General features: G+C 66.0%; 56 protein-coding genes (1 of these 56 running past the window's edge). 8 read left to right on the forward strand and 48 right to left on the reverse strand.

The features are described 5' to 3' along the window. Positions 1 to 23: 23 nt before the first annotated feature. From rplE to OPU70_RS15590, 20 genes are all read right to left on the reverse strand, one after another. The gene (rplE, locus tag OPU70_RS15495) at positions 24 to 614 is read right to left on the reverse strand and encodes a 50S ribosomal protein L5 (protein WP_042538772.1); all 591 of its coding nucleotides are present in this window, start codon (positions 612 to 614) and stop codon (positions 24 to 26) included. Continuing rightward, positions 614 to 973, reverse strand: coding sequence for a 50S ribosomal protein L24 (gene rplX, locus OPU70_RS15500; RefSeq protein ID WP_042538767.1), 360 nt, complete (start codon positions 971 to 973; stop codon positions 614 to 616). Before rplX ends, rplE begins: the two co-directional genes overlap by 1 nt. A gap of 3 nt (positions 974 to 976) precedes the next feature. Beyond that, entirely contained in the window at positions 977 to 1,345 is a 369-nt protein-coding gene (rplN, locus tag OPU70_RS15505) for a 50S ribosomal protein L14 (protein ID WP_042538766.1), read from the reverse strand. Next, positions 1,342 to 1,659: a 30S ribosomal protein S17 gene (gene rpsQ / locus OPU70_RS15510; protein WP_042538763.1), complete on the reverse strand. Its 318-nt coding sequence runs from the start codon at positions 1,657 to 1,659 to the stop codon at positions 1,342 to 1,344. Before rpsQ ends, rplN begins: the two co-directional genes overlap by 4 nt. Continuing rightward, positions 1,659 to 1,976: a 50S ribosomal protein L29 gene (gene rpmC / locus OPU70_RS15515; protein WP_017829202.1), complete on the reverse strand. Its 318-nt coding sequence runs from the start codon at positions 1,974 to 1,976 to the stop codon at positions 1,659 to 1,661. Before rpmC ends, rpsQ begins: the two co-directional genes overlap by 1 nt. After that, positions 1,976 to 2,395 carry a 50S ribosomal protein L16 gene (gene rplP, locus OPU70_RS15520; protein ID WP_042538761.1) on the reverse strand — a complete coding sequence of 140 codons (420 nt, stop codon included), beginning with the start codon at positions 2,393 to 2,395 and terminating at the stop codon, positions 1,976 to 1,978. The genes rpmC and rplP overlap by 1 nt, the downstream gene beginning before the upstream one ends. Next, entirely contained in the window at positions 2,395 to 3,150 is a 756-nt protein-coding gene (rpsC, locus tag OPU70_RS15525) for a 30S ribosomal protein S3 (RefSeq protein ID WP_042538759.1), read from the reverse strand. The genes rplP and rpsC overlap by 1 nt, the downstream gene beginning before the upstream one ends. After that, positions 3,150 to 3,548 (reverse strand): 50S ribosomal protein L22, encoded by a 399-nt coding sequence (gene rplV / locus OPU70_RS15530; RefSeq protein ID WP_042538756.1) that lies wholly within the window; start codon positions 3,546 to 3,548, stop codon positions 3,150 to 3,152. The genes rpsC and rplV overlap by 1 nt, the downstream gene beginning before the upstream one ends. A gap of 25 nt (positions 3,549 to 3,573) precedes the next feature. Continuing rightward, positions 3,574 to 3,855 (reverse strand): 30S ribosomal protein S19, encoded by a 282-nt coding sequence (rpsS, locus tag OPU70_RS15535; RefSeq protein ID WP_017829205.1) that lies wholly within the window; start codon positions 3,853 to 3,855, stop codon positions 3,574 to 3,576. A gap of 12 nt (positions 3,856 to 3,867) precedes the next feature. Beyond that, positions 3,868 to 4,707, reverse strand: a complete 840-nt coding sequence (rplB, locus tag OPU70_RS15540; RefSeq protein ID WP_042538755.1) for a 50S ribosomal protein L2 — start codon at positions 4,705 to 4,707, stop codon at positions 3,868 to 3,870. 20 nt (positions 4,708 to 4,727) lie between these two features. Continuing rightward, on the reverse strand, positions 4,728 to 5,051 hold the full coding sequence (gene rplW / locus OPU70_RS15545) for a 50S ribosomal protein L23 (RefSeq protein WP_042538754.1): 324 nt from the start codon (positions 5,049 to 5,051) through the stop codon (positions 4,728 to 4,730). Continuing rightward, the gene (gene rplD, locus OPU70_RS15550; RefSeq protein WP_042538752.1) at positions 5,048 to 5,710 is read right to left on the reverse strand and encodes a 50S ribosomal protein L4; all 663 of its coding nucleotides are present in this window, start codon (positions 5,708 to 5,710) and stop codon (positions 5,048 to 5,050) included. The genes rplW and rplD overlap by 4 nt, the downstream gene beginning before the upstream one ends. Positions 5,711 to 5,712: 2 nt before the next feature. Further along, entirely contained in the window at positions 5,713 to 6,372 is a 660-nt protein-coding gene (gene rplC / locus OPU70_RS15555; RefSeq protein WP_042538750.1) for a 50S ribosomal protein L3, read from the reverse strand. Positions 6,373 to 6,380: 8 nt separating this feature from the next. After that, a complete protein-coding gene (gene rpsJ, locus OPU70_RS15560) occupies positions 6,381 to 6,689 on the reverse strand; it encodes a 30S ribosomal protein S10 (protein WP_005050520.1) in 309 nt (102 codons plus the stop codon). A gap of 861 nt (positions 6,690 to 7,550) precedes the next feature. After that, on the reverse strand, positions 7,551 to 7,763 hold the full coding sequence (locus OPU70_RS15565) for a hypothetical protein (RefSeq protein WP_056373849.1): 213 nt from the start codon (positions 7,761 to 7,763) through the stop codon (positions 7,551 to 7,553). Positions 7,764 to 7,922: 159 nt separating this feature from the next. Continuing rightward, entirely contained in the window at positions 7,923 to 8,942 is a 1,020-nt protein-coding gene (locus tag OPU70_RS15570) for a M23 family metallopeptidase (RefSeq protein ID WP_498558191.1), read from the reverse strand. Continuing rightward, entirely contained in the window at positions 8,942 to 9,448 is a 507-nt protein-coding gene (locus OPU70_RS15575) for a hypothetical protein (protein WP_498558192.1), read from the reverse strand. Before OPU70_RS15575 ends, OPU70_RS15570 begins: the two co-directional genes overlap by 1 nt. Positions 9,449 to 9,526: 78 nt before the next feature. Beyond that, positions 9,527 to 10,960 carry a sugar transferase gene (locus tag OPU70_RS15580; RefSeq protein WP_498558193.1) on the reverse strand — a complete coding sequence of 478 codons (1,434 nt, stop codon included), beginning with the start codon at positions 10,958 to 10,960 and terminating at the stop codon, positions 9,527 to 9,529. 145 nt (positions 10,961 to 11,105) lie between these two features. After that, a complete protein-coding gene (locus OPU70_RS15585; protein WP_498558194.1) occupies positions 11,106 to 12,842 on the reverse strand; it encodes a DUF4012 domain-containing protein in 1,737 nt (578 codons plus the stop codon). Positions 12,843 to 12,915: 73 nt separating this feature from the next. Then, positions 12,916 to 15,006 (reverse strand): glycoside hydrolase 5 family protein, encoded by a 2,091-nt coding sequence (locus OPU70_RS15590; RefSeq protein ID WP_498558195.1) that lies wholly within the window; start codon positions 15,004 to 15,006, stop codon positions 12,916 to 12,918. 166 nt (positions 15,007 to 15,172) lie between these two features. On the opposite strand from OPU70_RS15590, the gene OPU70_RS15595 reads away from it, so the two are divergent. Next, complete coding sequence (locus OPU70_RS15595) at positions 15,173 to 16,300, forward strand: glycosyltransferase (RefSeq protein ID WP_498558196.1); 1,128 nt, start codon at positions 15,173 to 15,175, stop codon at positions 16,298 to 16,300. Further along, positions 16,297 to 17,262, forward strand: a complete 966-nt coding sequence (locus OPU70_RS15600; protein WP_042538738.1) for a glycosyltransferase family 4 protein — start codon at positions 16,297 to 16,299, stop codon at positions 17,260 to 17,262. Before OPU70_RS15595 ends, OPU70_RS15600 begins: the two co-directional genes overlap by 4 nt. Here OPU70_RS15600 and OPU70_RS15605 read toward each other — a convergent pair whose 3' ends face one another. From OPU70_RS15605 to OPU70_RS15625, 5 genes are all read right to left on the reverse strand, one after another. Next, positions 17,263 to 18,363, reverse strand: coding sequence for a glycosyltransferase (locus OPU70_RS15605; protein WP_498558197.1), 1,101 nt, complete (start codon positions 18,361 to 18,363; stop codon positions 17,263 to 17,265). Next, positions 18,360 to 19,409 (reverse strand): hypothetical protein, encoded by a 1,050-nt coding sequence (locus tag OPU70_RS15610; RefSeq protein WP_498558198.1) that lies wholly within the window; start codon positions 19,407 to 19,409, stop codon positions 18,360 to 18,362. Before OPU70_RS15610 ends, OPU70_RS15605 begins: the two co-directional genes overlap by 4 nt. A 129-nt stretch (positions 19,410 to 19,538) precedes the next feature. Next, positions 19,539 to 21,209 (reverse strand): ABC transporter ATP-binding protein, encoded by a 1,671-nt coding sequence (locus OPU70_RS15615; protein ID WP_498558199.1) that lies wholly within the window; start codon positions 21,207 to 21,209, stop codon positions 19,539 to 19,541. Beyond that, entirely contained in the window at positions 21,202 to 22,053 is an 852-nt protein-coding gene (locus tag OPU70_RS15620; protein ID WP_498558200.1) for an ABC transporter permease, read from the reverse strand. Before OPU70_RS15620 ends, OPU70_RS15615 begins: the two co-directional genes overlap by 8 nt. Positions 22,054 to 22,157: 104 nt before the next feature. Continuing rightward, the gene (locus OPU70_RS15625) at positions 22,158 to 23,324 is read right to left on the reverse strand and encodes a nucleotide sugar dehydrogenase (RefSeq protein ID WP_309690876.1); all 1,167 of its coding nucleotides are present in this window, start codon (positions 23,322 to 23,324) and stop codon (positions 22,158 to 22,160) included. Between the two features lie 40 nt (positions 23,325 to 23,364). Here OPU70_RS15625 and OPU70_RS15630 point away from each other — a divergent pair, with 40 nt between their 5' ends. Then, positions 23,365 to 25,698, forward strand: a complete 2,334-nt coding sequence (locus tag OPU70_RS15630) for a glycosyltransferase (protein WP_498558201.1) — start codon at positions 23,365 to 23,367, stop codon at positions 25,696 to 25,698. Positions 25,699 to 25,715: 17 nt separating this feature from the next. On the opposite strand, the gene OPU70_RS15635 is transcribed toward OPU70_RS15630, so the two are convergent. Next, positions 25,716 to 26,765, reverse strand: a complete 1,050-nt coding sequence (locus OPU70_RS15635) for a hypothetical protein (protein ID WP_498558202.1) — start codon at positions 26,763 to 26,765, stop codon at positions 25,716 to 25,718. 408 nt (positions 26,766 to 27,173) lie between these two features. Here OPU70_RS15635 and OPU70_RS15640 point away from each other — a divergent pair, with 408 nt between their 5' ends. From OPU70_RS15640 to OPU70_RS15650, 3 genes are read left to right on the forward strand one after another with little or no spacing between them, the layout of a single operon-like run. Next, positions 27,174 to 27,836, forward strand: a complete 663-nt coding sequence (locus OPU70_RS15640; protein ID WP_498558203.1) for a hypothetical protein — start codon at positions 27,174 to 27,176, stop codon at positions 27,834 to 27,836. A 15-nt stretch (positions 27,837 to 27,851) separates the two neighbouring features. Continuing rightward, complete coding sequence (locus OPU70_RS15645) at positions 27,852 to 30,197, forward strand: glycosyltransferase family 4 protein (RefSeq protein ID WP_498558204.1); 2,346 nt, start codon at positions 27,852 to 27,854, stop codon at positions 30,195 to 30,197. Positions 30,198 to 30,208: 11 nt separating this feature from the next. Next, positions 30,209 to 32,593, forward strand: coding sequence for a glycosyltransferase (locus OPU70_RS15650; protein ID WP_498558205.1), 2,385 nt, complete (start codon positions 30,209 to 30,211; stop codon positions 32,591 to 32,593). A gap of 2 nt (positions 32,594 to 32,595) precedes the next feature. On the opposite strand, the gene OPU70_RS15655 is transcribed toward OPU70_RS15650, so the two are convergent. The 16 genes from OPU70_RS15655 to OPU70_RS15730 form a co-directional block, all read right to left on the reverse strand. Further along, on the reverse strand, positions 32,596 to 33,912 hold the full coding sequence (locus OPU70_RS15655) for a class I SAM-dependent methyltransferase (protein ID WP_498558206.1): 1,317 nt from the start codon (positions 33,910 to 33,912) through the stop codon (positions 32,596 to 32,598). Beyond that, a complete protein-coding gene (gene galE / locus OPU70_RS15660; protein ID WP_498558207.1) occupies positions 33,816 to 34,847 on the reverse strand; it encodes a UDP-glucose 4-epimerase GalE in 1,032 nt (343 codons plus the stop codon). The genes OPU70_RS15655 and galE overlap by 97 nt, the downstream gene beginning before the upstream one ends. A gap of 1 nt (position 34,848) precedes the next feature. After that, positions 34,849 to 36,924 (reverse strand): glycosyltransferase, encoded by a 2,076-nt coding sequence (locus tag OPU70_RS15665; protein WP_498558208.1) that lies wholly within the window; start codon positions 36,922 to 36,924, stop codon positions 34,849 to 34,851. Positions 36,925 to 37,081: 157 nt separating this feature from the next. After that, positions 37,082 to 38,242 (reverse strand): polysaccharide pyruvyl transferase family protein, encoded by a 1,161-nt coding sequence (locus OPU70_RS15670; protein ID WP_498558209.1) that lies wholly within the window; start codon positions 38,240 to 38,242, stop codon positions 37,082 to 37,084. 146 nt (positions 38,243 to 38,388) lie between these two features. Then, positions 38,389 to 39,051 (reverse strand): VanZ family protein, encoded by a 663-nt coding sequence (locus OPU70_RS15675; protein ID WP_498558210.1) that lies wholly within the window; start codon positions 39,049 to 39,051, stop codon positions 38,389 to 38,391. Positions 39,052 to 39,244: 193 nt separating this feature from the next. Next, on the reverse strand, positions 39,245 to 40,435 hold the full coding sequence (tuf, locus tag OPU70_RS15680; RefSeq protein ID WP_042538710.1) for an elongation factor Tu: 1,191 nt from the start codon (positions 40,433 to 40,435) through the stop codon (positions 39,245 to 39,247). A 148-nt stretch (positions 40,436 to 40,583) separates the two neighbouring features. Next, positions 40,584 to 42,701 carry an elongation factor G gene (fusA, locus tag OPU70_RS15685; protein WP_042538708.1) on the reverse strand — a complete coding sequence of 706 codons (2,118 nt, stop codon included), beginning with the start codon at positions 42,699 to 42,701 and terminating at the stop codon, positions 40,584 to 40,586. 84 nt (positions 42,702 to 42,785) lie between these two features. Further along, entirely contained in the window at positions 42,786 to 43,256 is a 471-nt protein-coding gene (rpsG, locus tag OPU70_RS15690) for a 30S ribosomal protein S7 (protein ID WP_042538706.1), read from the reverse strand. A 5-nt stretch (positions 43,257 to 43,261) separates the two neighbouring features. Beyond that, on the reverse strand, positions 43,262 to 43,630 hold the full coding sequence (rpsL, locus tag OPU70_RS15695) for a 30S ribosomal protein S12 (RefSeq protein ID WP_042538704.1): 369 nt from the start codon (positions 43,628 to 43,630) through the stop codon (positions 43,262 to 43,264). Positions 43,631 to 43,843: 213 nt separating this feature from the next. Continuing rightward, the gene (locus OPU70_RS15700; RefSeq protein WP_042538702.1) at positions 43,844 to 44,491 is read right to left on the reverse strand and encodes a hypothetical protein; all 648 of its coding nucleotides are present in this window, start codon (positions 44,489 to 44,491) and stop codon (positions 43,844 to 43,846) included. Between the two features lie 59 nt (positions 44,492 to 44,550). Then, positions 44,551 to 44,982, reverse strand: a complete 432-nt coding sequence (locus OPU70_RS15705; RefSeq protein ID WP_079114038.1) for a DUF6121 family protein — start codon at positions 44,980 to 44,982, stop codon at positions 44,551 to 44,553. A gap of 68 nt (positions 44,983 to 45,050) precedes the next feature. Then, positions 45,051 to 46,091, reverse strand: coding sequence for an acyltransferase family protein (locus OPU70_RS15710; protein ID WP_042538699.1), 1,041 nt, complete (start codon positions 46,089 to 46,091; stop codon positions 45,051 to 45,053). 132 nt (positions 46,092 to 46,223) lie between these two features. Continuing rightward, positions 46,224 to 46,376, reverse strand: coding sequence for a hypothetical protein (locus OPU70_RS15715; protein ID WP_153302240.1), 153 nt, complete (start codon positions 46,374 to 46,376; stop codon positions 46,224 to 46,226). 72 nt (positions 46,377 to 46,448) lie between these two features. Continuing rightward, positions 46,449 to 47,372, reverse strand: a complete 924-nt coding sequence (locus tag OPU70_RS15720) for a sugar ABC transporter permease (RefSeq protein ID WP_498558211.1) — start codon at positions 47,370 to 47,372, stop codon at positions 46,449 to 46,451. A 1-nt stretch (position 47,373) separates the two neighbouring features. Beyond that, a complete protein-coding gene (locus OPU70_RS15725; protein ID WP_056373897.1) occupies positions 47,374 to 48,978 on the reverse strand; it encodes an ABC transporter permease subunit in 1,605 nt (534 codons plus the stop codon). 67 nt (positions 48,979 to 49,045) lie between these two features. After that, a complete protein-coding gene (locus OPU70_RS15730) occupies positions 49,046 to 50,254 on the reverse strand; it encodes a sugar ABC transporter substrate-binding protein (RefSeq protein WP_042538694.1) in 1,209 nt (402 codons plus the stop codon). A 187-nt stretch (positions 50,255 to 50,441) separates the two neighbouring features. Here OPU70_RS15730 and OPU70_RS15735 point away from each other — a divergent pair, with 187 nt between their 5' ends. Both OPU70_RS15735 and OPU70_RS15740 read left to right on the forward strand, forming a co-directional pair. Then, positions 50,442 to 50,930 (forward strand): YajQ family cyclic di-GMP-binding protein, encoded by a 489-nt coding sequence (locus OPU70_RS15735; protein ID WP_042538692.1) that lies wholly within the window; start codon positions 50,442 to 50,444, stop codon positions 50,928 to 50,930. Between the two features lie 439 nt (positions 50,931 to 51,369). Then, positions 51,370 to 52,005 (forward strand): GntR family transcriptional regulator, encoded by a 636-nt coding sequence (locus OPU70_RS15740; protein ID WP_228385561.1) that lies wholly within the window; start codon positions 51,370 to 51,372, stop codon positions 52,003 to 52,005. 19 nt (positions 52,006 to 52,024) lie between these two features. Here the strand turns inward: OPU70_RS15740 and OPU70_RS15745 are convergent, their stop codons facing one another. The 6 genes from OPU70_RS15745 to OPU70_RS15770 form a co-directional block, all read right to left on the reverse strand. Next, positions 52,025 to 53,032: an alpha/beta hydrolase gene (locus tag OPU70_RS15745; RefSeq protein WP_498558212.1), complete on the reverse strand. Its 1,008-nt coding sequence runs from the start codon at positions 53,030 to 53,032 to the stop codon at positions 52,025 to 52,027. Between the two features lie 28 nt (positions 53,033 to 53,060). Beyond that, complete coding sequence (locus OPU70_RS15750; protein WP_498558213.1) at positions 53,061 to 54,104, reverse strand: hypothetical protein; 1,044 nt, start codon at positions 54,102 to 54,104, stop codon at positions 53,061 to 53,063. A 62-nt stretch (positions 54,105 to 54,166) separates the two neighbouring features. Beyond that, positions 54,167 to 55,561, reverse strand: a complete 1,395-nt coding sequence (locus OPU70_RS15755) for an FAD-dependent oxidoreductase (protein WP_079113415.1) — start codon at positions 55,559 to 55,561, stop codon at positions 54,167 to 54,169. Positions 55,562 to 55,619: 58 nt separating this feature from the next. Further along, entirely contained in the window at positions 55,620 to 56,681 is a 1,062-nt protein-coding gene (locus tag OPU70_RS15760) for a polyprenyl synthetase family protein (protein ID WP_042538684.1), read from the reverse strand. A gap of 45 nt (positions 56,682 to 56,726) precedes the next feature. Then, positions 56,727 to 57,446, reverse strand: coding sequence for a class I SAM-dependent methyltransferase (locus tag OPU70_RS15765; RefSeq protein ID WP_042538682.1), 720 nt, complete (start codon positions 57,444 to 57,446; stop codon positions 56,727 to 56,729). Further along, positions 57,443 to 57,671: the end of a DUF402 domain-containing protein gene (locus OPU70_RS15770; RefSeq protein WP_042538680.1), read on the reverse strand. Its footprint extends 335 nt past the window's final position; 229 of the gene's 564 nt are visible here — the last part of the coding sequence; its start codon lies beyond the right edge, outside the window — the gene reads right to left on this strand; it ends in the stop codon at positions 57,443 to 57,445. Before OPU70_RS15770 ends, OPU70_RS15765 begins: the two co-directional genes overlap by 4 nt.

A 57,671-nucleotide genomic window follows, 5' to 3' on the forward strand; every position in this document is an offset into this window, starting at 1 on the left:
CCCCCCCCCCCCCCCGAAACCGCTTACGCCTTGGCGTCTTCCGTACGGAAGGGGAAGCCGAGGTGACGCAGAAGCGCGCGACCTTCGTCGTCCGTCTTCGCGGTGGTGACGACAGTGATGTCGAAACCGCGAACCCGGTCGATCTTGTCCTGATCGATCTCGTGGAACACGCTCTGCTCCTGGAGACCGAAGGTGTAGTTGCCGTTCCCGTCGAACTGCTTGCCCGACAGACCGCGGAAGTCGCGGATGCGGGGCAGAGCGAGCGAGACGAGACGGTCCAGGAACTCCCACGCACGGTCACCGCGGAGGGTGACGTGTGCGCCGATGGCCTGGCCCTCGCGCAGCTTGAACTGCGCGATCGACTTGCGAGCCTTCGTGACGAGCGGCTTCTGACCGGTGATCTTGGTGAGATCGTCGATCGCGCCGTCGATCACCTTGCTGTCGCGGGCCGCTTCACCGACACCGGTGTTCACGACGACCTTGACCAGACCGGGGATCTGCATCACGTTGGTGTAGCCGAACTCATCCTGCAGCTTCTGCTGGATCTCGGCCTTGTACTTCGCCTTCAGGCGGGGCTGGATCTTGCCAGCCACCGCAGCGTCGGTGGTTGCCATCAGAGGTCCTTACCTGACTTCTTCGCGTACCGCACACGAACGGTGCGCTTGACGCCGTCCTTGGTCTGCTCCTCGACCCGGTGGCCGACCTTGGTCGGCTTCTTGGTCGAGGGGTCGACGAGTGCGACGTTCGAGATGTGGATGGAGGCCTCGACAGTCTCGAGGCCGCCCGTCTTGGTGCCACGCTGCGTCTGACCGACGCGCGTGTGCTTGGTGACGTAGTTCACGCCTTCGACGATGATGCGGTTCTTGTCGGCCAGGATCTCGAGGACCTTGCCCTGCTTGCCGCGATCTCCGCCACGCTCCTGCGTCGCTCCGGTGATGACCTGAACCAGGTCACCCTTCTTGATCTTCGCCATGACTTAAATAACCTCCGGCGCCAGCGAGACGATCTTCATGAACTTCTTGTCACGAAGCTCGCGACCGACCGGTCCGAAGATACGGGTGCCGCGGGGCTCCCCGTCGTTCTTCAGGATCACGGCGGCGTTCTCGTCGAACTTGATGTACGAGCCGTCGGGACGACGCGTGGACTTGACCGTACGGACGATGACGGCCTTGACCACATCGCCCTTCTTGACGTTGCCGCCCGGGATCGCGTCCTTGACGGTCGCGATGATCGTGTCACCGAGACCGGCGTAACGACGGCGCGAGCCGCCGAGCACACGGATGGTGAGCAGTTCCTTCGCGCCGGTGTTGTCGGCGACCTTGAGGCGGGATTCCTGCTGGATCACTTGGCCTTCTCCAGAATCTCAACCAGACGCCAGCGCTTCGTGGCGCTGAGCGGGCGGGTCTCGTTGATCAGGACGAGGTCGCCGATGCCGGCGGAGTTCGCCTCATCGTGCGCCTTGACCTTCGAGGTGCGGCGGATGACCTTGCCGTAAAGCGGGTGCTTCACGCGGTCCTCGACCTCGACCACGATGGTCTTGTCCATCTTGTCGCTGATGACGTAGCCACGACGCGACTTGCGGTACCCACGGGCATCCGCATCGCGAACATCGTGTGCTGCGTGCTCAGCCTCGACGGCAGCTTCCTTCTTGGTGGCCATCACTCAGCCTCTTCCTTCACGGCGTCGTCGGCGGAGTCCGCCTTCTTCGCCTTCGACTTGGTCGCCTTCTTGGCCGGAGCCTCGACGGGAGCGGGCGTCGCACGGATGCCCAGCTCACGTTCGCGGATCACGGTGTAGAGACGCGCGATGTCGCGCTTGACGGCGCGGATGCGGCCGTGGCTCTCCAGCTGGCCGGTGGCCGACTGGAAACGGAGGTTGAACAGCTCCTCCTTGGCCTTACGCAGCTCCTCAACGAGGCGCTGGTCTTCGAACGTGTCGAGCTCTGCCGGAGCGAGCTCCTTGGTGCCGATCGCCATTACGCGTCGCCCTCCTCGCGCTTGATGATGCGTGCCTTGAGAGGCAGCTTGTGAATGGCACGGGTCAGTGCCTCGCGAGCGAGTTCTTCGCTCACGCCTGAGACCTCGAAGAGGACGCGACCCGGCTTGACGTTGGCGACCCACCACTCGGGGGAACCCTTACCGGAACCCATGCGGGTCTCGGCAGGCTTCTTCGTGAGGGGACGGTCGGGGTAGATGTTGATCCACACCTTGCCGCCACGCTTGATGTGACGCGTGACCGCGATACGAGCGGACTCGATCTGACGGTTCGTCACGTAGGCAGGCGTGAGCGCCTGGATCCCGTAGTCGCCGAAGGAGACCTTCGTGCCACCAGTCGCCTGGCCGCTGCGACCGGGGTGGTGCTGCTTACGGAACTTGACCTTGCGGGGAATAAGCATCAGGCAGACGCTCCTTCTGCGACAGGGGCCTCGTTGCGCGGCGCGCGGCGGCGGTCGCCACCACGGTCGTCACGACGGGACTTCGGTGCGTTGGCCTGCTCGCGAGCAAGCTCCTTGTTGGTCAGGTCACCCTTGTAGATCCAGACCTTCACGCCGATGCGGCCGAAGGTGGTCTTCGCCTCGTAGAAGCCGTAGTCGATGTTCGCGCGCAGCGTGTGCAGCGGCACACGACCCTCGCGGTAGAACTCCGAGCGGCTCATCTCGGCGCCGCCGAGGCGGCCGGAGACCTGGATGCGGATGCCCTTGGCGCCAGCGCGCTGAGCGCCCTGGAGGCCCTTGCGCATCGCACGACGGAACGCCACGCGAGCAGAGAGCTGCTCGGCGATGCCCTGTGCGACGAGCTGAGCGTCAGCCTCGGGGTTCTTGACCTCGAGGATGTTCAGCTGGATCTGCTTGCCCGAGAGCTTCTCGAGGTCGCCGCGGATGCGCTCGGCCTCGGCGCCACGACGACCGATCACGATGCCCGGACGGGCGGTGTGGATGTCGACGCGGACGCGGTCACGGGTGCGCTCGATCTCGATGTTCGAGACACCGGCGCGGTCGAGCTGCGTCTTCAGCAGGTTGCGGATCTTGATGTCCTCGGCGACGTAGTCGGCGTAACGCTGACCCGGCTTCGTCGAGTCCGAGAACCAACGCGACACGTGGTCCGTGGTGATGCCGAGGCGGAAGCCGTACGGGTTTACTTTCTGTCCCATTACTTGCTCGCCTTCTTGTTGCTGTCGCTTGCAGCGGCCGGGGCCGCCTCAGGCGTCGAGAGCACGACCGTGATGTGGCTCGTGCGCTTCTTGATCTGGAAAGCGCGACCCTGTGCACGGGGGCGGAAACGCTTGAGCGTCGTGCCCTCGTCTACGTAGGCGTTAGCCACGTACAGGTCCTGCTCGTCGAGGTACTCGCCGTCACGATCCGCCTTGACCTGCGCGTTGGCCATGGCCGACGCGACAAGCTTGTAGATCGGCTCACTGGCGCTCTGCTGTGCGAACTTCAGGATCGCCAGAGCCTCCTGGGCCTGCTTGCCCTTGATGAGCGCGACGACACGACGAGCCTTCTGAGGGGTCACGCGGATGTGTCGCACGCGTGCGATGGACTCCACCATTTCTCTCTCCTCTATCGCCACCGCGTCAGCGGCGGCGGCCCTTCTTGTCGTCCTTCTCGTGGCCGCGGAAGGTGCGGGTGGGCGCAAACTCGCCCAGTTTGTGGCCGACCATGGTCTCGGAGACAAACACAGGAATGTGCTTGCGACCGTCGTGGACCGCGATCGTGTGACCCAGCATGGCCGGGATGATCATGGACCGGCGAGACCAGGTCTTGATGACGTTCTTGGTGCCGGCTTCGTTCTGCACGACCACCTTGCGAAGCAGGTGATCGTCGACGAAGGGGCCCTTCTTAAGACTGCGAGGCATCTTCTCTTACTCCTACTTACGCTTCTTGCCGGCGTTACGACGACGCACGATGTACTTGTCGCTTTCCTTGTTGGCGTGACGGGTGCGACCCTCAGCCTGGCCCCACGGGGAGACGGGGTGACGTCCACCGGACGTCTTGCCCTCACCACCACCGTGCGGGTGGTCGACCGGGTTCATCGCGACACCACGGACGGTCGGGCGGACGCCCTTCCAGCGCATGCGGCCGGCCTTGCCCCAGTTGATGTTCGACTGCTCGGCGTTGCCGACCTCGCCGATGGTCGCGCGGCAGCGCGAGTCGACGTTGCGGATCTCGCCCGAGGGCAGACGCAGCTGGGCGAAGTTGCCATCCTTGGCGACGAGACGGACGGATGCACCGGCCGAACGTGCCATCTTCGCGCCGCCACCAGGACGGAGCTCGATCGCGTGGATGACGGTACCCGTCGGGATGTTCTTCAGCGGGAGGTTGTTGCCCGGCTTGATGTCGGCACCAGCGCCCGACTCGATGACGTCGCCCTGCTTCAGCTTCGCCGGCGCGAGGATGTAGCGCTTCTCGCCGTCGAAGTAGTGCAGCAGCGCGATGCGAGCCGTGCGGTTGGGGTCGTACTCGATGTGAGCGACACGGGCGTCCACGCCGTCCTTGTCATTGCGACGGAAGTCGATGACGCGGTACTGGCGCTTGTGGCCACCACCGATGTGACGGGTCGTGATGCGGCCCTGGTTGTTGCGACCACCGGTCTTCGAGAGCGGGCGCAGCAGCGACTTCTCCGGCGTCGATCGGGTGATCTCGGCGAAGTCAGCCACCGACGAGCCGCGACGGCCCGGGGTCGTGGGCTTGTACTTGCGAATAGCCATTATTGTCCTTATCCCCCGGATCAGCCGATTGCCGTGAAGATGTCGATGGTGCCCGACTTCAGGGTCACGATGGCACGCTTGGTGTCCTTGCGCTTGCCTGCGCCGAAGCGGGTGCGACGAGCCTTGCCGACGCGGTTGAGGGTGTTGACCCCAGCGACCTTGACGCCGAAGATCTTCTCGATGGCGAGCTTGATCTCGGTCTTCGAAGCGCGCGGGTCCACGAGGAAGGTGTACTTACCCTCGTCGATGAGACCGTAGCTCTTCTCGGACACGACCGGCTTCAGGATGATGTCGCGCGGGTCCTTGTTCAGGGCCGTCTGGAGAACAGCTGCCTGCTCGCTCATGCGGAGACCTCCTGGTTGGCGCCGGACTTGGAGGCGATGAAGCCCTCGAGCGCGGCCTGGGTGAAGACGATGTCGTCGGAGACGAGCACGTCGTAGGCGTTGAGCTGGTCGAACGTCAGCACGTGCAGGTTCGACAGGTTGCGGATGCTCTTCAGCGTCACGTCGTCGTTGCGCTCGATCACGACGAGCACGTTCTTCGACGAGACGACGTTGGTGAGGAAGTTCACCGCGGTCTTGGTCGAAGGCGTGCCGTTGATGCCGAAGGTCTCGATGGCGTGGATGCGGTCGCCGCGGAAGCGGTCGCTGAGCGCACCCAGGAGGGCGGCCGCGATCATCTTCTTGGGCGTGCGCTGCGAGTAGTCGCGCGGCTTGGGGCCGTGCACGATTCCACCGCCGGTCATGTGCGGCGCGCGGATCGAGCCCTGACGGGCGTTACCCGTGCCCTTCTGCTTGAAGGGCTTGCGGCCGGCACCCGAGACCTCACCGCGACGCTTGGTCGAGTGGGTTCCCTGGCGAGCCGCCGCGAGCTGCGCGACGACGACCTGGTGGATGAGCGGGATGTTCGTCTTGGCGTCGAACAGCGCGGCGGGAAGCTCGATCGAGCCAGCCTTCTTGCCGTCTGCGTTGAGGACGTCAAGCGCGAGAGTGGAGTCAGCCATGATCAGGCACCCTTCACTGCGTTGCGGACGTAGACGATACGGCCACGAGCACCGGGGACAGCGCCCTTGACGAGCAGCAGACCCTTCTCGATGTCGATGGCGTGCACCGTGAGGTTGAGGACGGTCACGCGCTCGCCACCCATACGGCCGGCCATGCGCATGCCCTTGAAGACGCGGCTCGGGGTCGACGATGCGCCGATGGAGCCGGGCTTGCGGTGGTTGCGGTGCGAACCGTGCGAAGCCGAGACGCCCTTGAAGTTGTGACGCTTCATGACACCGGCGAAGCCCTTGCCCTTGCTCGTGCCGACGACGTCGACGAGCTGGCCTGCTTCGAAGGTGCCGTCGACCGTGAGCTCCTGGCCCGGCGTGTAGTCGCCGGCATCCGCGGTGCGGATCTCGGTGACGTGACGACGCGGCGTGACGCCGGCGGCCTCGAAGTGGGCGGTCAGCGGCTTGTTCACCTTGCGCGGGTCGATCTGGCCGTAGGCGATCTGAACGGCGTTGTAGCCGTCCTTCTCGGGGGTACGGATCTGCGTGACCACGTTCGAGGCGAGCTCGATGACGGTGACGGGAACGAGCTTGCCGCTCTCGTTCCAGACCTGGGTCATACCGAGCTTGGTGCCCAGCATGCCCTTGGAAATCTTGGAGTTGATATCAACCATGTCCGACCTCAGAGCTTGATCTCGATGTTGACATCGGCAGGCAGGTCGAGACGCATCAGCGAGTCGACAGCCTTGGGCGTCGGGTCGATGATGTCGATCAGACGCTTGTGGGTGCGCATCTCGAAGTGCTCGCGGCTGTCCTTGTACTTGTGGGGCGACCGGATGACGCACACGACGTTCTTCTCGGTCGGCAGGGGCACGGGGCCGACGACCGTTGCGCCCGCGCGGGTCACTGTGTCGACGATCTTGCGTGCGGACGTATCGATGACCTCGTGGTCATACGACTTCAGGCGAATGCGGATCTTCTGTCCCGCCATTGTCTGCTCTCTCTCTTTAAGCGTCTTACCGACCTGGGCCGGGTGACCCAGGGGCATTGGACGCACGTCGGCGCTGTTCGCGCCTCGGCACTCAGACGGCTCTCGCGAGTCGATCTGCTGCACCACTGTTCTGCTGTCATCCCGCACGCCTCGCAGCGAGCGGGTGTCCGACCTCCGCCGCGCACGGCGAAGCCCTCGTGATGAAGATGTCGGGATCGTTCTGCCACCCGCGGCCTAGGTCCCTGCGCGCCTGCGCCGCCTATGCACTGTCGTGATGGTGATCCGGCCACGCTGAGCGCGCCGGAATGTCGAACCTGTCTATTCTGCCACGGCCGATTTCACTTGCGCAAACCCGGGCGTGTCGCGTTCGCTGTGCATCCGCTGGACTCGTCCGTCCGGGGTCGGATCGACGTGCCCGCGATGCCCCGATCGATCGTCAGAAAGGCGGTGAGAGCGGGGCGAGGCATCCCCATGCCTCGCCCCGCTTGGGGAGGGCGTTCAGTGCGAGGGGGCACACCGAACGCGAGGAGCCCGGCGTGAAGGGACGCCGGGATCCTCGACCGAGGGCGCGGCGAAGCGACCGCCGCGCGGGCGGGATGACGTCTGAGCGCACAGAGTGCGCGCGTCGCACGATGATCCCCAAAATCGTTATCCCCAGTTTGACGCGGCGAACCGCGTGAGTGCGGGAGGTCGAACCCCTTCGACATCCCTGATCGCAAGTTCCCCAGGCGATCGTCATCCATTCTAAGGGGACGCTGTCGTGAAACGCGATACCGCCGGGCGGAATACTTGGTGCCGGATGCAGAAGAGCGGCGACTCCCCCGATGGAGGAGTCGCCGCTCTCGGTCTCAGTCGAGAGTCCTATTCGTTGCCGACGGCCTTGTCGGCGGTGTCGCGGATCTCGTCGATCTTGTCGGCGGCCCCGGGCGCGATCTTCTTGGCGAAGTCGGCGACGCCGTCGAGGACCTTGTCGCTGATGTCCTCGGCCTGCTCGCTCTTCACTGCCTCGGCGATCTTGTCCTTGTTCTGCTCGTACAGATCTCTGCCCTTGTTGACGGTCTCATCGATACCCATTGCGGGCCCCCTTGTATCCGTTCTGATGCGCCGGGTCCCCGACGCACGTTCATTCTGCACGCAACGGGTTTCCGGTGGAAGTATTTCGGACCGGAACGTCATCCGACGCCACCTGCCGCGGTGGCCCCGACGCCGGCGTCCGAACGGAGGACGTCGGAGCTACGACTGCCAGTAGTTCTTCTTGAAGACGACCTGCTGCACCCTGATACCCGGATTGAGAGCGCGAATCTGTGCGTAGAGGCGGAGGGGCCCAGACAGGAAGTAGGGCAGCGAGTACTCCCCGTACGTGAGCGAATTCGCAGCGGTGTGCGCGGTTGCGGAGACCTCGACAATGGGTTGCGGTGATGTGCTCACGACTGCGCCGCTCGAACTTAGACTCTGTGCCAGGACCCGAATCTGGAAGCCCTTCGTCACCCCTGTCGCAGTGAGGTAAAGAGTGAGATCGCCTGTCTCCTTAACAGTCGCACTGCTCTCAGCCAACCAACTGGAGTCCGGGGCTACTGGGATCTTGGCCCACACACCATCCGGCACTGCGGTGTTCCATGTGTACTTCGTGGACTTGTGAAGGGGCACTGGGTCCTCCGGTGGTGGCTGATAAGGATCGACCTCGACGTAGTTCTCGAAGTCGACCGAGTTGGTGAATCCCAGCTGGAGCGGCGTTCCGCCGATCCAGAGCGAGACGTGGACATGGGGGCCGTAGCCAGTGTCGCTGCCGAAACCGGACGCGCCCGAGTACGCGATCACCTGTCCGCGGGCTACGCGCGCCCCCAACGGGACAGTGCTCGACTGCAGATGCAGATAGCGGATGTAGTTGCCGTCGTCTGCCCGCAGCGCCAGGTAGCGTCCGGTCGCGGTCGTCGTGGAATCCTTCCGATCCACGATCACGCCGTTGGCGGCCGCCCGGATCTGCGTGCCGGTGATGACCGCATAGTCGGTGCCCGGCTCGCCCGACGGCGGATTGCGGTTCTTGTGCCCCTGCCAGGAGCTCGAGATGCGCACGTCGCCACATGGTCGGAGGTAGGTCCCCGCCGCAGTCGCGCTGAGGCCCGGGGAGAACAGATCCCACCCGATGGCCGACGCACCGAGCGCCGTGCCCGCAGCCACCAGCATCACGCGCCGGGAGAAGATGGGCTTCGGCGTGGGGCTGCCCGAGAGCTCAGCGTCAGCCGCGTCACACACTAGCGATCGCCGCCTTCGTTCTCGCCGCGGATCAGGTTCTCGATCTGCTCCTCCGGGAGCGGCTCGAGCGACGCCGACGACATGCCGAGCTCAGGCGCCGAGGGCGAACCACCAATCGTGCACTGGGCCTGCGCCTCGAGCCCAGAGGCCTGAGCCGGAACCAGCACGAGCCACTCGGGCGAGACCAGCCTCTGCTCGATGCGGGTGTCCTCGATGGTGAAGGCGACGTCGGCAGGGAACGCCGAGAGCGTCGCGTCGATGCAGATCTGCGCCAGCTCCTCGCTTGCGAACCCGCCGAAGTCGTCAGCCGGAGCCTGCGTGGACTCCGGGGTGGCCGAGGGCTCGGTGGTGGGTTCTGCAACCGAAGGGGTGGGGTCAGGAGCCGAAGCCGTCGATGTCGGCACCGGGCTCGACGTGCTCGGCAGCGCAGCGCAGCCCGAGGCACCACCGATGAGGACGACAGCCAGAGCACTCGCGGCGACACACCGAGCAAGGGGGGATCTCATGATTTTGAATGTACCCAGCGCTGGGCCTCAGCCGTGGATGCGACGCGGACAGTCGCCGGGAATCTTCGCGGCCCGTACTCAGTGCGCAGTCGCACCGGGGGCGACCACCGTGCGGACGGTGCGGAACAGGATGATGAGGTCCTGCATGAGCGACCAGTTCTCGACGTAGTAGAGGTCGAGACGGATGGTCTCCTCCCACGAAAGCGAGGAGCGTCCGCTGACCTGCCACAGCCCGCTCATGCCGGGCTTGACGAGCAGGCGTCGATGCGCGAAGTCGTCGTAGAGCGCGACTTCCGTGGCGCGCTGGGGTCGCGGACCCACGAGACTCATGTGCCCGAGAAACACGTTGACCAGTTGGGGCAGCTCGTCGATGGAGTGCCTGCGGAAGAAGCGCCCGACCCTGGTGATGCGCGGGTCGTCGTTGATCTTGAACAGCGGCGTGCCGGCGTCGCCCTGCAGATCGAGGAGAGTCGCGAGCTGGTCGTCGGCGTCGGCGACCATCGATCGGAACTTCAGCATGCCGAAGGTCTGCCCGCCGCGTCCGATCCGCTCCTGACGGAAGAAGATGCCACCCGGCCCGTCGACGCGGATCGCGATGGCGGCGATGAGGAAGACCGGCGACATGACGACGAGCAGCAGCGAGGACCCGACGATGTCGAAGGCCCGCTTGAGGAAGCGCTTGGCGCCTTCCATGCGAGGAAAGTCGACGTGCACAAGCGGCAGACCGGCGACAGGTGTCGCATGCATGCGAGGCCCCGCGATATCCGTCAGCACGGGGGCCATGATGAGTTGAATGTCTCGGTCGGAGACGGAGTACCCGAGGCGGCGCATCGTCAGAGGGTCGAGATCGTCAGATCCGACGATGATCAGCGCGTCGAAGCGCACCTCATCGAGCACCCTCTCGACGTTGGCGATGTCGCCGAGCACCTCGAAGCCCGAGATGTCGGCAGCGGAGGTGCTCTCGGTGATCACCCCGAGGATCTCGTACCCGCTGCTCTTCGCCCGCCGGATCTCGCGCCCCACGAGGGCGACCTTCGACGGCTCGCCGATCACGACCGCCCTGTGCAGGTACTGCCCCGTCTTCTGCCGTCCGCGCAGCCACTGTCGGCACATCCACCGCGACAGCAGGAGCAGCACCAGCCCGAGGGGGAAGACGACGGCGACGAGCGCGCGCGAGAGCTCCATGCCGAGGAAGAAGGCGACGGCGACGGTGACCGCGAACACCCCGACCGATGCGTTGACGATGCGGCGGTACTCATCCGCTCCGTGTCCCACGGTGTGGCGGTCCCGTGAATCCGCCACGTCCAGGGCGATCAACCAGAGGATGCCTATCACCGCGAGCACCACCAGGTAGGACACTCGGGGCCCGCCGGGCCAGGAGACGCCGGTCAACAGCCCGGGAAGCACGATGATCGCGGCGACGATCAGCGTGACCAGCACGACCACGACGTCGTTGTAGAAGAGACGGCTCGCGTAGAGCCGGGTCCACGCTGCACGCCGCGTCTTCTTCACGCGAACCTGGGCGGTGCTCGTCGACTCACGCGGGGCGCTGAAGCCACCGTGCTCAAGTTGAACGACGACGACTCTCACCCCCTCGGCTGTACTGACGCCAGAACGCGAGCAAGTATATCGGTCTGCCGGGAGGCCGGGACAGTCCCTAACCGGCGCAGCCGTCGGTGACGACGGGCTTCGCGCCCCGCACCATCGGGTTGGTCCTCACCTCGAGAGGGCCGTAGTCGCCATCGCCACCGACGAACGTCGCTGCGACATCGACCGAGTCGCCCGGGTCGAACCAGGCCTCGAAAGCGACGACCGGCCGCCCGAGATCGTCGATGTCACGATGCATGACCGAGACCTCATCACCGTTGAAGGTCGCATCGCTCAACGACGTTCCCGGAGGCCCGTAGATGAAGATCCAGTCGCGGAACCGTGCGCCGAAGGTCATGCTCTGCACGTAGCGGGGCAGCGCCTCTGCCTGCCGCTGCGTTAGGGGCAACGTGAGCGATGCGGTAGCCGTGAACGTGGCCGCACCTGCCTCGCATACTGCCGTTGCCGTCGTCGCTGTCTCCGTGAAGTAGTCGATCTTCGAGCCGTTGCTGTTGTTGAAATAGATGCCCATGGTGGTCACGTTGGAGTTGTCAGCGGGAAGCACTCCGCTGATCTTGGCACCTTCGATCGCGTCGGTCACCTGCTCGTCATCGCTCCAAACGAGCACGCTGCCCTGGGACGCGCTCTCCGTGATGGCCCACAGCATGTCCTTCAGATCGAAGTCCCCGGTAGCGATCTTGTCGAACACGGCGGCTGCCGTGTCGGCGAAGAATCCGTCGACGAGCTCGGGCTCCTTGTAGGAGTCCCAGCGACCGTAGACCTCGCTCAGCAGAAGCGACACCGCGTTCTCTTCGGAGAGGACCTCACCCGAGGCCAGCTCGATCGGCCCTGTCGCCTTGAGGATCCGAGACAGTGCGAGAGGGTCGATCGAGATCACGCCGGCGATCTTGTCGTCGGCGATGTCCCGCTGCCACCAGGCGCGCATGATCTTCGCCGCGGTGGGGAAGTCGGGGCGGCTCATGCTCGTGTTGATGTGGTCGACGAGGTAGCTCGTGTAGAGCTCGATGGCACTCGGAGGCACATCGACGTCGACGGCGACGCCGTTCTGATAATTGCCGCTGTCGCCCTGCGCACCTATCGCGATCGCCCCCTCATCGACCTTCACGAGAGTCTGTGCGGCAGCGCTCCCTCCGAGGGCAAGCGTCTCGGCGTTGTTCTGGAAGACGAGCAGGTAGTTGCGCTCGCCGTCACCTCCGAGCATTTCCGGAAGGACGCCGATCATGGGAGCGGCCGCCGACATCACCTCTTCGACCTGATCCACGCCCTCGCGCACGACGGAGACGAGGAAGGGAGACTTCGAAACGGACTCCAGCCCGTCAGCGAGTTCAGTGACGTGCTGCGCCTGATCATCGGTGGCATCGAGAAGACGCTTCGTTATCGATCCGGTGGAGTTCTCATCGCCCATCACCGGCAGCGCGACATCGTTGACGAGTGCATCGAGCGACTGCGCCGCAAGGCGCACTCCCTTGAGGTTGTCGCCAACGACCGGGATCCACTCCATGACCCACCAGACGGGGTCGGATGCCGCGGCACCCGCGCTGGCGGCGCTTTCGGACAGTTCAGGAAGAACATCCTTGACGTCGCCGCCGCTCTGGATCTCCGCGATGAGATCCTGACTCTCGACGAGGCCGTTCTTCACCGTGATCGCACGCAGCCCTACCCAGCACACGGCGACGAGGAACGCGATGACGACCAGGATGACAACGGTCCAGATGCGGCGCCGCCGATGCTGACGTCCCGATCCCTGGTTGTCGATGCCCTTCGCATCCTGACGCTCTGCGCTCATGAAGGACTTACCTCTCGTGCTGTGCGGATCTGATGAATTGTACTTGCGGCGCCTGGGGCCGCTTGGATCGCACTCACTTGGACTCCGACTCCGACTCCGAAGAGATGAACACAGGCGACGCGCCGAGGGTCAACGTGACCTCGCCGTCCTCGGGAACCACTGACTGCGTCTGCCCGGACATGTCTGTGACCGTCAGCGGGACATCCGTTGCGAAGGTGCGCTGCACTTCTCCTTGCTTCGCCCACGCGATGCGGGTCTCGTCGTCTCCTGATCCGAACACCTCGACCGTGGTCGTGTCGTCCGATTCGTCTGAGACGAACGCCTTGTCTCGCAACTGCGTGATCATCAGCGCCTGGGCGAAGGCTCCGGGCTTCGGCGCCAGAGCCACCACATCGGCTCTGGGCGCGTTCTCGTAGAGCCCGAAGTTCGCTTCGCCCGCCGCAGGGTCGGGAGTGTCATTGACGAGGTCGTACCAGAAGTACTTCTCGACTCCGTTCGCGAAGGCCAGGGCCTGATTGCGCACCATCATCTGCCCCTGCTCGAGCAGGGAGACCCCGTCGTAGTGCGTGGGGAATCCCATCTCGGTGACCCACACCGGGCGCGTCTCGCCCGCGAACTCCTGCATGTCTGCGTAGGACTGCTGCACGGTCCCGGCGATCAGATCGGCGTCGCGGTTGATCCACGACTCGTAGGGGTGGTAGCTCGCCGCGTCGGTCACGGCCATGCCGCCGGCCTGCCAGAACCCGGAGAACCATTCGCTGTCATAGAGGGCTGTGGAGCCCGTGACGATGGGGAGATCAGGATAGGCCGTGCTGACGTGGTCTCGGACGGACTGCGCGATCGGCACGTAGCAGGCGGGCGCCGGCCCGCAGGCCGTGTCGTTCTCACGATGGTTGAACTCGTTCAGGACTTCGAGCCCGACGAGGTCGAACCGGTCGGCGACGGCCTTCGCATAAGCGCCATACGCCTGGATCGCCTCCTCGTTTCCTGGTGCCTTCCTGGCACCGTAGAGCCTGTTGCCGTAGACGACGAGGCCCAGCAGCTTCACGTCGTTCGCGTGCATGCGCTCGAACTCGCGCACATAGTTCTGGTCCCACACGTACTGGCCGGCGACCTTCTCGTTCCGCTCCCACGAGATGTCGTTGCGCACCTCGGCGAAGCCGATCGCGGCCGCCAGAGAACCTGTGCCGATGAAGGGGTCCTTCTCGACGTGGGATCCCACCCCGAAGCGTCCGTCCTGGCTCACGGAGAAGCCGTCGGCGTCGATCACGGCGACATCCGTCTGGATCTGCCGCCCTGAGGAGTCATTGACAGTGACGGCGTAGTGTCCCTGAGACACGCCGGTCAACGGCAGGGCCGACAGAGGCCCTGCGGACCCGAACTCACCGGTGATCGGCTCACCGCCGGCCGTCGATGTGGCGCTCCACTGCGCGGGCCCCTCAGCGAGGGAGACGGCGAGCAGTGCGGATTCGTCCGTCATGATGAGAGAGTCGTTGACGATGCCCGCCGGAGTCTGCACGGCTTCGAACGATCCGTTGGGCACGAGGTTGTCGCCGCCGGCCGCGGTGATCGACACGTCATCGATCCCGAACCCGCGCACCGCGCCGGAGAGCACGACATCGAACGTGGATGCGGCGGCCTGATCGGCCGCCGATGTGAACGGGAACTCGATCGTCTCCCAGTCCGCGTCCAGCTCGGGAAGAGTGAAGGTCTGGCCCGCGGCGGTCAAGCGAACGCCCGTCTCGGTCTTCTCCTCTGCGAGCACTCGCACCGAGACGCTGAGCGTGTACTCCGTGTCCGGAGCGAGCGCGACCGGAGCAGACGCGGCGATGATGTCCGCATCGTCGGCCGGAGCATCCACCCGCAGGGACACAGCGCCCTCCGCGGCGTCTCCGACTTCGGGAAGAACCGTGCCGACCACTCCGCGATCCGCGAGCGTCCATGCATCGATCGATGCGCGTGCGACGTTCGTCACCGGAACCACGGCCGGCGGCTCGGTCGCGACAGGCTCGGGAGTAGCCTCAGGCGACCGCGATGCCTCCGTGCGAGGCTGCGCCTGCTGTCCGGAGATCACCATCGCAGCCGCGGCACCGCCGCCGACAAGGAGCACGGTGACCGCGCTCGCGATGATGATCGTCTTCTTCGTCGCGCGCAGAGCCATCATGTCCTTTCCCCCGAATGTTCGTCTCCAATGTATCGGGTCGCACTCGGGACGAAGCTGACAGCCGTCCGGGGCTCACCCGCCGAGAACTTCCCTAGACTCGACGCATGCTTGCCGAGGCCCAGCCGACACTGCGCGCCCGCGTGCCCTGTGGTGCGAGGTCGGCACTGTGAGCGGTGTGCTGGTGCACGAATGGCTCTCTCCGAGAGGCGGCTCCGAGAACGTCTTCGAGGCACTGAGCCGGGTCTTCCCGGACGCAGCCCGCTATTGCCTGTGGAATGAAAGCGAAGGCCGCTTCGTCGTCGATGGCGAGACATGGCTGGCCCGCACACCGCTGCGCGGACGCAAGGCCGCAGCCGTCGGTCTGATGCCGCTCGCCTGGCGGACTCTTCCGGGCGTCGATGCGGACTGGATCCTCACGAGCTCGCATCTCTTCGCACACCATGCGAGATTCGCGGGCTCCGGGCGCGGCGCCCCGAAGCTCGTCTACGCCCACACCCCGGCGCGCTACATCTGGAACCCCGAGCTCGATGTGCGCGGCGACACGTTCGCCGCGAGGGCCGCCGCGAACATGCTGAAGGGGCTCGATCGCAGGCGTGCTCAGGAACCGGTCGCGATCGCCGCGAACAGCGTGTTCGTGCAGAAGCGCATCGCCCAGGCGTGGCATCGCGAGAGCACGGTGATCCACCCTCCCGTCGATGTGACGGCTTTCCTCCGTGCACCGGAACCGGACGAACGCGATGAGGCCGCCCTTGCGCTCCTGCCTGAGACATTCCTCCTCGGCTTCTCCCGGTTCATTCCCTACAAGCGCCTTGATCTCGTGATCGAGGCCGGCATCGCCGCCGACGTGCCCGTCGTTCTCGCGGGTGCGGGACCGGACGAGGCACGTCTGCGCTCGTTCGCCGAGGAGCGCGCACCCGGTCGGGTCTTCTTCGTGCGGTCGCCGGGAGCGGAGCTCTACCGGGCGCTGCTGCAGCGCTGCATCGCCCTCGTCTTCCCCGCGGTGGAGGACTTCGGCATCGTCCCCGTCGAGGCCATGGCAGCGGGCCGACCGGTGATCGCCCCCGCCGTGGGTGGGACGGGCGAGACGATCGTCGACGGCAGCACCGGCGCGTTCGTCGAGCACTGGTCGACCGACGAGCTGCGCCGTGCGGTCGAGGTGGCCGCCGGCGTCTCACCCGAAGCCTGCCGAACGCAGGCGGAGAAGTTCTCCGAAGCCGTGTTCGCCGATCGCATCAGGGAGTGGGTGGCGGAGTCTGTCGACGGCGCACGCCAGCCGGAGACGAGGAGCGCGTGACCGTTCTCGTCGACGACCGGTATCGCGGCACGCACGGCATCGGCCGCTATGCCGCGGAGGTCCTCCCCCGGCTGTCTCTGCCCTGGGCACCCCTGCATCTCGGTGGCACCCCGTTCTCCGCGGTCGACGCGTTCCGCTCCGTGGGTGCCGCCGCCGCTCCCGGCGCTCTCGTCTACTCGCCCGGCTACGGTGCGCTCCTCCGTGCTCGAAAGCAGCTGCTCACGCTGCACGATCTCATCCAGCTGAGCGCCCCGGGGCTCGACCGCTGGAAGTTCGCGGCCTACTACTCCGGTCCGGTCAGAAGCGTCGTCCGCAGAGCAGGCGCCGTGCTCACCGTCTCCGAGACATCGGCCCGAGCGCTTCGTTCGTGGGTGAACGACGACGATGTCGAGATCGTCAATGCGGGCAACGGGTGCTCTGACGCCTTCCACCCCCGCGCAGGCGCGCTGCAGCAGTCCGATCCCTACGTGCTGTTCGTCGGCAACGGCCGCGCCCACAAGAATCTCGACGTGGTCCTCGACGCCCTGGTCTCGGCGCGCGACGTGCGCCTCGTCGCCGTGGTTCCCGAGCGCGAGATCGCCGACCTCGAGACCAGGGCCACGCAGCGGCTCGTCGACGCCCGAGTGCGCTGGGTGAGCGGAGTCGACGACGAGAGGCTCGCCGATCTCTATCGGGGCGCTGCGGCGACCGTGATGCCCTCGACGCTCGAGGGGTTCGGCCTTCCGGCCCTGGAGTCGGTCCGCTGCGGCACCCCTGTCGTGTACTGGGCAGGGTGCGAATCGGTCGCGGAGATCGTCGGAGACCGCGGTCACGCGGTGTCCTCCCCCGGCGATGCGCAGGAGTGGGCGCACGCGTTGACCGAGGCCGTGGCCGCCCGGCGACGGGTCGCACCACCCGAGGGCTACGACTGGAATCGCACCGCGGGGATCGTCTCTGAGACGATCACCCGACTGCTCGGCTGACTAGGTTCTGCGTCGCTCGACCGACCAGAGGAAGTCCTCGAGCGAATCGGTCTTGCGCTCCCACGATGCGGAGGATGCCGCGTCCATGCCGGCGTGGTTCGGCGACGGGTGTCCCAAGGCGCGTTCCAGCGCGGCATCCGCACCCCGGTCGTCGTCGTACACCTCGATGCCGAGATCGGATGATTCGCGGATGCCGGGCGTCTCGCGCGCCACCACGGCCAGACCAGCCGCGAGGTATTCGTAGAGCTTCATCGGGCTGCGGCCGGCATTGAGCGGACTGTCGGAGAGCGGCAGAAGGCCGACGCGCGCCGTGTGCAGCAGCGCCGGAATCTCGGCGTAAGGAACGGGCCCGATGATGTCGACGTTCGACGGCACCGTGTGCGGCGGGCGGGCGTCGGGACCGGCGATGACGAAGCCGACGTCTGGTCGTGCTCGCGCCCAGGCGATGACGCGCTCCCAGTCGAATCGGCCGTCGAGCGCACCGACGTAGACGCACCGCGCCGCACGGGCGCGATCCTCGCCGACCTGCGGTGCGAAGCGGACGACCTCAGCGCCGTTGCCCAGCACGAGCGAGGGGGTGCCCAGGGTGCCGAGTCCGCGCAGGACTTCGTCGGAGGTGGCGATCACGCCGTCGACCTCGGCGAGAATGCGTCGCTGCAGGGCGTGTTTCACCCCATCGGGGTACAGATCGGTGGGCCGATAGATCACACGATGCGAGAGCGATCGCACAGAGGCGTCCCACAGCAGCGGCTGATCGATGAGCACGGCGTCGAATCCGCCGGCGATGCCGTCGTGCTGCAGCATCCGGGCGACGCGGGGAGCTCCGACCGGCGCCGGCAGGATCGTGCGCGGGACGACCTGCAGCACCCCGTCATCGTCTCGCCGAGCGCGACGTGGCACGCCTGCCAGCTGCTGACGATCGACACGTCCGGTCAACCGGTGGATGAGCGAGATCGGGGTGCTCAGATGCACGACGTCCGCTCCGCGTTCGGAGAGCACACGGGCGTAGTGGTGGCTGCCGACCCGGAAAGCGCCGAACGGATGACTGTGCGAGAGGAACAGGATGCGTGCGGGCGCGGCTCGCGCCGCCGCGTCGGTCATGCGCGCACCCGACGCACAGTGTCGCGGATCTGCTGCTGAATGCCCTCGAGCGTCTCCGCCGCTAGGCGCACGCGTTCGGAGACCTCCGCCGCGCGCTCCGGCGCAGGGAGAAGCGCCGTGCGCATGCGCGTCTGGTCGCTCGCGGATGAGTCGACCGAAACGCCGTGCAGCCCGATGGCCGCGAACGCCTTCGTGATCTTCATCGTGGGGCCGGGAACCAGTTCGACGGGAACCGCCCCGCTCAGAGCGGCGAGCACGAGCACGTGCATGCGGTCGCTGATGACGACCTGCGCCGCCTCGTAGCGTTGCCGGAGGCTCTCCTCCTGCACGAGGGGATCGGTGTCACCCCAGGCCTCGAACTCGCCGCCGAGCAGCTGCGCGAGCTCACGCGCTCGGCTCTCGTCTTCGCGCACCTGCACGACGGTGCGGATCGAGAGGCCTGCTCGCTCGGCGGTCTCACGCACCGCACTCAGCCACTCCGCATCCGGCAGCGGGCGCGCACCCCGCAGACTCACCAGCAATTCGGAGCGCTCGCCCCAGGGGAGCCCGGCGCGTGTCCCCGCCGAGAAGCCGATGTCCGGTGCGAGCCTGCCGCACCGCGCGGTCGCCAGCGTCGCTTCGTCACGCCACAGGGTCACCTGCGAGAGGCGAGCCGCCAGGCGATGAATGGCGAGGGCCGGCCACGAGGGCGCACGGATCCCCCTCGGTGGACGGACGACCACGCCGCCCTTGAGTCGGACGATCAGAGTCTCGGCCAGGAAGACGAGCTCCCTGAGACCGTTGCCGCGGTCGAGCGGGATCTCTCCCGCTTCGAACACCAGCACGGGGTGACGCGGAGCCAGAACGAGAAGCCGGAGCCAACGCGGCACCGACTTCTTGGTCCGCAGCACGAGGGACCCGGCAGGCACACCCAGTTGTCTCAGCCACACATCGGGGGCATCTCCGGTGTAGGCGACCAGCTCGTCACTCGTGCCCGCCGCCCATGCGAGCGCCTCACGGCGGATGAGCGCGTCGCCGATGTTGCCCGCGGGGCCCGTGAGCGACACGAAGGTTCGGGTGGCGCGGGGCGCTCTGGACGATCGTGGATCCCGGCGGCGCATGAGGTAAATCTAGTCTGTTCGCCGAGGCGAGCCGTTCACGGATGCCGCGCGGTGTGGTGCCAGCGCGCCGCGTCCTCAGGGTGTGGTCGCGCCGGTTCCGGGATCGAAAACGGGCGGCTCGGTGATCGGCGGGGTCGTGGGCTCCGGCGTCGGCTCGGTGGGCGGCGTGCTCGGCTGGGGCTCGACAGGCACTTCAGGTGCCGGCGGGGTGACCGGCTCGGGCTCCGCCGGCTGGGAGGGTCGCGGCTGCGACGGGGAGTCGTCGTAGTCGGGCTCTTCGGTCTCGACCGGCAGCACGCGCGTGACCGTGACGGGAGCACTGACCCGCACGCCATCCTCGTTCTCAGCGGTCACCGTGTAGACGACGGTCTCGGTCGCGCAGGAGAACGGCACGGCGCGATCGGTGAGATTCGCCGGCAGGGCTGCGGCGAGCGGCAGCTCGAGCGCGTCGACCTGGGTCTCAGCCGCAGCGATCGCGACACTCTTGGCATCGTCGATCTGCCAGCTCAGCAGCACCTGACCTTCGGCTTCTTCCGAGGCACACTCGACAGTGGCCGTGTTCGCGGTGAAGCTCTTGATCACAGGATCAGCCACCGCCTCGGGCGTCGAAGCCGTCGGAGGCGCAGACGGCTCAGGTTCGGCGGGAGCCGCGACGCTGCTGAGTGTGCCGATGATCGCGCCGGCGGCCACTGCGAGCAGGACGGCGACGCCGGACAGCACCATCAGCAGCACGCTGCGTTTCCTCGTGCGCTGCTCGAGACGGCGGTGGCGCTCTCGACGGGCGAGTGATCGCGGCTCGGCCGAAGCAGAGGATGCCAGTGGCACTGCGCCGCCTGCAGCATTCCGCGACGCGTCATCGTCCGAGACAGAACTCGGGTCGAATCCGACGGCGATCGGCGCGTTCTTCGTCTGAGGCTTCGGTGCCGATGCCGCGCCGACGGCACTTGATCCCGGGTTCTTGGTCCACGCGACATACTCGGCGACGACGTCGTCGGTGGGGCCATCGGCGATGAGTTCGCCCTTGTGCACCCAGAGCACTCGCTCACATGTCTGCTTGAGCGAGCCGGTGGAGTGGCTGACGATCATGACGAGACCGGCGCTGTCGCGCAGTTCGTTGATGCGCTTCTCACTCTTCGCGCGGAAGCGTCTATCGCCCACGGCGAGCGCCTCGTCGACCAGGAGGATGGAGTGAGCTTTCGCCGACGCGATAGCGAACTTCAGTCTCGCCCCCATGCCCGACGAGTAGGTGCGCATCGGGTGGTAGATGAAGTCGTTGAGCTCGGCGAAGTCGGCGATCTCGTCGACGCGCGCGGCCGCTTCCTCCGGGCTGAACCCCATCGCCAGCAGCCCGAGCCTGATATTGTTCTCGCCCGAGAGTTCGGGCACGAGTGCCGCGTTCACGCCGAGCAGCACAGGACGATCACGGGCGTAGATCGCACCCTCCGAGGGCGGGATGAGTCCGGTCATCGCCCGGAACAGCGTCGACTTTCCCGAGCCGTTATGCCCGACGACGCCGATGGACTCGCCCTCGGTCGCCGTGAAGCTCACCCCTCGTAGCGCCGGGACCGTCTGCAGGTCGCGGCCGCCCCTGAAGGAGCGCATACTCGTCAGAGATTCCCGAGTCGTCATCCGTTTGCCGGACGCGTAGACGCGGTAGTTGACATGCACGTTGTCGGCCACGATCATCGGACGCGGTGAGCTGTCGAGCGAGTCCGGTCGCGTCTCGGGGAGAAGAAGGTCAGTCACTGAGGCCATACCTCGGTTCGCCCTGCCAGAAGAAGACGGTACCGGCGACGATCGCCACGAATGCCCAGATCGGAGCAGCGATCCACGCCAGCGCCGGAGCAGCGTACCCGTCCAGCATCACGTCCCGAGCCAAAGCGATGAACTCGTACGTCGGAAGAAGATGCGCGATCGTCAGCATCGTCGGATAACCCGCGAGCGCCCCGTCGATGTTGAAGAAGATTCCACTGGCGTAGAAGAGGACACGGTTGATGATCGGAACCAGCTGCTGGATGTCCCTCGTACGCACCGAGATCCGCGCGACGACGAGCGCGACACCCAGATTGAACGCACCCATGACGGTGAGGATCGGTACGAGGAGCAGCCACGACCATGAGATCGGCTCACCCAGGATGAGCAGCAGGATGCCGAGCAGCAGCACGACGGGGATCATCCGCAGCGCCTGTTCAACGATCACGGAGATCGGGAGAAGTATGCGTGGGAAGCCGAAACTCTGTACGAGCTTTGCGTTGCTGGTGATCGACTTCGATCCGCTGCCGAAGCATCCGGTGAAGAACTCGAAGACGAAGACGCCCACGATGAGGTATGGCACGAAGTTCGCAGGTCGTGCCGCACCAGCGAGGATGAAGTTGAAGATGGTGCCGTAGACGATCGCGAGCGACAGCGGTTTGAGAACCACCCACAGCATGCCGAGACGGTTCGGCAGCAATCCTGCGATCAGGCGGCTGCCGGCCAACCGCAACGCAAAGGCACGCATTTGCCACGTGTCAGCGAGGTAAGGGCCGAAGCGCGGACGCTTCCCCACCTCGCTCAGACCGGTGGTCGCGGGCACAGCGATCGCTCCCATTCGGAATCCTCTACCTCTCTGCCCTGACACGCGATACGCCCGCGCAAGGGCGGACATATCGGATCATGTTACCGCACGGCGCCTCGTGCGGCCCTGAGGACGACTCAATCGCGGCCGTAGATGTCGCGGGTGTAGATCTTGTGGGCGACGTCGTCGAGTGCATCCGTCGAGCGATTCGCGATGATGACATCGGCCCTGGCCTTGAACTCGTCGAGGTCGCGCACGACCTCCGAGTGGAAGAACTCGTCTTCGTCGAGGGACGGCTCGTAGACGACCACCTCGACGCCCTTCGCCTTGATGCGCTTCATGATGCCCTGGATCGAAGACGCCCGGAAGTTGTCAGACCCCGACTTCATGACGAGGCGGTAGACGCCGACGGTGCGGGGCTCCCGGGCCAGGATGTCGGTGGCGACGAAATCCTTGCGGGTGCTGTTGGCATCGACGATTGCGGCGATGAGATTCTGCGGCACCTTGGAGTAGTTCGCGAGCAGCTGTTTCGTGTCCTTCGGCAGGCAGTATCCGCCGTAGCCGAAGGAGGGGTTGTTGTAGTGCGACCCGATGCGCGGGTCGAGTCCCACGCCCTCGATGATCTGCTTGGTGTCGAGCCCGTGCACGACCGCATAGGTGTCGAGTTCGTTGAAGTACGCCACGCGCAGCGCGAGGTAGGTGTTGGCGAAGAGCTTGATCGCCTCGGCCTCGGTCGACTCGGTGAGCAGCACCGGCACGTCGGTGGCGATCGCGCCCTCGAGCAGAAGTTCGGCGAAACGCTCTCCGACGGGGCCTCGGTCTCCGACGACGATCCGCGAGGGATAGAGGTTGTCGTGCAGCGCGCGACCCTCTCGCAGGAACTCCGGCGAGAAGACGATCTTCGACTCCGGATGTTCGGCTTTCATACGCGCCGTGAACCCGACCGGCACGGTCGACTTGATCACGATCGCGGCGTCGGGGTTCACCGCGAGCACGGTGTCGATGACGTTCTCGACCGACGAGGTGTCGAAGTAGTTGGTGACCTCGTCGTAGTTCGTCGGCGTCGCGACGACGACGAACTCGGCACCCCGATAGGCCGCGTCAGCATCGACGGTCGCCGTGAGGTCGAGTTCGTGCGTGGCGAGGTAGTCCTCGAGCTCGACGTCGGCGATCGGCGAGACCCGACGACTGAGCATCTCCACCTTCGCAGGGTCGATGTCGACGGCGAACACCTCGTGGTGCTGGGCGAGGATGACGGCGTTGGACAGGCCGACGTATCCGGTCCCTGCGATGGCGATCTTCATGCCCTCAGGCTATCCCGGCCCGCGGATAGACTCGTCCGCGATGACACTGCGCCCTCTGCTCACCATCGTCATGCCGGTCTCGGGTGACGATGCGACCGTCGCGACTGCTCTCGAGAGCGCCCTCGCGCAGACTCTCGTCGACATCGAGATCATCTGCGTCGACGATGCGTCGACAGACGGCACCGCCGCCGTGCTCGAGCGGTTCCGGCAGCGCGACCCCCGTGTGCGCGTCGTGCGCCATGAGCACAACCTCTCGGCGTTCCAGGCACGCCGCACCGGGGTCCTCGCGGCGAGCGCCGAACGCGTGATGTTCCTCGACGGCGACGACGAGCTGACGCCGGACGCCGCAGCGACCGCGGTCGCGCAGGCCGAGGCGACGGATTCCGACATCGTCGGGTTCGGCGTCACGGTCGTCGAACGAGACGGACGCACCGGCAGTCCCTACGAGGTGCGACTGCAGCCGCCGCAGCATCCGCTGGTCGGCAAAGACGTTCTGAGCGGGCTCTTCCCGGTCGGCAAGCCGGCACAGGGCCAACTCTGGCGATTCCTGTTCCGCACGAGCGTGCTGCGCGAGGCATACTCCCTTGTGGCCGACGACCTCTCGCTCGCCCGCGTCAACGACCTCCCGCTGCTCTTCCTCGCGGCGGCGATCGCGACCAGCTACACCGCCGTTCCCGACAAGCTCTACCGCTACCATTTCGGGCGCGGCGGCAGCGGCCATCGCGTCGACACCGTCGGACGCGCGCAATTCTATACGGGGGCGATCACCTCGGTCGATGCGATCGGGCCGGCTGTCGAGGCACTCGCCGCGTCACATGCCGACCCGGCCCTCGTCCGCGACACCTACGAGTCCGTGCGCCTGTCGATCATCGGGTACGTGTGCTTTCAGCTGGTCGAGCACAGCGACGACGCCGTGCTCGACAGCGCTCTCGCGCATCTGCACACCGTCGCGAGCGGAAAGGACATCGTGCATGCGGCCGCGCGGTTCTATCCGGGGACGCTGAAAGCCCTGAAGTTCCACACGACGTGGCAGGGCCTGCCCGAGGGTTCTGCGCGCAGCATCCTGCTCGTCACGTCGACGCTGCGCACCGGGGGCGTCTCGGCCGTGCTCACCTCGCAGGCGCGATATCTGCACGAAGCGGGTTATCGCGTGACCGTCGTGGCGCGCAACGGCGGGAGCGACGCGAGCGTGCTGCCGGCCGGCATCCCGTTCATCGAGCTGGCCTCACGTCAGCTCCCCGCTCAGCTCACGCAGTGGGCTGAGATCTGCCGAGCGCAGGAGGTCGATGTGATCATCGACCACCAGGTGCTCTACATGGACACCTGGCCGGAGTTCGCCCTCGTGGCGCGAGCCGAGGGCGCGGCGACGATCGGCTGGCTGCACAACTTCGTCGCGCGCCCCGTGTACGACGGCAACGATCGACTGACACTGATCGAGCGGTGCAGCCCCACTCTCGCCCAGCTCGTCACGCTGTCGCCACTCGATGTCGCCTACTTCCGGCTGCGCGGCATCGACCACGTCGCGTACCTGCCGAATCCCCCGTCGCCGCTGATGTTCGAGTCGGCGGCTCACTCGGGTGCGAAGCCCGCGCCGTCGGGTCGGCTCGAGCTGGTGTGGTGGGGACGACTCGAGCAGCGCACCAAGCAGGTGCGGGAGCTCGTCGAGGTGGGCGTGCAGCTGCGCGCTCTCGGTGTGCCGTTCAACCTCACGATCATCGGCCCCGACTGGGACGACGTCACCGCGAAGAAGCTCAACGCGCTCGCACGGCGTCGGGGCGTCGGCGACGCTGTCACCGCCGTCGGGCCGCGGCGAGGAGCTGCTCTTGTCGCCGCGATCGACGCTGCGGATGCGTTCATCTCGACGAGCATCATCGAGGGGTACCAGCTCACGATCGCCGAGGCACAGGCTCGGGGGCTTCCGGTCTTCATGTACGAGCTGCCGTGGCTCACCCTCGTGCAGGAGAACCAGGGCGTCGTCGCCGTACCTCAGGGCGACGCACAAGGGCTCGCCTCCCGGCTCGCCGAGACGCTCGCGGATCCCGAACGCTATGCGCAGCTGTCGCTGGCGTCGTTGGATGCTGCGTCACGGGCGCGCGACCACGACTTCGCTCAGCTCTATCGCGACGTGGTCACCGGCGCGCTCCCGCCGAGGTTCTCGCCGCACCCGACTCTCGACGATGCCAGGCAACTGCTCGGCCTGCTGGTGTTCTTCGCCCAGCGTGCGAACGGGGGCCCCGTCACGTCGATCGACTCTGTGGCCTGGGGCAAGCGCGTCTGGGAGTCGGCCGCGCCGCTCGGCCGCGCGACGCTGCGGCGGGTCCCAGGGCTGCAGCCCCTCGCGCACCGTGCGAAGGGGTGGCTCGGCGCACGCTGAGCTCTCGCTTCCCGGCGTTACGCCACGGCGTCCATCGCCGCGTGGATGCGCCCTGTCAGGTCTGCGATCTCGGCACGGGCAGCAGTCACAGCCGGAGCGAGCCTCGGAAGGTGAGTCTCGAATCTAAGGGCGAAGTCACCGAACTGGTCGTACCGACCCACGAGGTCCCCGAGCCCCACCGCCGCCAGCAACCGCGAGATCTTGTTCGGGTCGCTTCCCGATCCGATCGGATAAGCGCCCTCGGTCGCGCCGATGATGAGGCCGTGTGCCCGGTCGCTGACGACGGCGAGCGACTGCCGATACACGCCGCGCACGTATTCGTCGAGCACGTCGTGCCGCATGCTCGAGGGCATCACGTACTCGCCGCCGAGAGCGCTCGCGAGGTGCACCGCTCGCGGCGCGTCACGCGCCACCTGCGCGACGGTGACGATCCGGGTCTGCGTCGCAGCCGCGAACGCGCGCACGTCCGCGAGCCACTCCTCCCCCGGCCAGGCGCGGTCGAAGCGCATCGTCACGGCGATGAGCGGTCGATCGGCGGTAGACGCCCATTCCTCGACCGACCTCCCCTCGGAGTACGCCCAGTCGGGTGCGAAATCGCCGAACCCTGCGCCGTCGCGCGACCCGCGGTCGCGCCACGACATCACAGAGGCTTCCCGCATAACCGGGTCGAAGACCACGCCCTGCAGCTTCTCTACGTTCTTGATACCGATGCCTGCGAAGATCAGTGCCCCGCCCGCGTCGAGCACGCGCTCGCACTCAGCGGCGCGACGCGGAACAGGGAAGTACCCCGTACGTGGATTGATCTCACCGGCGTTGAACGCATGCACAGGGCGAGCCGTCGCGGCTTCGACCTCCGCCCACTCGCCTCTCGCGCCGTAGATGGTGACGTCAGAAACCGGAGCGAAGCCGGCGGTGAAGTCGCTCGTCGCGTCGCCGAGGTGGACGTGGACGTGCCTGTTGGGGCCCCGCAAAGCTTCGAGATAGGCGAGCCTCAACGCGGAGTCGCCGAGGTTGTCGTCCTGCCCGCTGAGATGGGCGAACACATGCTGAGTCGGTTTCACAATCACTGCACCCCACTATATGGTGGCTGTGTGTTCTCCGTGCCCCTCCCCCGGACCGGGGCATCGACCGAACAGGCCGCGATCGAGGCTACTGTTCCGACGGTCCTCGTAACCTCGCGCCCCCCGCGATATCGCATCGACTACGTCGATCAGCTCGTCGGCGACGACTCAGAGGGCCGGGCACCGGGAGGTGTCGCGCTGGAGTTCCGCACAGACCCTTTTCGCGCACACGACGTGGATGTGATCCATCTGACCGACATAACGGCCGTCGTCGGTGATCATCGCACTCGTGACCGTGAGCGCACGCGGCGCGCAAAGCGCTTCACGAAGTTCCTCAGACGTCGACGAATCGCTCTCGTACGCACTGTACATGGCGAGGAAACGAGTCACGGCACCTCCCGGTCGCATGCGATCGTGGACGAGGCCGCGACCACCGTGATCTCGCTGTACCCAACTGCAGCGGCAGACGGGCGAACGGCGCGCGTCATCGGCCACAGCCACGTCCGCGATCGCTTCCTCGGCTTTCCTCAGGAGCAGTGCGTGGCGGGACGCGTGCTGATCACTGCCGTCACCACACTGCATCCGGCGTGCCGGGCGATCCTGAACGTGTTCGGCGTCGCTGACCTGCCCGGTTGGACGCTGCGCATCGCAGGCAAGGTGCCGACAGAACTCAAGGACTCGTACGCACGAACTCTTGCAGATCATTCCGACACGATGGCGCTCCGCAACGAGTTGCTGTCCGACGCGGCATCCGTCTCAGAGGTCAGCCAGGCGGAGATCGTGCTCGTCACCGCGCCAGAGACCTATGAGTCGATGAGCATCCTCATGCTCGCCCTGTCGTTGGACCGGCCCGTGCTCGTCGAAGACACTGCGCACACGCGGTCGCTGGCCGAGGAGGTCGGCCCCTCGTGGGTGCGACGCCACACCGGTCCCTTGACTGCCCAGACACTCGAGGCAGCGCTCGCCGCGTTGCGTGAGGATCCCCCGACCTCTCGTCCGAATCTCGATTCACGTGCACCCAACCTGGTGAGCGAGCAGTACCACGATGTGTATCGCGCCGCCGCGGCAGCACGCTGATACGAACCTGTTCACATGACGATGCCTTCAACTCCCCTCATCTCGTTCATCATCGCTGCGGATGCCGACGCAGAAGCGCTCGACCGCAGCCTTCGGTCGTGCCTCGCGCAGTCGCTCACCCAGATCGAGGTCGTATGCGTTTTTCGGGGGCTCGTTGGCGCTCTCGCAGCCGACATCTCCGGCGACCCGCGCCTCCGCACCTTTGCTCAGCCCTCAGATGCGGCACCGGCACAGCTGCTCCGGTCGGGCGTCGAGGCTGCGAACGCGCCGTTCGTGCTGGTGCTCGAACCTGGAGACACGGTGCCTCGTGGCGCTGCGACACGACTTCAGCGTCGGGCCGCGGAGTCGCAGGCGCAGCTCGTCGGATTCGCCGTCCAGGAGACTTCGTCTGACGGCAAAGGCCGGAAACACGCCCCTGACGCGGGGCCCCTCCACGGAGCCGACATCCTGCGCGGCCTCGCCCCAAGGCACACGGCGGCCGAACTGCGCATCACCCGCCAGCTGTTTCACACCCGCCTGCTGCGGCAGGCCTACGCGGCCCTGGGCGTCGATCCCGATCAGCTCATCGATGACCGGGCGGTCGTGCTGTTCGCCTACGCATCCGCCACCTCTTATGCTGCCGTCAGCACAGTGGAGTACCTCCGCCGGTCGCCGCAGCGCGAGACCTCGGCCGACCTCGAGCTTCTCGGCCGCGCACTGAGCCGCGTCACGGCCTTCCGGGCAGTCGCCGCGATCGTACGTGAGCAGGCGCGCCGCAGCTCCGACCCCGAGCCGCTACTCGACGGCTACACCTCGGGCTACCTCACCACGATCAGCGAGGCTCTCGCCGTGTTGACCGCTCTCCCGCCGGTGATGCGCGCTCAGGGGCACGACGACCTCCGGGCCTGCGTCGACGACCTCGACATCATCTTGGCCGCTGTCACGTTCGCGCCCGACGCGATCCCGGCGCTCGTCGCTCATGGCGAGCGTCGGGAACTCGGCCGCACTCCGGTGCGCAGCGTGCTGCTCACGACGAACGTGCTCACCACGGGCGGCGTCTCGGGGGTGCTGCTCACACAGGCGCGGTTCCTGATCGCAGCGGGTCACCGCGTGACGATCGCGACACATCGCCCAGGGAGCGCAGAATCACTCGTGCCCGAGGGGGCGACACTCGTGCAGCTGAGCGGCACGAGCCGTGGTCAGCGCGTGGTGCAGTGGGCACAGCTCTGCCGCCGTCATGATGTCGATGTCGTCATCGATCACCGCATCCTGTATTCCCGCGATTGGCCATCGTTCGCGCTGGCGGCTCGCACCGCCGGTGCGGCGACCATCGGCTGGATCCATAACTTCGCCGGCCGTCCCACATACAACGGAAACGACCTGCAGACCCTGCTGCAGACCCACCTTGGCGCACTCGCACACCTCGTGGTGCTCTCGCCGCTGGACGTGGCGTTCTGGAAGCTGCGTGGCATCCGGCATGTCAGCTACCTCCCGAATCCGCCATCGCCGTTGCTCCTCGGCGCGAGTGACCTGCGCGACGCGAAGCGCGCACCGAAGGGCCGGCGCCTCGAACTCGTCTGGTGGGGTCGACTGGAGGAGCACACCAAGAAGGTCTCGCAGCTCGTGGAGGTCGCGGCGGCACTGCAGCGGCTCGGTGTCGACTTCCGCCTGCGGATCATCGGCCCTGATTGGGCCGACATGAGTGCGGATGGTCTGCGGACTCTCGCCGCGACCCGCGGCGTCGCCGAGCGAGTCGAACTCACCGGCCAACGGCACGGTGCGGATCTGCTCGAAGTGATCGACTCGTCTGATATCTTCGTCAACACGAGCATCATCGAGGGATACCCGCTGACCTTGCCCGAGGCGCAGTCGCGCGGCCTTCCGATCGTGATGTACGACCTGCCGTGGCTGTCGCTCATACAGGGCAACGCCGGGGTCATCACCACTCCCCAGCAAGACCCCGAGGCTCTCGCCGGGGCGATCGCCGACCTCGCCGCGGATCCCGAGCGGTACGAGTCGATGTCCCGTGCGTCCATCGCAGCTGCTGCTGATGCGACCGCATACGACTTCACTCAGCTCTACGAGCAGCTACTGCGTGGTGAGCTTCCTCCGCCGCATTCCCTCGAGCCGACGCTCGAGGACGGACGCAAGGTGCTCGAACTGCTCGTCTTCTACGCTGAGCGAAGCACCCCGTCGCCCCCGCCCGCGCGTGCTCGGACGACGACCATTGAGTCCTCATCTCTCCGCACTCGCTCGCGCCGCCTCCCTCTCGGCGTTCGCATCGAGCGCAAGCTGACCCCGATCGGCCATCGCGTCATCGATGCGGCCCCGTGGCTGCGACCCGCGGCGAACAAGCTCAAACGCGCGCTGCTGCGCCGATAGCGAGAGATCACATGCAAGCGAACCCCCTCGTCTCTATCGTCGTCCCCGTCTTCAACGACGCGGACGGAATCGCCAATGCCCTCGACAGCTGCACCCGACAGACCCTCACAGCGCTCGAGGTCATCGTGGTCGACGACGCGTCGACAGACGACACCGCCGCGATCGTCGAGCGCTACAGCTCGAGGGATTCTCGTGTTCGGCTGATCCGTCAAGAGCAGAATACGTCGGCGTTCCAGGCCCGTCGCGTCGGGATCCTGGCGGCGAGGGCCGATCATCTGCTCTTCCTCGACGGTGACGACGAGTTGGCCCCGGCAGCCGCCGAGGCAGCACTCGAGAAGGCGACGGCGACCGACGCAGATCTCGTGCAATTCGGTGTCGAGGTCGTTCGTCGCGACGGGCGCACAGGCGGGCCGTTCGAGTCACGCCTCCAGCCGAAACACTCGTCACTCACCGGAAGCGACGTGCTGCGCGGGCTGTTCCCGATCGATCGTCCCGCCCAGGGCCAGCTGTGGCGATACATGTTCCGCACGCGTCTCCTCGCTGATGTCTACGGGCTCATGCCCGAAGACTTGGTGCTGCCGCGGGTCAACGACCTACCGATCTCGTTCCTCTCCGCGGCTCTAGCCACACGTCTCGAGTCGATCCCCGACCGTCTTTACCGCTATCACTTCGGGCGGGGTGGAAGTGGTCAGAAAGTGCGCGATCTCAGCACCGCGTCGTTCTACGCGGGCGCCATCCGATCCATCGATTCCATCGAGCCAGCGGTTCGGCAGATCGCCAGCACGAGAGTCGACTCCGACCTGGTCAGGACCTACGCGTCAGTGCGACGCGCCATCATCGGCTACACCACGCACTATCTGGCAGAGCACACGCGTGAGGATCTGCGGGATGCGATGTTCGCCGACCTGTACACCCGGGCATCCGCGAGCGATATCGTGCAGTCCACCGCAACGCACTGGCCCGGGGCGATAGACACACTCGCCAGCCACGGCGACGCAATCGAGCTTGCATCCAGGCCTGTGCACAGCGTCGTGCTCGCGACGAACCATCTGCGCACCGGGGGGATCTCGGGCGTCGTGATATCTCAAGCTCGAGTGCTCCAGGAATCCGGCTTCCGCGTGACGGTGGCAGCGCGAGAGCCTGGCAGCGACCTCTCGACACTTCCCGCCGGCGTGGAGTTCGCCGAGGTGTCGACGGACACGCTCGGCAGCTCTCTTGCGGACTGGGCTCGTGTCTGCGCGGAGCACGAGGCGGATCTGGTGATCGACCACCAGTGGCAGTACTCCACGTCGTGGCAGGCCTTTGCTCTCGCGGCTCGCGCCGAAGGCGTGGCCACGATCGGCTGGTCGCACAACTTCGCGGGCCGGTCTCTCCTGTTCGGCCTCGATCGACTCGAATCCGCCCCGCGATATTTCCCCCTGCTTTCGCACCTCGTCGTGCTCTCGCCACTCGACGTCGCGTTCTGGAAGCTGCGTGGAATGCCGCGGGTGTCCTTCCTTCCGAATCCGCCGTCGTCGCACCTGCTCACTGCGGGAGTCGCTTCTGCACCGAGGCACTCACCGGCGGGGCGACGAGTTGAGCTCGTCTGGTGGGGGCGCCTGCAGCAGCGCACGAAACGGGTCAGCGAGCTGATCGAGGTCGCCGCGCACCTCGAGCGGATGGGCATCGACTTCCGCCTTCGGATCATCGGACCGGATTGGCGCGATATGACCGCCTCACGGCTGAAGGAGATGGCGAAGGCACGTGGTCTCGCGCATCGTGTCGAAGCGGTAGGCCCGCTCCACGGCGCCGCACTCAGAGCCGCGATCGACTCATCGGACATCTTTGTGAACACCAGCATCATCGAGGGTTACCCCCTCACGATCCCGGAGGCGCAGTCGCGGGGCCTCCCGGTCGCGATGTACGACCTGCCCTGGCTGGCCGTCACCGTAGACAACGGGGGGATAGTCGCAGTGGAGCAGGGAGATGCTCGTGCCTTGGCCACCGCAATCGCCGAGGCAGCCGAGCACGAGCACCGATACACCGAGCTGTCGACGGCATCGCTGGCTGCCGCTGAGCGGGAGCTGGCTCACGACTTCGGAGCCTGGTATCGGGACCTGATAGCAGATGCCTTGTCCGCGAATCTGTCGCCCGAACCGACCGTCGACGACGTTCGCCGACTGTTGGACCTGATGATCATGCTCACCGAGCAGCAATCCGCCACCCGCGCTCCGGCCCGTGCGGCGGTCGACTCTAGGAACTCGCATGGAGTGGCTGGCGGAAGAATCCACGTATCGCGCGTCGAGCGCGCGATACGAAAAGCAGTCCCGGCGATGAAGGCGCTGCTCGACGTCGCTCCCTGGCTCCGCCCCATGGCAGAGTGGGCCAGACGCTCAGCGATGAAGAGAGTTCGCTGAGCTCACGCTCCTGCAGTCGCCTCAAACACCGTGATGCCACGATGCGGTGACGAAAGAGTCTTGCCGACGAGGCCTTCCTCCATCCAGAAACCGACCACTTCCCGCTCGTCGGGCCGGTCTGCATCGTCGAGCATCACCAGCGCATCTGCCGCCAGCCTCGCATGCAAAAGGGGCAGGACCGGGTACCGAGCGTGAGGACCGGTGGTTCCCGGAGGACCGTCCACGAGCAGCACATCCACGACCTCGGGCAGCCCCACCTTTTGAAGGTCGTACCACCGGAATTCCCCGCGTGGCGTCGACTGCTCCGTCAGAGGGCAGACCGACACCTCCGCCCATTCGCTGAGACCGTGGGCCTCGAGCATCTTTCGAGTCGCCGCGGCATAGTCCTCGCTATTCTCGAGGGCATACACCTTGCCGGATCCCTTGGCCTTCAGGGCAAGCGCCATCCAGAGCGTCGACGTGCCGCTGCCGCATTCGACGACAGAGACGGCATCGCGCTGTTCGATCGCGTCGAGCAGATACACCATCCCCACGGGACTCAGCGCCCACCCGGACAGAGGCGGCAACGGCGTGCGGGGCGTGTAGCGTGCGAGGAGCTGGAGCAGCGCCTGCTCCTCGCTCACGCTCTCGGTCTCGATCCGATGCACACGACGATCGATACGGGTGATCTTGCTCGACATGTCCTCCAGCGCTTCCGCGGAGGTGATGACACCGTCCTTCGTAGAGATTATCGTCTGGGACAGCAGCTGGTGGGCTACACGCATTCCGCGGATCTCCGCCCTCAGCGCCGCCATGTCCTGTGACAACTGCTCGACCAGAGCCCGTGACTGCCCGTCCCCGCGCGGACCGAGCGCCTGACGCGACGAGTAGGTGTTCGCGACCGATGACATCGCTCGCGCGGTCGTCGAGGCGTTCTGCAGTTCGCCTCGGGTAGCTTTCGAGCTGCTCAGGATCTGCTCAGCGAGACGGCGCGCCTGCCGAACATCTCGCATCTGGGCGCGCACATCCCCCCGTCGTGTGGCGAACTCCAATCGAGAGATCACGCCGAGCATCGCGACGAGGGCGGCGATCAGGACCAGAGCCCACTCGACGTACCCCATCACTGCGACGCACGCCGCAGCGACAGCGAGGCCGACAAGCACGGCAATGGTCGCGAGATCCCTCGCACTGAGCCTTGGCATCTGGTTCCTCCTGTTGCGGCCCCTGGGGGCCGACCACGTTGCTAGCTGACGAGTCGCGATGACATGCCTGTCGGATTGGCCCGTTGCCACCGCCAGGTGTCCGCGCACATCTCCTCGATCGAACGAGCCGCCGTCCATCCGAGCTCCGTGCGTGCGCGAGACGGATCGGCGTAGGCGACCGCGAGGTCGCCGTCGCGGCGCGGCCCGACGACATATGGCACGGTCCGGTCACTGGCCTGTTCGAACGCACGAACGAGACCCAGAACCGACGTCGGTGTGCCGGTGCCGAGATTGAAGGCACGGACGTCGGCGGCCATCGAGTCCAGGTGATCGAGTGCGGCGACGTGCCCAGCCGCGAGATCGACCACGTGGATGTAGTCACGCTCGCCCGTGCCGTCAGCGGTGTCGTAATCGCCGCCGTGGACCGTCAGGCGCTCCCGTCGTCCGACGGCGACCTGCGCGACGAAAGGCATAAGGTTGTTTGGCATCCCGCGAGGATCCTCGCCGATCAGCCCCGACGGATGAGCGCCGACCGGGTTAAAGTAGCGCAGCAGTGCGACTTTCCAGCCCGTGTTCGCCGCAGCGATGTCAGTGAGCATGCGCTCGATGATCACCTTGGTCTGACCGTAGGGGTTCGACGAGTCGAGCGGCCAGCTGTCCTCGCTGAGCGGGGACTCGTGATGCGAGCCGTACACCGTTGCGGACGAGGAGAACACCAGTCGGCTAACGCCGTGCTTCTCCATTGCACCGGCGACAGCCAAGGTGCTGTCGAGGTTGTTCCGGTAGTAGTCGAGCGGTGCAGAGACCGACTCCCCGACCGCTTTCAGGCCGGCGCAGTGGATGACCGCGTCGATCGCCCCTGCGAAGAACAGCCGATCCGTTGCTTTGTTGTCGGTGAGCTCGATCTCGTGGCACTCGATCGGAGCACCTCCGATACGTTCGAGACGCTCCAGGACGGCGCGGTTCGAGTTCGAGAAGTTATCGGCTATCACAGGTGTGTGTCCGGCCTCAGCAAGGGCCAGCACCGTGTGGGATCCGACGTATCCCGCACCTCCGGTCACAAGAACCCGCACCTCAGGCCGCCTTCGTCAGCCGCTGGATCTTGAGCGTCTGATTACGTTCGTGGCGCATCATCATGTAGATGCTGTAGGCCTCGGGGGTCGGGTCGACCTCCTGGATACGCGCGCCGACGTCTTCTGGAAGCTCGAGGAAGAGGCGTCGGGTTGCCGCGAACATCCGATGGATCACGTCGCCGATGGGAGCAGCCAGCTCCGGGTCGACGGGGTGATGGGCCAGCCGTCGTTTCATCTCCAGGTAGGCCGCGAAATAACCGCGCATCGATCGCTCCGCTGCGCCGCCCGTCATGATCGACCCCGGGCGCATGCGGCGCGCGTAGATCGGGTTGTCGATGTGCGCTGCTCGAACGGCATGAAGGAAGAGGGCGAAGGTAAAAGGATTGTCCTCGTGCATGATGCCCGGGATGAACGACAGTCCGGCCTCGCTGATGAGACCGGTACGCACGAGGTAGAGGCACGCACTGGGGCGATACTCGCTCTCGCTGTTGAGTTCAGCCATCAGCTGCGGCCCTGACACGACGGTCGAGTAGGCCTTCTTGCGCGTGTAGTACGTCGCGTAGGCGGTGTGCGTAGCCTCGGAGACACCCGGTTCGAAGAAAGCCTCGGCGTCGAAGAGAAGCAGGTCGAGCGCGTCACGATCCGCGATCTCGACGAGGGCGGCCAGATCGTCGGTACGCCAGTAGTCATCGCTGTCGAGCATGCAGACGTAGCGACCCCGAGCCACTTCGAGACCGGAATTACGAGCCGCAGAAAGCCCCCCGTTGGCTCGGTCGATGATGACGATGCGGGGATCGCTCGTCGCGTATTCGTGGAGAATGCGCAGAGAGTCGTCGGTGGATCCATCGTTGACGCAGATCACCTCGACCGACACACCCGTCTGCCCGAGCACCGAGAGCAGACACTCGTGCAGCCAGGCAGCGGCGTTGTACACGGGGACGATCACAGAGACGTCGGGGACGGCCGGGTCGATCGTGGGACGTCGATCCTCGAGATCGGCATCTCCGCTCATGTCGATCGGAATCTCGGGCGATGCGACGGCCTCCGGCAGGGGCGGACCACCCGGCGCGCCGGCGCGATCGAACAGGAACACCGACACCGGCTTCGCGATGATCTCCGCAACTCGCTGCCGAAGATGCGACGAGAGGAATACGCGACTCGGAGCTTCGGTGAGCCCGTTCCGAGGGAAGACGTCGTTGCGCAGAGCGTCGTAAGTCGTCGCGAATGCTTCAGCGGTCTTGGCTCTCGACAGCGCTCCGACCGACATCGAGGCCACGAGGTTCATGAACGCTCGCTGATGGCGCTCGTAGATACCGGCCGCCTTGAGCGATTCGTAGATACCCGTGATCGCCTCGACGAACTCCAGTGGAGTCTCGTGCACTGAGCCTTGCAGGCTCGTTGTGTTGCTGACGCGGTACTCCACGAGCTCTTCCGCGACGTAGCTGATCCGCTGCGCCCGAGCGAGAGACAGATACGTGAAGTACGCATCGTTCGCACGCCTCAACGGTTGGAATTCGATCCCCGCGTCGGCGATGAAAGCCCTCCGAAAGAGCTTGTTCCAGTTCGCCGGATTCGTGAAATAGAAGAGGTGATCGGCAACGTCCTCGGGCCTGAACGGAGTGTCCGCAGGCATGGTATCCACCCGTAGTGCCCAAGGCTGGGACTTCCGCTCGCCCGTGACGTCATCGAGGGTGCTGAATCCCGACAGGACCACATCAGCACGATCCGCCTTGGCTTTGGCATAGAGCTTTTCGAGCATGCTGGGCGCGTACAGGTCGTCCGCATCGAGGAAGCCGAGGTATTCACCACGGGCGACATTTACTCCCGCGTTCCGAGCTGCTCCGGCGCTGCCCACGGCTGGTCCCTCGATACGACGGAACCGTCGATCCGAACCGACGAAGGAATCCACGATCGATGCCGATCCGTCCGTCGAGCCATCGTCCACGACGATCACTTCAAAATCCAGCAGAGACTGCGAAGCGAGGCTCTGCAAGGTCTCCTGGATGTGTCGCTCAGCGTTGTGCATCGGGATCACGACCGACACCGCCGGCGAGATCGACCTCACAAGTTTGACCACTCGTCCCCCACTCCGTTCGTCGATCCAGAGTATCGGAATTCGCGAGGCAGCCAGAACGACTCACCCGTCGCATACTTGCACGTCACCCTCCGGCCATGTCCCCGACGGAGGGTCGAGTCAGAAAGGCGCCACGGCGCCTGTCGCTCTGGATGGTGGCTTATGCGAGCGACTCGGATCGAATCTCTGCGTCGTAAGGATTGTCGATGGTCGGCGCCTCGACCGCGGGAAGCCGGTGGATCGCCAAGTAGTCGTTGAACTGCTCGAAGAGCTCAGGCAGCGCGTCGAACATCGGCTGATAGTCCATCAACGCGTGGATCTCGTCCGATCCCATATCCACGACCAGCTCCTTTGGCAGAGCGGGAAGCCTGAGGACATTGGTCAGCTCTTCCGTGCGACTGTCGTGCGTGACCCACACGGCGGGCACCCCACTGAGCAAGGACGCCATGTTCACGTGGAACCGCGTACCGTACGAGAAGCCCACGCTCTCGGAATTGAACGCGTACCAGGAGTCGGGATCACGGAAGAGATTGAACCGGCTGGTGTAGTAGCGCTCGAGCTGGGGCACCGACAGCGCGCCCTCCTTCACCGGACGCTTCAGGAACCACGGCAGCGGGACATCAGCCGTGCCGCGCTGAAGCTCGTATGCGTACGTCGCTGCGAACTTGTTCACCGGCTCGATCAGGTGACTGTCCTCTTGGATGGCCCGGACCAGCATGCGATTCTCGAGCGGCTCGTGATACGTGGTGCCATTGTAGGCGGTCCGACCCTCACGACCGTCACGGATGGCGTCTGCGAGAAGCGTGAACGCTTGCGGACGCGAGAAGAACGAGGGACACCCCGTGACGAAGGTGTTCGTCACGCCTGCGAACTCTTCGAACATGGCAGCAGTGAATCCACCACGAACACCGACGGCCTCGGATCTGTCTCCGAGGAACTTCATGAGCTCGATTGCCTCCGCGGGCATCGTCCCATCCAGCTCCTGGGTGGGCGCCTGCGCGCCCAATCCGAAGATCACGATCGGGACGGTGAAGTTCGACAGGTAGTCCTGGAACCTCTTGTAGCGCGACCCGTCCTCATCATTCAGCTTGAGAAAGTTGGCCACCGTGACCACGAGATGGCTGCACTCGTTGTTGACGTACTCGACGAAGTTGCGACGGCCGGGCCCGAAGCGGCGGTCCTTGTAGAAGACGGCTTCAGGAAACAGCTCGAACGGGGCGTTGCCGTGGATCATGTTGCCTGCGTTCTCAGGCATCAGAATCGGGAACTCGGCGGGGAGCGTGGGGTAGCATCCCATCACTCCGATAGGTTGCTGACTCATGCCCGGCGCCTTTCAGTCGATGCGTGTGACAGCCACGGCGTGCGTGGGTGGTCGAAGCCAGCGTAGTACACGTCGCCGACCACTCAGTTCCGCCTTCCGCCCAGCGGTGCCGTCGAGTGTTCGACAGCACGATTGCAAGCGTCTGCTCACACAGGAATCCGCACGGTAGGCGCGTCACCGGTCTCCCAGAAGTCAGCGTCCAGCACGCGGGTCACCGGATCGGGCTCCGCAGCCCACGCCGGCGCAGCCTGCACCGGCGACGCCTGACGAGCGACCGCACGCGCCGCGTTCTGCTGCTGCAGTTCGGCCGCAGCGGTTCGTCGCTCCCACAGCTCGCGCTCGATCATGGTGCGATCTCTGGCGTGAATCATCGCCCTGAGGATCATCGCGAGCAGCAGGCCCGTGTATCCGCCGATCGTGTTCGCCAGCACGTCGAGCACGGTCGATACGCGCTCGTCGAGCGCGATGCCCTGCGTGAACTCGATCGCTCCCGAGAAGGCGGGCAGCAGGAAGATCGCGACCCACCACGCTTTGCGTGCGAGTGCGAGGCCGAGCAGGAAACCGAGCGGCACGAACATGCCGATGTTGGCGGCGAACTCGAGTTCGTTGTAGTCGAATCGCTCGGGGACGCCGAGGTTGTGCAGCGCACGGAGCACACGCCCCGCGATGCTGTCGAACTCGAGCTGCTCAGGCTGCGGCCACATCGTGACCAGCAGCACGAACGCGGAGTACACGATCAGCAGCAGCGTCGAGATCCACAGCCGTGCGTGGCTCCGCGGCGGCGGGGGTCCCACCTGGATCTGTGTCATGGTCGCGTTCCTCTCTCACGCCCGAGGTCGGGCGACGGCGATGCCCGCAGGCAGGCTCGGGCCATGTTATCCGTCACGAGTCGCATCTCACCGCGAAGTCGCCGAGAAACCGCGCGCTCACGACATGTCCGCACCCGGGTACGACAAAGGGGCCGGACCCGAAGGCCCGACCCCTGTGCGAGAAAGCAGATGCTTACTTGATGATCTTCGTGACCGTACCGGCGCCGACGGTGCGTCCACCCTCACGGATGGCGAAGCCGAGGCCCTCTTCCATGGCGATCGGCTGGATCAGCTCGACCGTCACGTCAGTGGTGTCGCCGGGCATGACCATCTCGGTGCCCTCAGGCAGCGTGATGACGCCGGTGACGTCGGTGGTGCGGAAGTAGAACTGCGGGCGGTAGTTCGTGTAGAACGGGTTGTGACGCCCACCCTCATCCTTCGACAGGATGTACGCGGTACCGGCGAAGTCGGTGTGCGGCGTGACCGAACCCGGCTTGACGATGACCTGACCGCGCTCGACGTCCTCACGCTTCGTGCCACGGAGCAGGAGACCACAGTTCTCGCCGGCCCATGCCTCGTCGAGCTGCTTGTGGAACATCTCGATACCCGTGACCGTGGTCTTGACGGTCGGACGGAGTCCGACGATCTCGACCTCGGAGTTGATGGCCAGCGTGCCACGCTCGGCGCGGCCGGTGACGACGGTTCCACGACCGGTGATCGTGAAGACGTCCTCGACGGGCATCAGGAACGGCTTGTCCTTGTCGCGCACGGGGTCCGGAACGTTCTCGTCCACGGCCTCCATGAGGTCGAGGATCGACTGAACCCACTTCTCGTCGCCCTCGAGGGCCTTGAGAGCGGAGACGCGGACGACAGGAGCGTCCTCGGCGAAGCCCTGCGAAGCGAGCAGCTCGGAGACCTCGAGCTCGACGAGCTCCAGGATCTCCTCGTCGTCGACCATGTCGGACTTGTTCAGCGCGACGAGCAGGTACGGCACGCCGACCTGCTTGGCGAGCAGCACGTGCTCACGCGTCTGAGCCATCGGGCCGTCGGTGGCGGCGACCACGAGGATCGCGCCGTCCATCTGAGCAGCACCGGTGATCATGTTCTTGACGTAGTCGGCGTGGCCGGGGGCGTCAACGTGCGCGTAGTGGCGCTTCGGGGTCTCGTACTCGATGTGCGAGATGTTGATGGTGATTCCACGCTGGCGCTCTTCCGGCGCCGAGTCGATGGAAGCGAAGTCGCGCTGCACGTTGGTGTCAGACGGGAACTTGTCAGCAAGCACCTTCGAGATCGCTGCGGAGAGCGTGGTCTTGCCGTGGTCAACGTGACCGATGGTTCCGATGTTGACGTGCGGCTTGGTCCGCTCGAACTTGGCCTTAGCCACTGGGTCCTCCTCAGGACGTCATGTAGAGGGTGCCGGGCACTGGTTTGCGACCGGTTCTCTACGGGTGTGAATCTCAGTTTAGTAGAGAGGGAATGTGAAGTTGTAGGTGACCTGGGAGCCGAGCCGAAACCCGGCTCCCAGGAAAGTGTTACTCGCCGCCCTGGTGCTTCTGGACGATCTCGTCGGCCACAGCGCGGGGAACCTCAGCGTAGCTGTTGAACTCCATCGAGTAGACGGCGCGACCCGAGGTCTTCGAGCGCAGGTCGCCGATGTAGCCGAACATCTCGGACAGCGGCACGTGCGCACGGACGACCTTGACGCCGGCGGCGTCTTCCATCGACTGGATCTGGCCGCGACGCGAGTTCAGGTCACCGATGACGTCGCCCATGTACTCCTCGGGAGTACGCACCTCGACCGCCATGAGCGGCTCGAGGAGCGTGGGGTTGGCCCGACGAAGAGCTTCCTTCATACCCATGGATCCTGCGATCTTGAACGCCATCTCCGAAGAGTCGACGTCGTGAGCAGCACCATCGACGATCGTCGCCTTGACGCCGACGATCGGGTATCCGGCGAGCACGCCGACGTTCATCGCATCCTGGAAGCCGGCATCGATCGAGCCGATGTACTCACGCGGGATGCGACCACCGGTGACCGAGTTGACGAATTCGTACGTCTTCTCGTCGTCGAGGTCGAGCGGCTCGATGTTGAACTGGATCTTCGCGAACTGACCCGAACCACCGGTCTGCTTCTTGTGCGTGTAGTCGTACTTCTCGACGCCCTTGCGGATCGTCTCGCGGTACGCGACCTGCGGCTTGCCGACGTTGGCCTCGACGTTGAACTCGCGCTTCATGCGGTCGACAAGGATGTCGAGGTGCAGCTCGCCCATGCCCTTAATGGTCGTCTGACCGGTCTCGGGGTTGAGCTCCGTGCGGAAGGTCGGGTCCTCTTCAGCGAGCTTCTGGATGGCGACACCCAGCTTCTCCTGGTCGGCCTTGGTCTTCGGCTCGATGGCGACCTCGATGACGGGCTCGGGGAACGTCATCGACTCGAGTACGACCGGCGAGGCCGGGTCGGTCAGGGTGTCACCGGTGGTGGTGTCCTTCAGACCGATGACCGCGTAGATGTTGCCCGCAGTGACCGAGGGGACCGGGATCTCCTTGTTGGCGTGCATCTGGAAGATCTTTCCGATGCGCTCCTTCTTGCCCTTGGTCGAGTTGACGACCTGGGCTCCGGAGTCGAGCTGGCCCGAGTAGACGCGCACGTAGGTGAGGCGACCGAAGAACGGGTGCACCGCGACCTTGAACGCGAGAGCCGCGAACGGATCCTTCGCGTCGGGGTGACGCTCGATGATCGTGTCGTAGTCCTTGGGGTCGTGAGCCTGGATCGAGCCCACGTCGAGCGGGTTCGGCAGGTAGTCGACGACCGCGTCGAGCATCGGCTGGACGCCACGGTTCTTGAACGCCGAGCCGCAGAGGACCGGGTAGATCTCGGAAGCCACGGTGAGCTTGCGGATCGCGCCCTTGATCTCGGCGACGGTCAGGTCTTCGCCACCGAAGAACTTCTCGAGCAGAGCGTCGTCGGTCTCGGCGACGGTCTCGAGGAGCTGCTGACGGTACTCGTCTGCCTTGTCCTTGAGGTCGGCCGGGATCTCCTGGACCTCGTAGGAGGCGCCCATGGTGACGTCACCCTTGGAGTCACCAGCCCAGACGAGAGCACGCATCTCGACGAGGTCGATGACGCCGACGAAGTCGTTCTCTGCACCGATGGGCAGCTGGATGACCAGCGGCTTGGCGCCGAGGCGGTTGATGATGGTGTCGACGGTGAAGTAGAAGTCCGCGCCGAGCTTGTCCATCTTGTTGACGAAGCAGATGCGGGGGACGTTGTACTTGTCAGCCTGACGCCACACGGTCTCGGACTGGGGCTCGACGCCCTCCTTGCCGTCGAACACTGCGACAGCACCGTCGAGGACGCGGAGCGAGCGCTCCACCTCGACCGTGAAGTCCACGTGACCGGGGGTGTCGATGATGTTGATCTGGTTCTTGTTCCAGTAGCAGGTCACGGCGGCAGACGTGATCGTGATGCCGCGCTCCTTCTCCTGCTCCATCCAGTCGGTGGTCGAGGCACCGTCGTGGGTCTCGCCGAGCTTGTGGTTGACGCCCGTGTAGAACAGGATGCGCTCGGTGGTGGTGGTCTTGCCGGCATCGATGTGAGCCATGATGCCGATGTTCCGAACCTTGCTCAGGTCGGTGAGCACGTCTTGTGCCACAGGAGTGTCCTTATCTTTTTGGCAGTCGTACTGCGAAGAGGGGGTGCCTGCCCCCGGCGTGTGGCCGGGGGCAGGCGAAGCTGTTTACCAGCGGTAGTGAGCGAACGCGCGGTTCGACTCGGCCATCTTGTGCGTGTCCTCGCGGCGCTTGACCGCTGCACCGAGACCGTTCGACGCGTCGAGGATCTCGTTCTGGAGACGCTCGGTCATCGTCTTCTCACGACGACCCTTGGCGTAGCTGACGAGCCAGCGCAGCGCGAGGGTGTTCGCGCGGTGCGGCTTGACCTCGACCGGAACCTGGTAGGTCGAGCCACCGACGCGGCGGCTCTTGACCTCGAGAGTCGGGCGCACGTTGTCGAGCGCCTTCTTCAGAGTGGCGACGGCATCCTGACCGTTCTTCGCCTCGACGCCCTTGAGGGCGTTGTAGACGATCGACTCGGCGAGCGACTTCTTACCGTCGACCAGGATCTTGTTGACCAGCTGGCTGACGATCGGAGCGCCGTATACCGGGTCGTTGACGACGGGACGCTTGGGGGCGGGACCCTTACGAGGCATTGGACTCAGCCCTTCTTTGCGCCGTAGAGGCTGCGAGCCTGCTTACGGTTCTTGACGGCCTGGGTGTCCAGGGCGCCACGGACGATCTTGTAGCGAACACCGGGGAGGTCCTTGACACGACCACCGCGGACGAGCACCAGCGAGTGCTCCTGGAGGTTGTGACCCTCGCCCGGGATGTAGGCGGTCACCTCGGTGCCGTTGCGGAGCTTCACACGAGCGACCTTGCGCATCGCCGAGTTCGGCTTCTTCGGGGTGGTGGTGTAGACGCGGGTGCAGACCCCGGCCTGCTGCGGGTTCGACTTGAGTGCGGGCGCCTTGGTCTTGGTGACCTTGGGCGAGCGACCCTTGCGAACCAACTGCTGAATGGTTGGCACGTTCTCTCCTCATAATGCTGCACGGTGACAGCGTGATGGGTTTCACATCAGTGACCCACCGGCACGCCGGAATCGACGTGCCTTTGTGGTGGTGGGTATGCCGTGGGGGCGGACCGGCATGGTGCCGACGCCCAGCGCGCACGTCGAGACGTGCACACACCTGATCAAGTGTAATGCCACGTAACGTGGTGGTCAAATGAGGGCTGCAGCGATCTACGACTGATCCGCGTCGAACGGGGAGTCGAGCGAGTCGGTGAGTTCAGCCAGCAGCGCCTCGATCTGCGGCTCGACATGCTGCGAGATCGCAGCCTGGATGTAGATGCGGTGGCGCAGCAGGATGCCGCAGATCTCGCGACCGACCATGTTCGCGTACTCGTCGGCGAGGGCGACCTCTTGACGCAGGGCGACCTTCGCCTCGTCGCTCAACGGGGGCAGAGGCGGCAGATCGGCGACTGCCTCGTCGGCCATGCCGGCGATCGTGAAGAGGAACGGTGCGCCCGGAACCGGCTCGGGGTCGAGCGGCAGCCCGTCGAACTCGGGATCCAGACCGTCGGCCGGGCGGTAGCTGCGTGCCCGGTTGCGCGCGGCCTGCTGATCGAGTTCGCGCTGCAGCATCGGCAGGTTCCTGGCGGTGTACTCGGCCACGGCGTGGTCGACGATCGTCTTGATCCGCGTGGAGAGACCGTGCTGCACACCGTGCGGCGTGTTCGAGCCGATGCCCGCCGCAGACAGGATCGGCGACCCCAGACAACGTCGACAGGGCGCGACCCGACCGCGATGGGTCGCCGGCTCCCAGCGCGGCACCCAGCGCAACCAGGCCTCGACGGCCTGGTCGACCTGCGTCTCCAACGAGCGCTCCACACCTAGAGCGTACGGCGCGGCCGCCGCCGACGTGGAGATTTCCACGCCACGGCGGGGCGTCACTCGTCTTCTTCGCGCTCCCACGGCCACTGCGGATGCTGAGCACGCGTGCGCCGGAGCGCGATGCCGCCCCAGGCCGCGATCGCGGACGCGACGAGGAGCACCGCGCTCGCTCCCCCGCGCACGAGGTCACCCGCGACGACCGTCGCGACGATGATGTCGCCGCTGGCGGCGATGACGCCGATCCACACGACGACCAGGTGCGCGAGCGCCGTGGCCAATGCGACCGCCGGCGCCGACACGAACGACGGCTGCGTCCGCCGCAGCGACGACCACAGCGACAGCGCGAACGCCACGACGGCCGCCAGCATCCCGATCGCGCCGGGCAGCTGACCGAGACCGGGGACGGCGATGATGTCGCTGTCGGTGGCGATGCTCACCGCGCCGAGGCCGAACACCGCCAGCGCGAAGAAGCTGATGGTGGCGAGCACCAGCGCCAGAATGACCGAAACCCCCGGGGACTCGGGTCCACGGGGGTTCGGCGACGACATGTTCGTGACTACCTCGCCAGCGTCGGGCCGGCCTCGAGCGTGCGCTCGTACTCGCGCTGCGCTTCGGCGTTGAGCTCGGTCTTGCGTGCCCCGCTGCGGGCGACCCATGCGCCGAACCAGATGGTCAGCTCACGGGCGAAGACGAATGCCGCGATGGCGAGCGGGTGGAAGAGCTGCGCTCCGATGAGCTCGCTGCCCTCCCGGGCGGTGAGCAGCCAGAACGGCGCCTCGAAGAGCGCCCCGAGGATGTGCCCGCCGTAGGCGATGAGACCGACGATGATGCCGAAGACCACCCAGAGTCCCCAGCGTCCGCGGTTGATGAAGGCGCCGAGCAGCCAGAAGCCGAGGAAGAACCCGACGACTGGAACCCAGTAGCCCCAGGTCATCAGCGGAGCGAGAGCGGCTTCGCCGATGTTCTCGCCGGTGATGTCACCCGCGACGGCACGGAGGCCGAGCGTCGCGCCCAGGTAGAGGATCGCGAAGGCGATGGTCGCGAGCAGGCCGATCGCGCCCGCGGTGCCGCGGTTGCCTCGTTCACGGGGCGGTTCGGGAGCCTGGACGAAGATCGGCTGCTGCTGGATCGGAACGACGACCGGCTCGGCGGCTGCCGGCTCCGACGGGACGATCCGGGTCTCCGTCTGGTCGGCCGACGAGTACGCGGCTCCGGCCAGGGCGGACTGCTCGTGCGCGGCCGGCGGCGTGTACGCGGCCGTCGCGTCGGCGTCCGTGTTCCAGGACTTCGTCGCGTCGGCATCCGTGTTCCACGACTTCGTCGTGTCGTCTGCGTCGTCGAGGTACTTCGGGTCGTTGAGCTCCGGCGTCGCGAAGGTGCCGGGGTGTTCGTTCTCGGCAGCCTCGAATGCGGCGACATCGGGGTCGACGGCGGGCTGGGTCGGAGCGGGAGCCGACGTCTCGTGCGTGGGGTCCGCGGGCGTGCCGTGCACGCCTGCACTCGCTGCGGCGGCGTCGTCGAGTCCAGCGTTCGCGCTGTCGACGACGTCGTTGACGTCTTTCGGCCGCTCGGGCTGTGGAACCTCGGGGTCACTCATGGGTGCGCCTCTCATCGGATGTGTGCTCTGCGAGATTACCGCCGCGCGCCCGCGCCCCGACGGAGGCGTGCCGACGTGTCGCTGAGCCCGTGATCACGCATCTCGTCCTCGGGACGAGATGCGACGGCACCGTCAGCGAAGGGTGGCGCGGAGGGCGTCGCCGATGAACGAGGCGACGACCGGCACGATCGGCATCGAGAACCAGATCAGGGCGCCCACCACGCCGATGCACAGCACTGCGGCGATCCAGCTGATCACCGCGTTTCGCCCCGCGACACGCGTCATGCCATCACGCTACGACCGCCGGCGCCGCGCCGGCGGTCGCAACGCCGGGAACGATGCGACCACGACCGCAGGTCAGCCCTTCGTCGCGCCGGCCGTCAGCCCGCCGACGATGTATCGCTGAAGGAACAGGAAGAGGATCATCACCGGGATCGCCGCCATCACCGCCCCGGCCGAGAACGCCGACCAGTCGGCGTAGCGCGGGTTCGCGACGAGCTTCGTCAGGCCGACGACCAGGGTCTGCTGGTCGACGTCGACGAGCATGACACTCGCGATCACGTACTCGTTGACCGTGCCGATGAACGACAGCAGCGCGACCACCGCGAGGATCGGGGCGACCAGCGGCAGGATCATCGTGAAGAAGATGCGGGCGTGACCGGCGCCGTCGATGCGGGCGGCCTCGTCGAGCTCCATCGGGAGGGTGTTGAAGAAGCCGTACATCAGGTAGGTGTTCACGCCGAGCGCGCCACCGAGGTAGACGAGGATCAGACCGGTGTGCGTGTTCAGGCCGATGGCGGGGAACCAGTCCCCGAGCGTCGACATCAGCAGGAAGATCGCCACCACGGCCAGGAGCTGCGGGAACATCTGCACGACGACGATCGTCACGAGGCCGATGCGACGGCCGGCGAAGCGCATGCGCGAGAAGGCATATGCAGCCAGGGCGCCGATGAAGACGGTCACGGCGCCGGTCACCACGGCGATGACCAGCGTGTTCAGGAACCACAGGCCGTAGGGGTTCTGCGGATCGCTGAGGATGCGCACGTAGCTGTCGAAGCCGAACGCGGAGAAGAGCTGGTTCGAGCCGGTCAGCGTGCCCTTCGGATTGAGAGACGCCGAGACGACGTACAGCAGCGGGAAGAGCGCGAAGGCGCTCACGACGATGGCGACCACATGGCGCCATCCGGTGTCTGCGAACCACGCGCCGAAGCTGCGGCGACGGGGCGCGAGGTTCTGCGCGACGGCGACGGGGCGGGCGGAGCCGGTGTCCGTGGTGCTCATGTCAGTTCAGCTCCTCGAGGGCCTTGGTCTTGCGGAAGCTGATGATCGAGATCGTCGCGACCACGATGAAGATCAGGATCGTGAACGCGGAGGCGAGGCCGTAGTCACGGGACTGACCCGTGAACGCCACCTTGTAGACCATCGAGATCAGGATGTCGGTGTGCCCGACCGGGATGCTGACGTCCTCGAACCGCGGCCCGCCCTTTGTCAGCATGTAGATCAGGTTGAAGTTGTTGAAGTTGAACGCGAAGGACGAGATCAGCAGCGGCGCGACCGTCACGAGCAGCAGCGGCAGCTTGATGCGGCGGAAGACCTGCCAGGGGTTTGCGCCATCCATCACGGCGGCCTCATTCACGTCCTCGGGGATGCCCTGCAGCGCTCCCATGCAGACCAGGAACATGTACGGGAATCCGAGCCAGAGGTTCACCAGGAGCACCGACACCTTCGCGAGGTTCGGGTCGGTGAGCCACGGGATGTCCGCTCCCCCGAAGATCACCTGGTTGATGAATCCGAAGCTCTCGTTCATCATGCCCGCCCAGACGAGGGCCGACAGGAACGCCGGGAACGCATACGGGAGGATCAGGATGATCCGATAGCCGTTGCGGAACCGCATCCGCGTGTTGTTGAAGACCAGTGCGAGCAGCAGTCCGAGGAAGAACGTGGTCGCGACCGAGAGCAGTGCGAACACGAAGGTCCAGATCGTCACCGAGATGAGCGGACCGCGGATGTTCTCGTCGCTCACCGCACGAACGAAGTTGTCGAAGCCGACGGTGGTCTGCCAGCCGGGCAGCAACTCGGCGCCGTCCTCGGCGATGAACGACCCCTGACCGGTGTCGGAGTACACCGCGCCGGTCGTCGTGTCGGTGATGGTGTCGGCGTCTGCGTCGTACTCGAGCGTCGAGACGTACAGGTACCCCTTCTGTCCGTCGGGGGCGCGCAGGCTGCCGTCGTTGGGGTCGTCGCTGAAGGGGACCGAGAGCTGCTCGAGCTCTTCAGACAGGGTGAACACCTTCGCGAGCGGGAGCGTGGTCCAGCCGTCGACGGCCACGGCCTGATCGCCCTCGAACTCGGCGTCGACCTCCTGCAGGGGCTGCTCAGCGGTGCCGAGCAGCGCGTCACCCGACTCGGGGTCGGTCACGAGCAGACCGTAGGTGCCGAACTGCTCGACGACCGTGACCGGATAGGTGGCGGAGTCCTCGACACGCTCCTGGGCGGAGGCGAGGAGTGACGAGATCGCCTGGTCCTTCGTGCCGTTGTGCCCGGTGCCGTAGTTCGTGAAGCCGATGTACCCCGTGTACAGCAGTGTGAAGACCTGGAAGATGATCAGGAAGATGATGCCGGGGGTCAGATACTTCGCGGGAATTCGCTTGCGCGAGAAGTAGATGTAGTTGACGAGCACCGTGACGGCCACGACCAGGCCGAGCACCAGCCACTCCTGCTGGCCGAAGAGGACGAATGCCGCGTACAGCGCGATGGCGTCGACGATGGCGAGCAGCAGGATCTTCAGCAGCATCCAGCCGATGGGCCCGGACGCGGCCTCGGCGATCTTCGCCGCCTGGCGCTGGCGCTTGTTCAGTGGAGCCGTGGGCTCAGCGAGTTCTGTCATCTCGTCCCCGTCGTCGAGCTGCCGGGGCGGACGAGGTCCGCCCCGGCAGGGATGGTGCTGGGTGTCGTTACTTGATTGCTGCGGTCACGTCGTCGACGAGCTTCTGCCACGTCGTCGTCGGGTCGGAGCCGTTGATGATGGCAGCCTCTGCGACGCCCCAGAACTCCCACACGGAGCCCATGGCGGGGATGGCCGGCATCGGCACCGCGTCCTCACCGACGGCCTGGAAGCCGGCGATGATCGGGTCGGATGCTGCGGAGTCGGCTGCGGCCGTCAGCGCGGGCAGGACGTTTCCTGCCTTGAACAGCTCGAGCTGCACCTCTTCGGTGCCGATGTAGTTCACGAGGAAGTCGTTCGCGGCGACCTTGTTCTTCGACTCGGAGCTCACGAAGAAGCCCTTGACGCCGGCGAACGGCGAGGCGGTCTCGCCCGTGGGGCTCGGGATCGGGTCGATCGCGACGTTGATGCCGGCGTCGGTCGCGGCGCCGACGTTCCACGGGCCGGTCAGCCAGAAAGCCGCGGTGCCGTCGAGGAACTGCTGCTTGGCGATCTCACCGTCGATGTCGGTGTTCAAGGTGCCTGCTGCGCCCTGAGCGGCGAGCCAGTCGGCGAAGGCGAAGCCGCCCTCGCTGCCGAGCTGGAGGTCGCTCGAGTCGTAGCTCCCCGAGTCGTCGGTGCCGAAGACCGGGGCGCCGAATGCCGTCTGGAACGGGTACAGGTGGTACGGGTTGCCCTCGGTGCCCTGCTCGACCACGAAGGTGCCCTTCGAGACCATGTCGTCGAAGCTCGTGGCGGCGGCGGGGACCATGTCGGCGTTGCGCAGCACGGCGATGTTCTCGACCGCGTAGGGAAGCATGTAGACGGTGCCGTCGTAGGTCGCAGCCTGAAGCGCGACGGGCAGGTAGTCGGCCGACGAGTCGCCGAGCTCGAGCGGAGCGACGACACCGTTCGTGGACAGCTCGCCGAGCCAGTCGTGCGCCCCCATGACGACGTCGGGGCCCTTGCCGGTCGGCACCTGCTGGATGAAGTCGTCCTTCATGTCGTCGACGGACTTGCCCACGAGTTCGACCTTGACCCCGGTCTTCTCCTCATAGGAGTCGGCGGCGCTCTGCAGCGCGTCGACACGCTCGGCGTCGACCCAGACGGTCAGCGATCCGCTGCTCTCGCCCTCGGCCGAGTCGCCGCCATCGGTCGCGGTCGAGCAACCGGCAAGCGTAAGAGTCGAAACGATCGCGATGACGCCGGCGGCGACGATGCCCCTCTTGTTCACCTTCATTGGTGTGTGCCTCTCTGAAGTGCTGTGGCCTGCAGGACTGCAAGCGCTTACAGTATGCATCGAGATCGGCAGGAATCGCAATGCAAGAAGCCTTCGATATCAAGCTGTAACCGCGGAATGTCGGCTGAGGCGTGATGGAAGCGCTTCCAAGCGAGCATGAAAACGACGGTGTCGATACACTTTGCTTATGGCTGACAGTTCCTTTGACATCGTCTCGAAAGTGGATCACCAGGAGGCCGAGAACGCCCTGAACCAGGCGCGCAAGGAGATCGAGCAGCGCTACGACTTCAAGGGCACCGGCTCGTCCATCGCCTGGAGCGGCGAGCAGATCCTGATCATCGCCGGCACCGAAGAGCGTGCGAAGGCCGTTCTCGACGTCTTCCAGTCCAAGCTCATCAAGCGAGGCATCTCGCTCAAGAGCCTCGAGTCGGGCGACCCGTTCGCGAGCGGCAAGGAGTTCCGCATCGTCTCGACCCTCAAGGACGGCATCTCGTCGGAGAACGCGAAGAAGATCAACAAGATCATCCGCGACGAGGGCCCCAAGGGCGTGAAGAGCCAGATCCAGGGCGACGAGCTGCGCGTGCAGTCCAAGAGCCGTGACGACCTGCAGTCCGTGATCTCCCTGCTCAAGGGCTCGGACCTCGATCTCGACCTGCAGTTCATCAACTACCGCTGACCTCGCAGATCTCAGGGGGACGGATGCCGAGGCATCCGTCCCCCTTCTCTATGCCCGCCGATCGCATTCCGATATATGGGGCGATGTGCCCGAGACTGGATGCAGTCGCGTCCCGAATGCGACAGACGATGCGGCGATGCATGACGCGCTGCCGAACCACGGCTCCGCGCTTCGCGGATCGCGGTTCCCGCCTTGTGGGGACTGGGCGCAGTACAGCTCCGTGCACGCCATCGTCTGTGGCCGGCGGGTGTCCCAAACACCCGTCGGCCACAGAAATCACCCGTACTTGATCCCGCGACGACGCACCGCGCGCGAGCCCCGACATGCTCGTCCGAAAACTCGTCTGTGGATTATTGGCATCGCGATCCACTTCGTGATGTAGTGGCCGTCCGGGCACATCATGGGGAGCCCGGATCTGGAAAGCAACTGGGGGCAGTCCATGAACACCAACAGCTCGATGACGAGTGTCAGAGAAAGCAAGCAGCTCTTAGCAGAGGAGGTTTTTCAGCACATCGGCGCGCAGATCGTGGACGGTGTGCTGGAGCCGGGGTATCGCATCCGCGATGTCGATGTCGCCGAAGAACTGCATGTGTCGCGGACTCCGGTGCGAGAGGCGTTACAGCGCCTCGAGCGTCTCGGGCTCGTGACGATGTACCCGAGCAGATACACCGAGGTCACGGCGGTCACACCCGAGACCGTCGAGCAGACGCTCGAGTTCGCGGGGTATCAGGCGGGGATTGCGGCTCGAATGGGCGTCGCGCGGATGAGCCAGGAAGAACGCGAGAGCCTCGCCGAACTCGTCGAGCAGATGTACACGGCGCTCGATGACGACGTGCACATCTCCAACACGAGGTGGGCGGTGTTCTCGTTTCTGAGCACGCGCAGCCGGAACGCACAGCATCAGGTGCTGATCAACGATGCGAGCATGGCGCTGTTCCGCAACCTCCGCGGCTGGAGCGTTCCCGAGAACGACCGGGAGCGCATGCTCCAGGTCTATCGGGACTTCCACGACGCGGTGCTGCGCGGCGATGCCGATGACGCAGAGCGTCAGGCCCGACTGATGCACTACGTCTGACCGCTGCGTCTGATCGCTGTCAGCGCGCGGCCGTCCAGCCTCTGACCCACCGGTCGAGGCGACGATACGCTTCCTCTCTCGCCTCATGGCGAGAGAGGAAGACGTCGTGCAGGGCACCGTCGATGCGCTCGACGGTGACAGACGGACCGAGCTTCAGCGCCGCCCGCGCGATGTCGTCGACCACCAAGACCGAGTCTGCTCGGGTGAGGTCTTCGGACCATCGTGTGGGCGTCGCCGAGCGTGCGGAGAGCAGCACGCACACGGCTGCGTCGATCGTCAGTCCTGCCGCGACCTTGGCGTGTCCGGAGAGGATCGCGTGGAACCATCCCGCGTGCACGGCCATCGTCTGCGCGGGTCGCCACGTGAGGTTCACCTCGACAGGATCCTCGGGGTCGGCGACCTCCTGCTGCGCCCGGGTGTAGAACCCGAGATCGACCTGCGGGGCGACCTCGCGGGGAGCCCACCGCGCCTGGAGCTCGGCGACGGGGGCGATCAGCGGGCGGGCCGATGCGACCTGGAACTCGAGCCACGGACTGTTCAGGATCACGGCATCCGCTGTCTCGGGGTGCCGCGATGCCCACAGGCTCAGTGTGAGCCCGCCCGTGGAATGTCCGAGAAGCACCAGGCGGCGCGTGGATGCGGTCGTCTCGGGGCTGCGGCCCATCGCGTGCAGCGCCGCGGCGATGTCGTCGTCGTACGCACCGAGGTCGGTGATGTACCCCGGCGTCTGACCGTCGCGCAGACTGCGTCCGTACTTGCGCAGGTCAAGGGCGAAGAAGCGCGCACCTCGCGCGGTCCAGAAGCGAGCGAGTCTCTTCTGGAAGAAGTAGTCCGACCAGCCGTGCACGTAGAGCACGTCGACGTCATCGAGCGGAAGACGATGCCCCCGCATGCGATCCCACCACGGCTGCTCCCGCGGCAGGGCTCGCACGAGAGTGGCGACCAACGGCCCCTCGTCGTCCTCACCGAGTTCGAGCGTGAGCTGCTCGAACTCGTCGCCGAGAACGTCCGGTATCCACTCAGGCATGCCGCCAGGCTAGCCGACGGCGAGCGGGCTACTCGGGAGCGGTGTGTCCGACCGTGAAGTTGCGCACGACCTTCTCTGCCAGAGGAGCCGGGTCGGCGGCACCGGATCCGTTGTCGTAGGTCATCAGGCGGATCCAGTCGAGGCCGACGCGCACGTCGAGGATCTTCTCGCCGTTCTGGCCCTCACTGGCCTTGGCGGCATCGGCGCCCTCGACCTCGACGGGGTCGCCATCGAGCTTCTCGAACGCCCATGCTCCTGCGGGAAGCGTCGTGAGCATCAGATAGCTCGATCCCTCGTACTCGCTTCCGGCCGACTTGAAATAGCAGATGCGGGAGCCGTTGACGACCTCGTACACCTCAGCAGGGATCCCCCAGCCGCCGAAGTCCGTGAAGAGAGCCGCGTCCGAGACTCCGAATGCGGCGTCCACCTGCTCCGGCGTCACGAAGCGCTCGCAGGGAGCACCGACGATGTCGCTGTCGACGTACTCGACCTCGCGCGTGCTCGACGCCGCCGACGCCGCGATCCCCCGCAGCGCCTCTTCGATCGGGGAGGTGTCGTCCGCGCCGAGATCGGGGTCGACGACGGTGGCCGACAGCAGCACGTCTCCGTCTGGCAGCTCGAACCCGCAGCGTCCGTTCTCACAGCTCGCCGCTTCGCCCCAGAAACCCTGACGCTCGGTCGCGCCGGCGATCACCGCCTGCGCATCCGGGACGATCGTGACCTCCCAGTTGCGCTCCGCGTCGCCTGCCGAGCAGGCGATTCCGCCGGCCCGCTGGAACATGTGCTGCGCCGGACCGGGAAGCCAGCTCATCGCCGACACTGTTGAGAGCACCGGCTCGACAGGTGTCGACGGCTCGCCCAGGAGCTCCTCCATCGTCGCGGCGACGTCGTCGCACGTCACATCGAACGCCGTCTCCGGCTCGACGATCGGCGCCGGTGTCGGCGTCGGCGTCTGAGACGGCGACCCAGACGGCGAAGCCGAGGGCTTCGGCTCAGCTGTCGGCCCGGCGGTGCACCCAGAGACGAGCAGCAGGGCAGCAGTGCCGAAGACGATCAGAGAGCGCAGTCGCATGCACTCAGCCTAAGGATGCCGACTCTCCGACACGCGAGGTGCCGACAACGATCCGGTGTCGGTCACTCTCCGCGAGAGACGCGCACCATCTCGTCACGCGGCACGACCTTGACGCGGGCACGCTCCTGCGGCGCGCCGAGGGCGACCTCGTGCTCGTCGAGTCGATGCCAGCCCTCGAGGTCGGTCCACTTGACGCCGCGTTCCTGCAGCAGCGCGGGGATCGCCTCTTCTGAAGGGTCCTCCGGGTGCCACCACGACCCCTGGTCGTTGATGATGTGCCGCACGGTCTCCATGGCATCCGACTTCGTGTGGCCGATGAGCCCGACCGGTCCGCGCTTGATCCAGCCGGTGGCGTAGATGCCGGTCATCTGCTGGTTCGAGTCCTTGGCGAGCACCTGGCCCTCGCGGTTGGGGATCACGCCGTGCTTCTTGTCGAAGGGCACGCCGGGGAGCGGTGAGCCGAAGTATCCGATCGCGCGGTAGAGCGCCTGCAGCGGCACTTCGCGCATCTCACCCGTGCCCACTGCGCCGCCCTGTCCGTCGGGCTTCGTGCGCTCGTAGACGAGGGCCGCCACGCGGCCGGCTTCGTCCTTGCGGACCTCGACCGGGCGGGCCCAGAAGTGCAGGTGCAGGCGACGGGATGCCGTTCCCCCTGCGTTGTTCGCATCGCCTCTGGCGTCATTGACCGACGGCCGCTTGCGCCACGACTGCAGGATGCGGTCGATGACCATGACCTGCTTGTTGCTGGCCACGGCGTCCTTCGACGCCTCGTCATAGTCGAAGTCCTCGTCGTACACGACCATGTCGACGTCGCGCAGCTCGCCGAGCTCGCGCAGCTCGAGCGGGGTGAACTTGACCTGCGCGGGGCCACGGCGACCGAACACGTGCACGTCGGTGACCGCGCTCGCCTTCAGCCCCTCGTAGACGTTCTCGGGGACCTCGGTCACCAGCAGGTCTTCCGCGTGCTTCGCCAGCATGCGGGCGACGTCGAGAGCGACGTTGCCGTTGCCCAGCACGCCGACCGAAGCGGCATCCAGCGGCCATTCGCGCGGCACGTCGGGGTGTCCGTCGAACCAGCTCACGTAGTCGGCTGCCCCGTAGGCGCCGACCGCATCGATGCCGGGGATGTCGAGGGCGGTGTCTCGGATCGCTCCCGTGGCGAAGATCACCGCGTTGTAGTGGTTCTTCAGATCATCGAGCGTGATGTCCTCACCGAAGCGCACGTTGCCGAACAGACGGATGTCGCCGCGGTCGAGCACATCGCGGAGCGCGTTGATGATGCCCTTGATGCGGGGGTGGTCGGGGGCCACTCCGTAGCGGACCAGGCCGTAGGGTGCCGGAAGCTGCTCGAAGAGATCGATGGAGACGTCGAACTTTCGCTCGGCCTTCAGCAGGATGTCGGCGGCATAGATGCCGGCGGGGCCCGCTCCGACGATGGCCAGTCTGAGCTTGGTCATAAGGGGTCCTTTCGTATGCCGTCACGCCCGACGCACGCGGCCGATGGCCGCGACGCGGTCAGCTGGAGCGTTCGACGAGGGTCTCTGCGAAACGGGTGAGCGCATCGCGCACGGTGCCGCGCGGAAGCGCGGTGAGCGCATCGATCGCATCCCGGGTCCAGGAATGCGCGAGCGCGAGGGTCTTCTGAGTGCCGACGTGGTCTCGGAGCTCGGTGAGCGGGCCGTCGAGGATCCCGGGGTCCTCACCCTCGGCGATGCGGGTGACCCCGTCGTCGATGCGGGCGGCGAGGTCGATCGACGCGTCGTCGGTCTCGGCCTTCAGCAGCAGGTACGGCATCGTCGGAACGCCGGCGCGCAGGTCGGTTCCCGGCACCTTGCCCGTGTCCTCGGGCTTGGCCGACAGGTCGATCACGTCGTCGAGCAACTGGAAGGCGACGCCGATCTTCTCGCCGTACACCCGCAGCGGCTCTTCGTATTCCGAGGGTGCGTTCGAGAAGATCACGCCGCCCTGCGTCGCCGCGGCGATCAGGGATCCGGTCTTGTCGGCGAGCACCTGGAGGTAGAACTCGATGGGGTCGTCTCCGGGCTGCGCACCGAGAGTCTCGTGCATCTGGCCGAGGACCAGACGCTCGAAGGTGTCGGCCTGCAGGCGGATGGCGCGCTCGCCCAGACGCGACATCAGCTGGCTCGCGCGGGAGAAGAGGATGTCGCCGGTGAGGATCGCGATGTTGTTTCCCCACACCGCGTGCGCGGCGGGGACGCCACGACGGCGGTCGGCGCCGTCCATGACATCGTCGTGGTACAGCGATCCGAGGTGCGTGATCTCCAGCGCCTTCGCGACGTCGATCACCTGCTCGGTGTTGCCGTCGCCCAGCTGGGCCGCCAGCAGGGTGAGCACGGGGCGGATGCGCTTGCCCCCCGCCTCGTAGAGGTAGCGGCTCGCGGCGTCGGCCAGCGGGTCGGCGACGCGCACATCGTCGGCGAGACCGGTCTCGACACGCTCGAGACCGTCTTCGATCGCCTGAGCGATGCGTCGACCTGCAGTGCCGATGAAGACACGGTCGCTGAAACCGAGACGGCTCGCCAGTCGCGAACCCGGGGCTACGCGGCTCGAAGTCACGGTCTCAGCCTACCGTCGTCAGCCGTGCGGGTTCGCGCGTCGTACTCACGCGGCCTTGAACGCCCGGTGCAGTGCGACGATCCCGAACGAGAGGTTGCGGTACTCGACCTCGGTCCACCCGGCCTCGCGAATCCACGCAGCGAGCTTCTTCTGATCCGGCCAGTCGCGGATCGACTCGTTCAGGTAGTCGTACGCGTCGCCGTTCGTGCCGGCGATACGGGCCACCCGAGGCAGCACCTGCGAGTTGTAGAAGCGGTACCCGGCACGGAACAGGGTGCCGGGCGGGGTCGAGAACTCGTTGATCACGAGGCGACCGCCCGGCTTCGTCACCCGCAGCAGTTCGCGGAGCGCCTTCTTCGGATCGTTGACGTTGCGGAGGGCGTACGACATGGTGACGGCGTCGAACTCGCCGTCCTCGAAGGGCAGATCGGTGGCATCCGCCTGCACGAAAGAGAGATTGCGGATGCTGCCGTGGCGCCGCTTGCCCTCGGCGAGCATGCCGGGCGAGAAGTCGGCGGCGACGACCTGCGCTCCGCTGCGGGCGAGGGATGCCGACGACGACGCGGTGCCCGCACCGAGGTCGAGGATCTTCTCCCCCGGCTTCGGGGCGACGGCCCTGGTCGTGGCTGCGCGCCAGAGGGCGTCGTTGCCGACCGTCATCGCCGTGTTCGTGCGGTCGTAGCCCGCGGCGACCTGGTCGAACATGCCGCTGACGCGGGCCGGGTCCTTGCCGAGATCGGCGCGGTTTGCTTCGTTCGAGGTCACGTGCCCAGTCTAGGCGCGAGGTGCAGGGCATCGAGGCGATCGAGCCAGAGATCCGGAGTCGCATCGTCGAACGGAGCGGTCTGATCGCGCACGCGCTGCTCGAGGTCGAGCGCGAGTGCCTCGAGCCGGGTGATGATCTCGGCGGGATATCCGTACTGCACGATGTGCTCGGCCCACTCGTCGCGGTCGTCGACCCAGATGCCCCGCGGCCCATCGACCCGCACG

Source organism: Microbacterium sp. SWDP-B6 (genome assembly GCF_059803615.1).

Bases quoted from the DNA above. Each gene is read 5' to 3' on its own strand.
- OPU70_RS15620 (WP_498558200.1), bottom strand. From the start codon at position 22,053: ATGGGAGCGATCGCTGTGCCCGCGACCACCGGTCTGAGCGAGGTGGGG.
- OPU70_RS15625 (WP_309690876.1), bottom strand. From the start codon at position 23,324: ATGAAGATCGCCATCGCAGGGACCGGATACGTCGGCCTGTCCAACGCC.
- OPU70_RS15645 (WP_498558204.1), top strand. From the start codon at position 27,852: ATGACGATGCCTTCAACTCCCCTCATCTCGTTCATCATCGCTGCGGAT.
- OPU70_RS15715 (WP_153302240.1), bottom strand. From the start codon at position 46,376: ATGACGCGTGTCGCGGGGCGAAACGCGGTGATCAGCTGGATCGCCGCA.
- OPU70_RS15730 (WP_042538694.1), bottom strand. From the start codon at position 50,254: ATGAAGGTGAACAAGAGGGGCATCGTCGCCGCCGGCGTCATCGCGATC.
- OPU70_RS15650 (WP_498558205.1), top strand. From the start codon at position 30,209: ATGCAAGCGAACCCCCTCGTCTCTATCGTCGTCCCCGTCTTCAACGAC.
- OPU70_RS15585 (WP_498558194.1), bottom strand. From the start codon at position 12,842: ATGAGCGCAGAGCGTCAGGATGCGAAGGGCATCGACAACCAGGGATCG.
- rplV (WP_042538756.1), bottom strand. From the start codon at position 3,548: ATGGTGGAGTCCATCGCACGCGTGCGACACATCCGCGTGACCCCTCAG.
- OPU70_RS15725 (WP_056373897.1), bottom strand. From the start codon at position 48,978: ATGACAGAACTCGCTGAGCCCACGGCTCCACTGAACAAGCGCCAGCGC.
- rplD (WP_042538752.1), bottom strand. From the start codon at position 5,710: ATGGCTGACTCCACTCTCGCGCTTGACGTCCTCAACGCAGACGGCAAG.
- OPU70_RS15565 (WP_056373849.1), bottom strand. From the start codon at position 7,763: ATGGGTATCGATGAGACCGTCAACAAGGGCAGAGATCTGTACGAGCAG.
- OPU70_RS15720 (WP_498558211.1), bottom strand. From the start codon at position 47,372: ATGAGCACCACGGACACCGGCTCCGCCCGCCCCGTCGCCGTCGCGCAG.
- rpsQ (WP_042538763.1), bottom strand. From the start codon at position 1,659: ATGGCCACCAAGAAGGAAGCTGCCGTCGAGGCTGAGCACGCAGCACAC.
- OPU70_RS15740 (WP_228385561.1), top strand. From the start codon at position 51,370: ATGAACACCAACAGCTCGATGACGAGTGTCAGAGAAAGCAAGCAGCTC.
- rplW (WP_042538754.1), bottom strand. From the start codon at position 5,051: ATGAGCGAGCAGGCAGCTGTTCTCCAGACGGCCCTGAACAAGGACCCG.
- rplB (WP_042538755.1), bottom strand. From the start codon at position 4,707: ATGGCTATTCGCAAGTACAAGCCCACGACCCCGGGCCGTCGCGGCTCG.
- OPU70_RS15735 (WP_042538692.1), top strand. From the start codon at position 50,442: ATGGCTGACAGTTCCTTTGACATCGTCTCGAAAGTGGATCACCAGGAG.
- OPU70_RS15750 (WP_498558213.1), bottom strand. From the start codon at position 54,104: ATGCGACTGCGCTCTCTGATCGTCTTCGGCACTGCTGCCCTGCTGCTC.
- rpsS (WP_017829205.1), bottom strand. From the start codon at position 3,855: ATGCCTCGCAGTCTTAAGAAGGGCCCCTTCGTCGACGATCACCTGCTT.
- OPU70_RS15675 (WP_498558210.1), bottom strand. From the start codon at position 39,051: ATGACACAGATCCAGGTGGGACCCCCGCCGCCGCGGAGCCACGCACGG.
- OPU70_RS15575 (WP_498558192.1), bottom strand. From the start codon at position 9,448: ATGAGATCCCCCCTTGCTCGGTGTGTCGCCGCGAGTGCTCTGGCTGTC.
- OPU70_RS15670 (WP_498558209.1), bottom strand. From the start codon at position 38,242: ATGAGTCAGCAACCTATCGGAGTGATGGGATGCTACCCCACGCTCCCC.
- OPU70_RS15630 (WP_498558201.1), top strand. From the start codon at position 23,365: ATGACACTGCGCCCTCTGCTCACCATCGTCATGCCGGTCTCGGGTGAC.
- OPU70_RS15755 (WP_079113415.1), bottom strand. From the start codon at position 55,561: ATGACCAAGCTCAGACTGGCCATCGTCGGAGCGGGCCCCGCCGGCATC.
- rplC (WP_042538750.1), bottom strand. From the start codon at position 6,372: ATGGTTGATATCAACTCCAAGATTTCCAAGGGCATGCTGGGCACCAAG.
- rpsJ (WP_005050520.1), bottom strand. From the start codon at position 6,689: ATGGCGGGACAGAAGATCCGCATTCGCCTGAAGTCGTATGACCACGAG.
- OPU70_RS15590 (WP_498558195.1), bottom strand. From the start codon at position 15,006: ATGATGGCTCTGCGCGCGACGAAGAAGACGATCATCATCGCGAGCGCG.
- OPU70_RS15745 (WP_498558212.1), bottom strand. From the start codon at position 53,032: ATGCCTGAGTGGATACCGGACGTTCTCGGCGACGAGTTCGAGCAGCTC.
- OPU70_RS15655 (WP_498558206.1), bottom strand. From the start codon at position 33,912: ATGGACGGCGGCTCGTTCGATCGAGGAGATGTGCGCGGACACCTGGCG.
- rpsG (WP_042538706.1), bottom strand. From the start codon at position 43,256: ATGCCTCGTAAGGGTCCCGCCCCCAAGCGTCCCGTCGTCAACGACCCG.
- rpmC (WP_017829202.1), bottom strand. From the start codon at position 1,976: ATGGCGATCGGCACCAAGGAGCTCGCTCCGGCAGAGCTCGACACGTTC.
- rplP (WP_042538761.1), bottom strand. From the start codon at position 2,395: ATGCTTATTCCCCGCAAGGTCAAGTTCCGTAAGCAGCACCACCCCGGT.
- rplE (WP_042538772.1), bottom strand. From the start codon at position 614: ATGGCAACCACCGACGCTGCGGTGGCTGGCAAGATCCAGCCCCGCCTG.
- rpsC (WP_042538759.1), bottom strand. From the start codon at position 3,150: ATGGGACAGAAAGTAAACCCGTACGGCTTCCGCCTCGGCATCACCACG.
- OPU70_RS15605 (WP_498558197.1), bottom strand. From the start codon at position 18,363: ATGACCGACGCGGCGGCGCGAGCCGCGCCCGCACGCATCCTGTTCCTC.
- rplX (WP_042538767.1), bottom strand. From the start codon at position 973: ATGGCGAAGATCAAGAAGGGTGACCTGGTTCAGGTCATCACCGGAGCG.
- OPU70_RS15710 (WP_042538699.1), bottom strand. From the start codon at position 46,091: ATGAGTGACCCCGAGGTTCCACAGCCCGAGCGGCCGAAAGACGTCAAC.